Source organism: Claveliimonas monacensis, from assembly GCF_014982975.1.
Taxonomy (GTDB): domain Bacteria; phylum Bacillota; class Clostridia; order Lachnospirales; family Lachnospiraceae; genus Claveliimonas; species Claveliimonas monacensis.
This window is the reverse complement of the sequence record NZ_JADCKL010000013.1, coordinates 1-57,671: the sequence shown is the minus strand read 5'-3', so window position 1 is coordinate 57,671 and position 57,671 is coordinate 1. Positions and strand designations below refer to the sequence as shown.

Annotated in this window: 55 protein-coding genes, 1 pseudogene and 1 riboswitch (1 of these 57 running past the window's edge); of the genes and pseudogenes, 49 read left to right on the top strand and 7 right to left on the bottom strand. The window is 51.1% G+C overall.

Going from position 1 to position 57,671, the window contains the following annotated elements; translation table 11 throughout:
* On the bottom strand, window positions 1–1,006 hold the 5' portion of the coding sequence (locus INF30_RS12735) for an undecaprenyldiphospho-muramoylpentapeptide beta-N-acetylglucosaminyltransferase (protein WP_076780008.1). Its footprint begins 62 nt before the window's first position; the window shows 1,006 of its 1,068 coding nt (coding positions 1–1,006); it begins with the start codon at window positions 1,004–1,006; its stop codon lies beyond the left edge, outside the window.
* A gap of 112 nt (window positions 1,007–1,118) precedes the next feature.
* On the opposite strand from INF30_RS12735, the gene INF30_RS12730 reads away from it, so the two are divergent.
* Together INF30_RS12730 and INF30_RS12725 are read left to right on the top strand one after the other, a co-directional pair.
* Window positions 1,119–2,024 carry a DUF4367 domain-containing protein gene (locus INF30_RS12730; protein ID WP_226395487.1) on the top strand — a complete coding sequence of 302 codons (906 nt, stop codon included), beginning with the start codon at window positions 1,119–1,121 and terminating at the stop codon, window positions 2,022–2,024.
* Between the two features lie 74 nt (window positions 2,025–2,098).
* Window positions 2,099–2,581 (top strand): DUF6147 family protein, encoded by a 483-nt coding sequence (locus INF30_RS12725; RefSeq protein WP_226395486.1) that lies wholly within the window; start codon window positions 2,099–2,101, stop codon window positions 2,579–2,581.
* Window positions 2,582–2,940: 359 nt separating this feature from the next.
* Here the strand turns inward: INF30_RS12725 and INF30_RS12720 are convergent, their stop codons facing one another.
* Window positions 2,941–3,189, bottom strand: a complete 249-nt coding sequence (locus INF30_RS12720) for a TIGR03905 family TSCPD domain-containing protein (RefSeq protein ID WP_226395504.1) — start codon at window positions 3,187–3,189, stop codon at window positions 2,941–2,943.
* A 159-nt stretch (window positions 3,190–3,348) separates the two neighbouring features.
* Window positions 3,349–4,248: a hypothetical protein gene (locus INF30_RS12715; protein WP_226395485.1), complete on the bottom strand. Its 900-nt coding sequence runs from the start codon at window positions 4,246–4,248 to the stop codon at window positions 3,349–3,351.
* A 416-nt stretch (window positions 4,249–4,664) separates the two neighbouring features.
* Between INF30_RS12715 and INF30_RS12710 the strand changes: the two genes are divergently transcribed.
* The 27 genes from INF30_RS12710 to INF30_RS12580 all read left to right on the top strand — a co-directional run bounded on the left by INF30_RS12710 (window position 4,665) and on the right by INF30_RS12580 (window position 31,486).
* Window positions 4,665–5,372 (top strand): 5'-methylthioadenosine/adenosylhomocysteine nucleosidase, encoded by a 708-nt coding sequence (locus tag INF30_RS12710; RefSeq protein ID WP_226395484.1) that lies wholly within the window; start codon window positions 4,665–4,667, stop codon window positions 5,370–5,372.
* Between the two features lie 126 nt (window positions 5,373–5,498).
* A complete protein-coding gene (locus tag INF30_RS12705; RefSeq protein ID WP_226395483.1) occupies window positions 5,499–6,497 on the top strand; it encodes a hypothetical protein in 999 nt (332 codons plus the stop codon).
* A gap of 87 nt (window positions 6,498–6,584) precedes the next feature.
* Entirely contained in the window at window positions 6,585–7,934 is a 1,350-nt protein-coding gene (locus INF30_RS12700) for a glucose-6-phosphate isomerase (RefSeq protein ID WP_076780020.1), read from the top strand.
* An 18-nt stretch (window positions 7,935–7,952) separates the two neighbouring features.
* Window positions 7,953–9,365: an aminotransferase class I/II-fold pyridoxal phosphate-dependent enzyme gene (locus INF30_RS12695; protein WP_226395482.1), complete on the top strand. Its 1,413-nt coding sequence runs from the start codon at window positions 7,953–7,955 to the stop codon at window positions 9,363–9,365.
* A complete protein-coding gene (locus INF30_RS12690; protein ID WP_226395481.1) occupies window positions 9,358–9,945 on the top strand; it encodes a nucleoside/nucleotide kinase family protein in 588 nt (195 codons plus the stop codon). The genes INF30_RS12695 and INF30_RS12690 overlap by 8 nt, the downstream gene beginning before the upstream one ends.
* Window positions 9,932–10,921, top strand: coding sequence for a DNA polymerase III subunit delta' (holB, locus tag INF30_RS12685; RefSeq protein WP_226395480.1), 990 nt, complete (start codon window positions 9,932–9,934; stop codon window positions 10,919–10,921). Before INF30_RS12690 ends, holB begins: the two co-directional genes overlap by 14 nt.
* Before the next feature lie 5 nt (window positions 10,922–10,926).
* The gene (locus INF30_RS12680; RefSeq protein WP_226395479.1) at window positions 10,927–11,838 is read left to right on the top strand and encodes a PSP1 domain-containing protein; all 912 of its coding nucleotides are present in this window, start codon (window positions 10,927–10,929) and stop codon (window positions 11,836–11,838) included.
* Window positions 11,828–12,589, top strand: coding sequence for a tRNA1(Val) (adenine(37)-N6)-methyltransferase (locus INF30_RS12675; protein ID WP_076780030.1), 762 nt, complete (start codon window positions 11,828–11,830; stop codon window positions 12,587–12,589). Before INF30_RS12680 ends, INF30_RS12675 begins: the two co-directional genes overlap by 11 nt.
* 9 nt (window positions 12,590–12,598) lie before the next feature.
* Entirely contained in the window at window positions 12,599–13,450 is an 852-nt protein-coding gene (gene rsmI / locus INF30_RS12670; protein ID WP_226395478.1) for a 16S rRNA (cytidine(1402)-2'-O)-methyltransferase, read from the top strand.
* 172 nt (window positions 13,451–13,622) lie between these two features.
* Complete coding sequence (locus INF30_RS12665; RefSeq protein ID WP_087174673.1) at window positions 13,623–14,735, top strand: ABC transporter ATP-binding protein; 1,113 nt, start codon at window positions 13,623–13,625, stop codon at window positions 14,733–14,735.
* A gap of 172 nt (window positions 14,736–14,907) precedes the next feature.
* The gene (locus INF30_RS12660; RefSeq protein ID WP_226395477.1) at window positions 14,908–15,363 is read left to right on the top strand and encodes a helix-turn-helix transcriptional regulator; all 456 of its coding nucleotides are present in this window, start codon (window positions 14,908–14,910) and stop codon (window positions 15,361–15,363) included.
* Window positions 15,364–15,425: 62 nt separating this feature from the next.
* Window positions 15,426–15,578: a hypothetical protein gene (locus INF30_RS12655; RefSeq protein WP_226395476.1), complete on the top strand. Its 153-nt coding sequence runs from the start codon at window positions 15,426–15,428 to the stop codon at window positions 15,576–15,578.
* 4 nt (window positions 15,579–15,582) lie between these two features.
* Entirely contained in the window at window positions 15,583–16,677 is a 1,095-nt protein-coding gene (locus tag INF30_RS12650) for a PucR family transcriptional regulator (protein WP_226395475.1), read from the top strand.
* Between the two features lie 128 nt (window positions 16,678–16,805).
* The gene (locus tag INF30_RS12645; protein WP_226395474.1) at window positions 16,806–18,563 is read left to right on the top strand and encodes a B12-binding domain-containing radical SAM protein; all 1,758 of its coding nucleotides are present in this window, start codon (window positions 16,806–16,808) and stop codon (window positions 18,561–18,563) included.
* Window positions 18,564–18,753: 190 nt separating this feature from the next.
* Window positions 18,754–20,298: a VanW family protein gene (locus tag INF30_RS12640; RefSeq protein WP_226395473.1), complete on the top strand. Its 1,545-nt coding sequence runs from the start codon at window positions 18,754–18,756 to the stop codon at window positions 20,296–20,298.
* Window positions 20,299–20,311: 13 nt separating this feature from the next.
* Window positions 20,312–21,190, top strand: coding sequence for an AIR synthase-related protein (locus INF30_RS14755; protein ID WP_226395472.1), 879 nt, complete (start codon window positions 20,312–20,314; stop codon window positions 21,188–21,190).
* A 26-nt stretch (window positions 21,191–21,216) separates the two neighbouring features.
* The gene (locus INF30_RS12630) at window positions 21,217–21,711 is read left to right on the top strand and encodes a tRNA (cytidine(34)-2'-O)-methyltransferase (RefSeq protein WP_076780052.1); all 495 of its coding nucleotides are present in this window, start codon (window positions 21,217–21,219) and stop codon (window positions 21,709–21,711) included.
* Window positions 21,712–22,000: 289 nt separating this feature from the next.
* The gene (locus INF30_RS12625) at window positions 22,001–22,309 is read left to right on the top strand and encodes a glycosyltransferase family protein (RefSeq protein ID WP_226395471.1); all 309 of its coding nucleotides are present in this window, start codon (window positions 22,001–22,003) and stop codon (window positions 22,307–22,309) included.
* Window positions 22,310–22,349: 40 nt separating this feature from the next.
* A complete protein-coding gene (locus INF30_RS12620) occupies window positions 22,350–24,374 on the top strand; it encodes a V-type ATP synthase subunit I (protein WP_226395470.1) in 2,025 nt (674 codons plus the stop codon).
* Entirely contained in the window at window positions 24,371–24,856 is a 486-nt protein-coding gene (locus tag INF30_RS12615; protein WP_076780058.1) for a V-type ATP synthase subunit K, read from the top strand. The genes INF30_RS12620 and INF30_RS12615 overlap by 4 nt, the downstream gene beginning before the upstream one ends.
* A 50-nt stretch (window positions 24,857–24,906) precedes the next feature.
* Window positions 24,907–25,512, top strand: a complete 606-nt coding sequence (locus INF30_RS12610; protein WP_226395469.1) for a V-type ATP synthase subunit E — start codon at window positions 24,907–24,909, stop codon at window positions 25,510–25,512.
* A 12-nt stretch (window positions 25,513–25,524) separates the two neighbouring features.
* The gene (locus INF30_RS12605) at window positions 25,525–26,493 is read left to right on the top strand and encodes a V0D/AC39 family V-type ATPase subunit (protein ID WP_226395468.1); all 969 of its coding nucleotides are present in this window, start codon (window positions 25,525–25,527) and stop codon (window positions 26,491–26,493) included.
* Window positions 26,486–26,800: a V-type ATP synthase subunit F gene (locus tag INF30_RS12600; RefSeq protein ID WP_226395467.1), complete on the top strand. Its 315-nt coding sequence runs from the start codon at window positions 26,486–26,488 to the stop codon at window positions 26,798–26,800. The genes INF30_RS12605 and INF30_RS12600 overlap by 8 nt, the downstream gene beginning before the upstream one ends.
* Window positions 26,801–26,824: 24 nt before the next feature.
* Complete coding sequence (locus INF30_RS12595) at window positions 26,825–28,591, top strand: V-type ATP synthase subunit A (protein ID WP_076780066.1); 1,767 nt, start codon at window positions 26,825–26,827, stop codon at window positions 28,589–28,591.
* Window positions 28,592–28,593: 2 nt separating this feature from the next.
* Complete coding sequence (locus INF30_RS12590) at window positions 28,594–29,967, top strand: V-type ATP synthase subunit B (RefSeq protein ID WP_076780068.1); 1,374 nt, start codon at window positions 28,594–28,596, stop codon at window positions 29,965–29,967.
* A 209-nt stretch (window positions 29,968–30,176) separates the two neighbouring features.
* Entirely contained in the window at window positions 30,177–30,836 is a 660-nt protein-coding gene (locus tag INF30_RS12585) for a V-type ATP synthase subunit D (protein ID WP_076780070.1), read from the top strand.
* 293 nt (window positions 30,837–31,129) lie between these two features.
* Window positions 31,130–31,486 (top strand): hypothetical protein, encoded by a 357-nt coding sequence (locus tag INF30_RS12580; RefSeq protein WP_076780072.1) that lies wholly within the window; start codon window positions 31,130–31,132, stop codon window positions 31,484–31,486.
* A gap of 86 nt (window positions 31,487–31,572) precedes the next feature.
* Here INF30_RS12580 and INF30_RS12575 read toward each other — a convergent pair whose 3' ends face one another.
* The 4 genes from INF30_RS12575 to INF30_RS12560 all read right to left on the bottom strand — a co-directional run bounded on the left by INF30_RS12575 (window position 31,573) and on the right by INF30_RS12560 (window position 35,286).
* A complete protein-coding gene (locus INF30_RS12575; protein ID WP_226395466.1) occupies window positions 31,573–32,970 on the bottom strand; it encodes a CotH kinase family protein in 1,398 nt (465 codons plus the stop codon).
* Window positions 32,971–32,975: 5 nt separating this feature from the next.
* The gene (locus INF30_RS12570) at window positions 32,976–33,647 is read right to left on the bottom strand and encodes a DUF4956 domain-containing protein (protein WP_226395465.1); all 672 of its coding nucleotides are present in this window, start codon (window positions 33,645–33,647) and stop codon (window positions 32,976–32,978) included.
* A 63-nt stretch (window positions 33,648–33,710) separates the two neighbouring features.
* Window positions 33,711–34,469: a polyphosphate polymerase domain-containing protein gene (locus tag INF30_RS12565; RefSeq protein ID WP_226395464.1), complete on the bottom strand. Its 759-nt coding sequence runs from the start codon at window positions 34,467–34,469 to the stop codon at window positions 33,711–33,713.
* Complete coding sequence (locus tag INF30_RS12560) at window positions 34,396–35,286, bottom strand: anti-sigma-I factor RsgI family protein (protein WP_226395463.1); 891 nt, start codon at window positions 35,284–35,286, stop codon at window positions 34,396–34,398. Before INF30_RS12560 ends, INF30_RS12565 begins: the two co-directional genes overlap by 74 nt.
* 249 nt (window positions 35,287–35,535) lie before the next feature.
* Between INF30_RS12560 and INF30_RS12555 the strand changes: the two genes are divergently transcribed.
* From INF30_RS12555 to INF30_RS14750, 20 genes and pseudogenes are all read left to right on the top strand, one after another.
* The gene (locus INF30_RS12555; protein ID WP_226395462.1) at window positions 35,536–36,318 is read left to right on the top strand and encodes a sigma-70 family RNA polymerase sigma factor; all 783 of its coding nucleotides are present in this window, start codon (window positions 35,536–35,538) and stop codon (window positions 36,316–36,318) included.
* 1 nt (window position 36,319) lies between these two features.
* The gene (locus INF30_RS12550; protein ID WP_226395461.1) at window positions 36,320–37,144 is read left to right on the top strand and encodes an anti-sigma-I factor RsgI family protein; all 825 of its coding nucleotides are present in this window, start codon (window positions 36,320–36,322) and stop codon (window positions 37,142–37,144) included.
* 263 nt (window positions 37,145–37,407) lie between these two features.
* Complete coding sequence (locus tag INF30_RS12545; protein ID WP_226395460.1) at window positions 37,408–37,905, top strand: shikimate kinase; 498 nt, start codon at window positions 37,408–37,410, stop codon at window positions 37,903–37,905.
* Between the two features lie 262 nt (window positions 37,906–38,167).
* Window positions 38,168–39,460: a UDP-N-acetylglucosamine 1-carboxyvinyltransferase gene (locus tag INF30_RS12540; RefSeq protein ID WP_076780086.1), complete on the top strand. Its 1,293-nt coding sequence runs from the start codon at window positions 38,168–38,170 to the stop codon at window positions 39,458–39,460.
* A 120-nt stretch (window positions 39,461–39,580) separates the two neighbouring features.
* A riboswitch (SAM riboswitch) is annotated at window positions 39,581–39,678 on the top strand.
* Window positions 39,679–39,850: 172 nt separating this feature from the next.
* The gene (gene metK / locus INF30_RS12535) at window positions 39,851–41,038 is read left to right on the top strand and encodes a methionine adenosyltransferase (protein ID WP_226395459.1); all 1,188 of its coding nucleotides are present in this window, start codon (window positions 39,851–39,853) and stop codon (window positions 41,036–41,038) included.
* A 100-nt stretch (window positions 41,039–41,138) separates the two neighbouring features.
* Window positions 41,139–42,635 (top strand): sensor histidine kinase, encoded by a 1,497-nt coding sequence (locus INF30_RS12530; RefSeq protein WP_226395458.1) that lies wholly within the window; start codon window positions 41,139–41,141, stop codon window positions 42,633–42,635.
* A complete protein-coding gene (locus INF30_RS12525; RefSeq protein WP_033125950.1) occupies window positions 42,628–43,317 on the top strand; it encodes a response regulator transcription factor in 690 nt (229 codons plus the stop codon). Before INF30_RS12530 ends, INF30_RS12525 begins: the two co-directional genes overlap by 8 nt.
* A gap of 86 nt (window positions 43,318–43,403) precedes the next feature.
* A complete protein-coding gene (locus tag INF30_RS12520) occupies window positions 43,404–44,210 on the top strand; it encodes a TrmH family RNA methyltransferase (protein WP_226395457.1) in 807 nt (268 codons plus the stop codon).
* A gap of 38 nt (window positions 44,211–44,248) precedes the next feature.
* A complete protein-coding gene (locus INF30_RS12515; protein WP_076780092.1) occupies window positions 44,249–44,686 on the top strand; it encodes an NfeD family protein in 438 nt (145 codons plus the stop codon).
* A gap of 1 nt (window position 44,687) precedes the next feature.
* Window positions 44,688–45,626 (top strand): SPFH domain-containing protein, encoded by a 939-nt coding sequence (locus tag INF30_RS12510; RefSeq protein WP_076780094.1) that lies wholly within the window; start codon window positions 44,688–44,690, stop codon window positions 45,624–45,626.
* Between the two features lie 133 nt (window positions 45,627–45,759).
* A complete protein-coding gene (argF, locus tag INF30_RS12505) occupies window positions 45,760–46,695 on the top strand; it encodes an ornithine carbamoyltransferase (RefSeq protein WP_076780096.1) in 936 nt (311 codons plus the stop codon).
* Window positions 46,696–46,705: 10 nt separating this feature from the next.
* Window positions 46,706–47,686, top strand: a complete 981-nt coding sequence (locus INF30_RS12500; RefSeq protein ID WP_076781136.1) for a biotin--[acetyl-CoA-carboxylase] ligase — start codon at window positions 46,706–46,708, stop codon at window positions 47,684–47,686.
* A complete protein-coding gene (locus INF30_RS12495; RefSeq protein ID WP_076780098.1) occupies window positions 47,679–48,014 on the top strand; it encodes a DUF6145 family protein in 336 nt (111 codons plus the stop codon). The genes INF30_RS12500 and INF30_RS12495 overlap by 8 nt, the downstream gene beginning before the upstream one ends.
* A gap of 50 nt (window positions 48,015–48,064) precedes the next feature.
* Window positions 48,065–48,868: a type III pantothenate kinase gene (locus INF30_RS12490; protein ID WP_076780100.1), complete on the top strand. Its 804-nt coding sequence runs from the start codon at window positions 48,065–48,067 to the stop codon at window positions 48,866–48,868.
* 4 nt (window positions 48,869–48,872) lie between these two features.
* The gene (dusB, locus tag INF30_RS12485) at window positions 48,873–49,847 is read left to right on the top strand and encodes a tRNA dihydrouridine synthase DusB (RefSeq protein ID WP_226395456.1); all 975 of its coding nucleotides are present in this window, start codon (window positions 48,873–48,875) and stop codon (window positions 49,845–49,847) included.
* Window positions 49,848–50,076: 229 nt separating this feature from the next.
* On the top strand, window positions 50,077–50,559 hold the full coding sequence (gene greA, locus INF30_RS12480; protein WP_076780104.1) for a transcription elongation factor GreA: 483 nt from the start codon (window positions 50,077–50,079) through the stop codon (window positions 50,557–50,559).
* Window positions 50,560–50,647: 88 nt separating this feature from the next.
* Window positions 50,648–52,132 (top strand): annotated as a pseudogene (gene lysS / locus INF30_RS12475) (lysine--tRNA ligase); the annotation flags it as partial.
* A 145-nt stretch (window positions 52,133–52,277) separates the two neighbouring features.
* On the top strand, window positions 52,278–53,486 hold the full coding sequence (locus INF30_RS12470) for a tyrosine-type recombinase/integrase (protein ID WP_226395455.1): 1,209 nt from the start codon (window positions 52,278–52,280) through the stop codon (window positions 53,484–53,486).
* 597 nt (window positions 53,487–54,083) lie between these two features.
* The gene (locus tag INF30_RS12465) at window positions 54,084–55,445 is read left to right on the top strand and encodes a Rep family protein (protein WP_226395454.1); all 1,362 of its coding nucleotides are present in this window, start codon (window positions 54,084–54,086) and stop codon (window positions 55,443–55,445) included.
* 970 nt (window positions 55,446–56,415) lie between these two features.
* Complete coding sequence (locus INF30_RS14750; protein ID WP_311136022.1) at window positions 56,416–57,354, top strand: tyrosine-type recombinase/integrase; 939 nt, start codon at window positions 56,416–56,418, stop codon at window positions 57,352–57,354.
* The last annotated feature ends 317 nt before the right edge of the window (window positions 57,355–57,671 follow it).

Genomic DNA, 57,671 nt, shown 5'->3' with positions numbered 1-57,671 from the left:
AGCTGGACATTGCGTCTGCGTACTGCTTCCTGTTATCGTAGAGAGTGTGGACGCAGGAGAGGAATTTTTCACTTGTGATTTCCTCTTCCTCCAGAACCATACTGAATCCCTGACGCTCAAAGGAGCGGGCGTTCAGGATCTGATCGCCCCGGCTTGCATTTGCAGAGAGAGGGATCAGAAGATTTGGCTTGTGCAGTGCCAGCAGTTCACAGATGGCATTGGCCCCCGCCCGGGAGATGACAATGTCTGTCAGGGCGAACAGGTCTTTCAGCTCGTCTTTAATATATTCATACTGTACATAGCCGTTCAGATTATTTAAAGTGGGGTCAAGCTTGCCCCGGCCGCACAGGTGGATGACCTGAAAATCTTTCAGAAGTTCCGGAAGATTGCTGCGCACGGCATTGTTTACAGCAACAGCGCCGAGACTTCCGCCGATCACGAGGATCACGGGCTTTTCGGAAGTAAAACCAGTAAAGTTCCGCGCTTTTTCGGCATCCCCCTCAAGAAGTTCCTGACGGATAGGGGATCCTGTCAGAACTGCCTTGTCGGCGGGAAGAAGTTCCACTGTCTCCGGGAAATTGCAGCACACCTTCACTGCGGAAGGAATGGAAAGTTTGTTGGCAAGTCCGGGTGTCATATCAGACTCATGGATGATGACAGGCACTTTACACTTTTTTCCTGCCATAACCACTGGAACAGACACAAATCCTCCTTTGGAGAAGATCACATCCGGTTTGAGAAGCTTGATCAGCTTTTGCGCTTCGCCAAAGCCTTTCAGCACCCGGAAGGGATCTGTAAAGTTCTGGACACTGAAATAGCGGCGCAGTTTTCCGGAGGATATCCCGTGATAGGGGATCCCGAACTGCTCGATCAGCTCCTTCTCGATTCCGTTATAGGAGCCGATGTAGTGAATATCATATTGTAACTCCTTGAGCCGGGGAAGCAGTGCGATATTCGGGGTGACGTGGCCCGCGGTACCGCCGCCAGTTAAAATAATACGTTTCATGATATTTGTTTCCTCCGATTTTAGTTTCTATCATAATTGTAAACGTAAGTACGTCGGGGGTCAAGAAAAAGAATAGGTCACAGGTTGAAACAGACAGTCAGAGAGGTAATTGATGAGAGAACATTTTAATGATGAACAGTCCTGCCAGGAGAAAAGAGAGGAAGAGCAGTTTGCGGCTTTCATGAAAGAGCAGATGCAAAAAGAAGCAGAACAGATTGAAGAAGAACTGAAAAAGAATCCTGAGATTGCCAGATTGTCTCCTGGTGACGGCGCAAAGGAGAGACTGTACGAGAGGATAGAGGAGTACGAGCGGCAGCAGGCAGTGCGCAGACTGTCGCCGGAAGATCAGGAAGCCCTGCGCCTTGGACGGCAGATCCAGCAGGAGAAGGCCAGAGAGGAGGAGAACAAGGCTGCGTCCAGGCCCGGCTCCGGCAGTAAGCGCTTTTTCAAACGCCTGGCCGGTGTCGCGGCAGTGTTTGTCATTGTGGCAGCTGTAGGGATTACAGGCGTCGGTGGACCGGATAGGGTGAGAGAAGTTGTTCAGAGAATATTTGGGGGACGAGAGACTATAAGAGTAAATTCTGATGATAAAGAAGTTTTATACGATGGAGAAGATGAGGAAGAAGCTGCATATCAAGAAATAGAGGATAAATTGGGAATATATCCGGTAAAGCTTATAAAACGACTTCCCTATATGAATTTTACGGATATGCAGATAGATCCTGAGCTCAGAGTAGCTAATATGTTTTATAACAATAATGGAGAAATTATTTCATATATTATAAATTGTTCTCAGGAAGATGCGGCTTGGGGAGTAGACATCGAAGATATATTAATACAGGAATATAACTACTATCTAAATGGTGTGCCGGTTTTGATTCAAGAGTATGTTGTAGAGGAAACTGGTGATAAAAAGTACTCCGCTCAGTTTGAACACAAGGAAGTCCATTATCAGCTTACAGGGATTATGACAGGAGAACAGATGGAAGAAATTTTAAATAATTTACATTTTTTATAAAAAAAGCGTCAGTTTTTGGAAAGTTATGTGTCTTAATATATGGAAAGAAAAGCAGAATAAGGAAAAAAGGAGGGATGACCTTGAAGAAAAAAATAATATCTGTATGCTTCGCAGCTATGTTAGTAATGGGCCTTACAATAACGGCAGAATTCCCAACAAATGCAAATGAAAGCAGGCCTATGTTAGACGGCTCATATCTGACATGCGAAGATGAATCTACAGGTATTGCGGGCGCTTTGACACGAGGTGCAGACCTGCAGACAGGGTATTCTAAACTCAGAGAGCTGGGACCTGGAAAGATTTATGCCGGGGGAACGACCATTGCTCAGCATGATGTAGAGTCTGTTAAAGTGTCTGTCATTGTAGAACGGGCAAAAGATGCGGACGATTACTGGCACTATGTCGATTCCTGGCAGAAGGAGAACAAAAATACCTACACTGTCAGCACAAGCAAGATGCTGGAGGTGGAACCGGACTGGTACTACAGAGTTCGTTGTACCCACTCAGCTGGCAATGACATGAGTAGTTCTGCAACAGATGGCCTCTATATTGATTAGCCCGAAGAAGACTAAAAACAAAAAATAATTAAAAAACCAAACCAAGAGAACTTTTTAAACACGATTTTTTAATCGTAAACCCGAATGGGAACCAATCCATCCTGCCGAGCTGCTGTATCTGCTGCTTCGTGGTGCACCCGGAAACAATAAACAAACAAAATTTTTATTTTTTCCTTACATTGAGAAGCCGTCATACAGGCCCGAAAGGGCTAAAGTCGTCGTGAAGCAGCAGATACAGCAGCTTGGCGGGACATAAGAGAACGCACAAGAAAACCAAAAAACTAAACGAAAGAGAGGGCGCTGCCACAGATAAGAGTGCGGCGACCCTCTCTTTCCAATTTAGCTTTAAGCGTTTTGCATTAGTTATCCTGTGCTTTTGCCATGCGAAGCGCTTTTGCCAGCTGGTCGGGACAGGATGTGGGTTTGAAGCCGCACTGGATACCTTCGATGCGCGCGATGGCCTCATCTACGTTCATGCCCTCCACAAGACGGGCAACGCCCTGTGTGTTTCCGGAGCATCCGCCTACGAATTGTACGGATTTAATTGTATCGCCGTCCAGTTCCACGTTGATCATCTGTGAACAGACGCCCTGCGGTCTAAACTGTATCATATGAAAAACCTCCTTGTCTTTCGTTCTCCCTGCACAAGCTGCTGTGCAGAGAAGGTAATGTGTTCATGGAAGGAATTATATCAAAAAGACAGGCCTAAATCAATGTCCACATCAGCAGCCGTGTTATGAGCATCCGGCGGCGCCTGTCGGGCGATATCAGAGACCATATTTTTGATATAGCTGCTCGCGATAAGAGGGATCAGAAGCAGCCTTTATGATCTGATCTTCCTTTTTCTCGCTGCTTAGAAGAAGGATCAGACGGCTGTAGCGCTCGGATGCATGCTTCTCTCCGATGAGTTCACCCTGCTGCCGCCCGATGCGGGTCCACTCTTCGCGGCCCTTCTCCACTGCGTCATCCCATATCATCTGTCCAAGTTTTGTCATGGCAATCGCCTCCTTTATTGTTTCCAGGTCATCGTCTTTCAAAAATTTTACTGCGAAAGCGTAGAGTATTGCTTCCATTTTTTTGATCTCATCCAGGTCAAAAGCGCCCTCGGCTGATCGCAGGAACTGGATCCCATGTAAGATCCGGTCCTTCTGCTCAGTACTGCCTCCCATCAAGGGGGAGAGGAGCATAGGGATCACGTCTTCCCGCTTCACAGAAGAGCCGCTTCCTTTGGAAAGCCGGGAAAAGAGCGGGCCTGCATCGTGATCCTTCAGACGGATCAGGCGGACCTTGTATGTGTTGATCCCCTCGGTGATGCTGTCCCGGATCGACTTGGCTTTGGCCGAGCAGATGACGTAGGTGACTACCGGGCCATTGATCCGCCTGGAGGTGGAAGCCTCGTATTCGCGGAAGCGCCGCAGATCATGGACAGAGACAGAGTCGCTTTCAAATTCAAAGTGATACCAGAGACCATTTTCCATCTCATATAGGAAATCCTGGTACATGTGGCGCGTCTCCAGCTCTACCAGTTCTGTGGGAGCAGAGCGGACAGCCCTCTCCGGGATGCCCAGCCAGTGGATCAGCTCATCGCCGAAATAGTCGGCGGCGGACTTGAAAGCCAGATCCTCAAGATGAGAGAGATCTGTGTTCAATGTGTGTGTTTCCTGCAATATGTCCCTCCGTTTCCGGCGGCACAGGAACTGTTTTCGTATCTTTAGTATCTTTATTTTAACATAACAGATAGCAGATTGCCTTGATTTTATCATAAATTATGATTGTAACTTTATGTGGAAAAGTATTCGTTGGATATCTGTCCGATGTGGACAGTGATATGCAGATGAATATGGATAGAAAATATCTGCAACTGAAACCATACAGATAGATGATCGTAATGTGACAGGAAAACAGCACTGTGCGGCTGCTATCTGTATGATCCAGCATATCACGGGAGACGCGGAAAAGCAATGCCCTTCCATCCTCCTGATTGAAAACCTTCCCCTCCCACGCTATAATGAAAAGGCAGAAAAAGAAGACCATCAGAATTATAATATATCATTATAGGATATGGCAGAAAGGAAGAGCAGGTATGATAGGAATTATAGGAGCCATGGAAGAGGAAGTTGCAGCTTTAAAAGAGGAGATGCAGACAGAAGAGGTAAAAGAGATCGCGGGTATGACATTTGTAAAAGGCGTGCTGTGCGGCAGGGACGCTGTGGTAGTGCGAAGCGGCATCGGCAAGGTCAATGCCGCTCTATGTGCCCAGATACTGGCGTCAGAGTTCGGAGTGGGCGCGCTGATCAATACAGGGATCGCGGGATCTCTTGACGCCCGCATTGATATCGGAGATATCGTGATCTCCACGGATGCCCTGTACCATGACATGGACGCCTCCAAGTTCGGAGACCCGGTGGGACAGATCCCCAGGATGGACGTTTTTTCCTTTGAGGCAGATCCCCGCCTGGTGGAGCTGGCAAAAGAGGCCAACCAGGAGGCCAACCCGGACATCCACACATTTACGGGAAGAGTCGTGTCCGGAGACCAGTTTATCGCGGATGCGGAGGACAAGGAGAGGATCAAGAACAATTTTGATCCCCTCTGCACGGAGATGGAGGGGGCGGGCATTGCGCATGCAGCCTACCTGAATGGAATTTCGTATGTCATTATCCGAGCTATTTCTGACAAAGCCGACAACAGTGCTTCCATGGATTATCCTGCCTTTGAAAAGCAGGCGATCATCCACAGCGTAAGGCTTGTGAAGACGCTGCTTTCCAAAATGACGGAAAAAGGTATGTAAAGGCGCTGCCAGGACCTGCCAGAAAACGCCGGAAATCCCCTGTTTCCGGGCAAAATGTGTAGAACGGTTTTTCTGGTTTCCCTCCCGGATTTGAGTATAATCAAATCAAAGAAGGAGGGTTAGATCATGTTAGAAGTGGTATTGGACAGACAGATTATGGTTATCCTTATGGGGATAGCCGCAGCTGTGGGGGTGATCAGCAAGATAATTGCCGCTGTCTCCCTGAAAAGGCTGGTCCGGGCGTCCGGCAATATGAATAAGAGCAGCCACCCCCTGATCCGGCTTGTGAAGGCAAAATTTGAACATGCCTGTATGGTCAGTGACCGGGTCCAGAACGTGGAGGTGTTTGTGGAGAAATATCTGTATGAATACCGGGCCGGAGGGCTCCGGCTCCACACGTGGAGAAGGCTGGAGAAGGCGGGTGTATGGCTGTGCTTTCTTTTTGGACTGGCCGGCGCCGCAAGCTGGTATGCTGCCCGCGGCATGGGGGATCAGGTGCTTCAGTATGCCGCGGCGGGAGCGGGAGGCGGGATCCTCATCTTCCTCTTCCAGCTCACAAGTGATGAAAAGTACCAGCTTGGCGCCATCAGGAATTACATGGTGGATTATCTGGAAAATGTCTGTGCCCACCGGTATGAGAAGGCGCAGGCAGACAGGGTGAAAGACGAGTGGCGGGCAATGGCGCCGCCGGATACGAACGCGCAGTATGCCTCTGACCGGGAACAGCGCCCGGAGATCCGGCGCCCGGCAGAGCCGCAGCCCGAAGTGATCCAGCCTGCCCGGGAGATCCAGCCGGAGATCCTTGATCCGGCCGGCGGTCCGGAACTGGGGATACCGGAGAATCGGCCGGATCAGTCCCAGCCAGCTTCTCCCCAGTCAGCGCAGTCCCAGTCAAGTCTGCCCCGGCAGAGCGAAGAGGGACTGGAGAACGCGGAGGTGAGAGCTGTCCAGGCGGGTGTGGAAGAGATCGCCCAGGCGGAGGCTCTGGAGGCCAGAAAGCGCCAGAGCGGAAAGGACAGGCTTCAGAAAGAGGCGAAAGCGGCGCGGGCAAAGGCCGGGAAAGGCGAGGACGAGGTGTCAAAAGAGGTCCGCATCCGGGAGATACTGGAGGAGTTTTTAGCTTGATTATGAAGAGTAATACTGGTAAAATAAAATTGATATGAGTTTTTTTAACCACAGTATACAAAACGAAGAAAGAAAGAAGGGTTTACCATGAGCAGTAAAGTTACATTCGATTATTCAAAGGCAAAGTCATTTATCAAAGACCATGAAATAGAGTCTATGAAAGAGATCGCGGAAAATGCCAAGAATGTCCTGGTAAGCGGGACAGGAGCCGGCAATGACTATATTGGCTGGGTAAATCTCCCCGTAGATTACGATAAAGAAGAGTTTGCCCGCATCCAGAAAGCGGCTGAGAAGATCCAGAGCGACTCAGATGTGCTGATCGTCATCGGCATCGGCGGTTCCTACCTGGGAGCAAGAGCAGCGATCGAGTTCCTGCGCCACAGCTTTTACAACAATGTGTCCAAAGAGATCCGCAAGACGCCGGAGATCTACTATGCAGGAAACAGCATCAGCAGCACTTACCTGAAAGACCTGATCGATGTGGTGGGAGACAGAGATTTCTCTGTAAATATCATCTCAAAATCCGGCACTACCACAGAGCCGGCTATCGCGTTCCGCGTGTTTAAAGAAATGCTGGAGAAGAAGTACGGCAAAGCGGAAGCGGCAAAGAGGATTTATGCAACTACAGACAAGGCCAGAGGAGCTCTGAAGAACCTTGCCACAGAGGAGGGCTACGAGTCCTTTGTTGTGCCGGACGATGTGGGAGGCCGTTTCTCTGTGCTGACAGCTGTAGGACTTCTGCCCATCGCAGTCAGCGGCGCAGACATTGAAAAGCTGATGGAGGGCGCGGCATCCGGAAGAGAGCTGGCGCTGAACAAACCTTTTGAAGAAAATGATGCCATGCAGTATGCGGCTATCCGCAACATCCTTCACAGAAAAGGAAAATCCGTGGAAGTGCTGGCAAACTACGAGCCAAGCCTCCACTACGTATCTGAGTGGTGGAAACAGCTCTACGGCGAGAGCGAGGGAAAAGACCAGAAAGGTATCTTCCCGGCATCTGTAGATCTGACCACAGACCTCCACTCCATGGGCCAGTTCATCCAGGACGGCAGCCGTCTCATGTACGAGACCGTGCTGAATGTGGAGACATCCAGGGAAGAGATCCTGATCGGCGAGGAGCCGGTGGATCTGGACGGCCTGAACTATCTGGCAGGAAAGAACATGGACTTTGTAAACAAGAGCGCCATGAACGGAACAGTCCTGGCTCACACAGACGGAAATGTGCCGAACCTGATGATCAACATTCCGGAGCAGAACGAGTTTTACCTGGGACAGCTCTTCTACTTCTTTGAGTTCGCCTGCGGCGTCAGCGGCTATGTGTCCGGTGTGAATCCGTTCAACCAGCCGGGCGTTGAGAGCTACAAGAAAAACATGTTTGCTCTCCTCGGAAAACCGGGCTATGAGAAAGAGAGAGAAGAACTTCTCAAGAGATTATAGGATATACGAGGATACCAGATGACAGAACTTTACGACAGACTGCACCAATACAGCAATTCTGACTATTACGGGTTCCACATGCCGGGGCACAAGAGAAATGCGGAGCGTTTCGGCAGCGGCCTTCCCTACGGGATCGACATCACGGAGATCGAGGAATTTGACGATCTCCACCACCCGGACGGGATACTGAAGAAAGCCCAGGAGGAGGCCTCCCGGGTCTACGGGGCCGGCGAGACAAGATTTCTCGTGAATGGAAGTACGGCGGGGATCCTGAGTGCCATCCTGGGATGCACAAGGAAGGGCGACCAGGTGCTGGTGGGCCGGAACTGTCACAAATCCGTGTATCACGCTATATATATGAACGAGCTGGAGCCGGTGTACCTGTACCCCGGTTTCCGGCCTGATATTCAGTTAAATACGGAAATATCCGTAAGCGCAGTGAAAGCTGCGCTTAATGAACATTCCAGGGTAAAGGCGGTGATCCTTGTGTCCCCCACCTATGACGGCGTTGTCTCGGACATCCGGGGCATTGCTGGGGAGGTGCACAAACGGGGAATACCGCTGATCGTGGATGAAGCCCACGGAGCCCACTTTGGCTTCCATCCCTATTTCCCGGAGAGCGCCCTGAGACAGGGGGCGGACGTGGTGATCCACAGTCTTCACAAGACGCTGCCGGCCCTGACCCAGACAGCCCTTCTCCATGTGGAGGGAGACCTGGCGGACCGGGAGCGGATCTTCCGGTATCTGGACATGCTCCAGTCCAGCAGTCCCTCCTACGTGCTCATGGCCGGCATTGACCGGTGTATCCACCTGCTGGGAGAGAAGCGGGAGGAACTCTTTGCCCCCTACGTGGAAGGGCTGGAGAAGCTCCGGCAAAGGCTGGCACATCTGGAAAAGATTTCACTTGCGGAGACCGAACATTATGACCGGTCCAAGCTGGTCCTGTCTGTGGCCGGAGCGGATATGACAGGAAGAGAGCTCTATCTGCGGCTTCTGGAGACGTACCATCTGCAGCTGGAGATGGCTGCCGGTTCCTACGCTCTTGCCATGACAAGTGTGGGGGACACAGAGGAAGGCTTCCGAAGGCTGGGAGACGCGCTGGAAGAGATTGACAGATCCGCGGGGGAGAGACCTGCGGGAGCAGCTGGGTTCACCGGCGCCCTCCCGAAGAATGAGACTGTCCTGACAAGCGCCAGGATGGAAGAGTCGTCCGGGGAAAAAGAGAGTGTGAGGAAGCTGCCGCTGGAGGAGTGCGCAGGGCATGTGTCCACAGAGTACGCCTATCTCTATCCGCCGGGCATCCCGGTCATTGTCCCCGGGGAGCGCATCAGCCGGGAGAGCGTGGAGATGCTGCTCACAAGCAGGAGCCAGGGATTTTCACTGGAAGGCATGGAAGAAGAAGGAAGCATCAGGGTCTGGATCAATGGGTAAGATATACTATATAATAGGAAAAAGTTCATCAGGAAAAGACACCATTTTCAAGGAGCTTCTGGCCCGCATCCCCCAGCTTAAACGGGTGGTGCCCTACACCACAAGGCCGGTGCGGGAGGGAGAAGAGAACGGGGTGGAGTATTTCTTCACCGATGAGGAGCAGGTGCAAAAGCTGGAGCAGGCAGGCAGGATCATAGAGCTGCGGTCCTACGACACAGCCTGCGGCGTGTGGAAATATTTTACCGCGGACGACGGGCAGATCGATCTCGAGGCGGGAAATTATCTTATGATCGGGACTTTGGAAGCCTATGAAAAAATGATACAATACTATGGTGCGGAGAAGATTATCCCCCTCTATATAGAAGTGGAAGACGGGGAGCGGCTTTCCCGGGCTCTCGCAAGGGAGCGGCAGCAGGCGCAGCCAAAGTACAAAGAGTTGTGCCGCCGTTTTCTGGCGGACGAGGAAGACTTTTCGGAGGAAAAGCTTGGCAGGCTGGGGATAACCCGCCGGTTCTGCAATGAAGACATAGAACACTGTTTAGGAGAAATCACAGAGGTAATATACAATGGGAAGCTTTAAAGACGTAGTAGGACACAAGGACATAATCAATTATATACGAAACGCCGTGACAGAGAATAAAGTGTCACATGCCTATATCCTGAATGGGGAGAGAGGCTCCGGCAAGAAAATGCTGGCGAACCTGTTTGCCACTACGCTCTTGTGCGAGAAGCAGGGACCGGACCCCTGCAATGCGTGTCACTCCTGCCACCAGGCGGAGAGCGGGAACCATCCGGACATCATCCGGGTAACCCACGAGAAGCCGAACACCATCAGCGTGGACGACATCCGCAGGCAGGTCAACGAGGACATACAGATCAAGCCCTACCAGGGTCCCTATAAAATTTATATTATCGCGGAGGCGGACCTGATGACTGTACAGGCGCAGAACGCCCTCCTTAAGACTATTGAGGAGCCGCCGGCCTACGCGGTGATCTTCCTTCTCACGGAGAATGCGGAGGCGCTGCTCCCGACCATTACCTCCCGGTGTGTGATGCTGAAGCTGCGGAATATCAAGGACACCCTGATCCGCAAATACCTCATGGAGACCATGCACGTGCCGGACTACAAGGCGGACATGTGCACAGCCTTTGCACAGGGAAATATGGGGCGTGCCATCATGCTGGCCAGCTCGGACCATTTCAATGAGATCCGGGAGGAGGCCGTGCAGCTTCTGAAATATATCAATGAGATGGATATCAGTGAGGTCACGAAAGCCATCAAGAAGATAGGCACGTATAAACTGGAGATCAACGACTACCTGGACATCATTATGATATGGTACAGGGATGTGTTACTATATAAAGCGACAAAAGATATGGACAAAGTCGTGTTCAAAGACCAGATCAGTTACATCCAGGAGAGGGCAAAGAAGAGCTCCTACGAGGGCATTGAGCTGATCCTGGAGAGCCTGGAGAAGGCAAAGACACGGCTCAAGGCAAATGTAAACTTTGACCTTGTGATGGAGCTTTTGCTGCTGACGATAAAGGAGAACTGACAAATATGACTAAGGTGATTGGAGTAAGATTTCGCAGGGCAGGGAAGGTCTACTTCTTCTCTCCCGGAAAACTGGAGATCCACCACGGGGACAACGTGATCGTGGAGACTGCCAGAGGCGTGGAGTTCGGCAATGTGGTGACCGGGCCAAGAGAAGTGGAGGAGGAGAGGATCAGCCAGCCTCTCAAGTCCGTCATCCGCCTCGCAAATAAGGACGACTACCGCCGGGAGGAGAAAAACCGGGAGAAGGAAAAAGAAGCCTTCAGTATCTGCCAGGAGAAGATCCGCAAGCACGGGCTGGACATGAAGCTCATCGACGCGGAGTACACATTTGACAACAACAAGGTGCTGTTCTACTTTACGGCAGACGGAAGGATCGACTTCCGGGAGCTGGTAAAGGATCTGGCCAGCGTGTTCCGCACAAGGATCGAGCTGCGCCAGATCGGTGTCCGGGATGAGACGAAGATCCGGGGCGGCATCGGAATATGCGGCCGGGAGCTGTGCTGCCATACATACCTGACAGAGTTTGCCCCGGTGTCCATCAAGATGGCCAAGGAGCAGAACCTGTCCCTGAACCCAAGCAAGATCTCGGGCGTGTGCGGAAGGCTTATGTGCTGCCTCACCAATGAGGAGCAGAACTATGAGGAGCTGAACAGCCGCCTGCCTGCGGTGGGCGACACCGTCACCACACCGGAGAAGCTGAAGGGCGACGTGCAGTCTGTGAACGTGCTGCGCCAGCTTGTGAAAGTAGTAGTCACCCTGGACAACGACGAGAAAGAAGTCCGGGAGTACAAGGCATCCGAGCTGCGCTTTAAGCCACGACGCAAGAAGAAGGACATGAAACTCTCCAAGGAGGAGATGGCACAGCTGAAAGCCCTGGAAGAGAAGAACGGAGCGTCGAAATTAGATGACAATTAACCTGAAACAAGGCGAGCGGCTGGACGACCTGCAGATCAAAGGATACCGGATCATCCAGTCCCCCGGGCGGTTCTGCTTCGGCATGGATGCGGTGCTTTTGTCCTCCTTCGCGAAAGTGAAGACAGGAGAGCGGGCCCTGGACCTGGGAACAGGGACAGGCATCCTGCCCATTTTGCTGGAGGCAAAGAACAAGGGGGACTTCTACACGGGACTGGAGATCCAGGAGGAGAGCGCGGACATGGCCCGCCGCAGCGTTCAGTACAACCACCTGGAGGACAAGGTCCGCATCGTCACAGGAGATATCAGAGAGGCAGCCGCCCTTTTCGGCGCCGCCTCTTTTCACGTTATCACAGTCAATCCGCCCTACATGATCGGAGATCACGGGCTGAAGAATGAAAATGAGGCAAAGTACATTGCCCGCCACGAGGTGCTCTGCACCCTGGAGGATGTGCTCCGGGAGAGCGGAAAGCTCCTGGGGAACAAAGGCCGGTTTTACATGGTGCACCGCCCCTTCCGGCTGGCTGAGATCCTCTCCGGCATGAGCCGGCACCGGATCGAACCCAAGCGGATGCGGCTGGTCCATCCCTACATAGACAAGGAGCCCAACATGGTCCTCCTGGAGGGAGTGAAGGGAGCTCATCCCCGGATGACCGTGGAGCCGCCCCTGGTGGTGTACAACAAAGACGGAACCTACACAGAGGAGCTGCTGGAACTGTACGGCCTGGAGAGCCGGAAGGAGGCAGGCAGATAGGAGAAAGATATGGCAGGAACATTGTATCTGTGCGCCACCCCTATCGGGAACCTGGAGGACATGACCTTCCGGGCCGTGCGCACCCTGAAAGAGGCAGATCTCATAGCGGCGGAGGACACCCGCAACAGCATCAAACTTCTCAATCATTTTGAGATCAGGACGCCCATGACCAGCTATCACGAGTACAACAAGATCGAGAAGGGGAGAAAGCTGACAGACCTTCTCCTGGAGGGAAAAAATATCGCCCTGATCACGGACGCGGGCACACCGGGCATCTCAGATCCCGGAGAAGAGCTTGTAAAAATGTGCCATGAGGCGGGGGTCACGGTCACAGCCGTCCCCGGTGCTGCGGCCTGCGTGACAGCCCTCACTATCTCCGGGCTGCCCACAAGGCGTTTCGCCTTTGAGGCCTTCCTGCCCTCTGACAAAAAAGAGAGAAGAGACGTGCTGGAGGAACTGAAGGACGAGACAAGGACCATCGTGCTCTACGAGGCGCCCCACCGCCTGGTAAAGACTTTGGAGGAGCTCAGGGAGACGCTGGGAGACCGGCAGGTGTCGGTCTGCCGGGAGCTGACCAAAAAACATGAGACCGTCTACCAATCCACGCTGGGGGAGGCCTGCACCTACTACCAAAGCCATGAGCCCCGGGGCGAGTGCGTGCTGGTCATTCAGGCCAAGAGCCGGGAGGAGCTGCGCCGCCAGTCCCAGAGAAAGTGGGCGGAGATGTCACTGGAAGAGCATATGGCATACTACACGGATGAGGGCGCGGACCGAAAAGAGGCTATGAAAAAGGTGGCCAGGGACAGAGGCGTCAGCAAACGAGAGGTCTACCAGGCGCTTTTGCGGGAAGAAAGAGAATGATCTGAGCAGATTGACGAAAGACAAAGAAGGGACAGTTGGTCAAGTTGTATAGAAATCAAAAAAAAGATTGTTCAACTTGGGCATGGCGCACTCCCTTCTTTTTTTATATACTGGGTAGCAGAGAAAAGAACAGCGGACTTGTCCGCGCACCATTAACAGGAGGAATAAAACAATGGCAAGTTTATCATTAAAGCACATTAACAAAACATATCCTAACGGATTTGAGGCTGTTAAAGATTTCAACCTTGAGATTGAAGATAAAGAATTTATCATCTTCGTAGGACCATCCGGATGTGGAAAATCCACGACACTCCGTATGGTCGCAGGTCTTGAGGAGATCACATCCGGCGAGCTGAAGATCGGCGACAGAGTTGTAAACGACGTTGAGCCGAAGGACCGTGATATCGCAATGGTATTCCAGAACTACGCTCTGTATCCGCATATGACAGTATATGATAACATGGCATTTGGTCTGAAACTGAGAAAAGTTCCGAAGGACCAGATCGACAAGATGGTTCGCGAGGCTGCCAAGATCCTTGACCTGGAAGCTCTCCTGGATCGTAAACCGAAAGCTCTTTCCGGTGGACAGAGACAGCGTGTTGCCATGGGACGTGCGATCGTTCGTAACCCCAAGGTATTCCTTATGGACGAGCCTCTCTCCAACCTGGATGCAAAACTCCGTGGACAGATGCGTGTTGAGATCTCCAAGCTGCACCAGAGACTGGGCACAACGATCATCTACGTAACACATGACCAGACAGAGGCTATGACACTTGGTACAAGAATCGTAGTTATGAACGCTGGTGTTGTACAGCAGGTAGATACACCGCAGACACTGTATGATTATCCTTGTAATATGTTCGTTGCTGGATTCATCGGATCTCCGCAGATGAACTTTATCGATGCTACATGCAAAGTTGAGGGAGACAAAGTTTCTCTTGTAACAGGACCTCATACAATCGCTCTTCCGCCTGCAAAAGCAAAAGCGCTCAAAGAAGGCGGCTATGATGGAAAGACAGTTGTTCTCGGTATCCGTCCTGAGGACGTACATGATGAGCAGATGTTCATCGAGGCTTCTCCTGACACAGTGATCGAGGCTAAGATCCGTGTATACGAGATGCTCGGTGCTGAAGTTCTCCTGTACTTCGACTATGAGGGCTCAAGCATGACAGCAAGAGTTGATCCAAGAACAACAGCAAGATCCGGCGACACAGTTAAATTCGCTCTGGACGCTGAGAAGATCCACATTTTTGACAAAGAGACAGAGCTGACAATCACAAACTAGTCAGATACTTTGAGATGAATATGTGAAAAGCAAGGGAGGGACACCCGGAAGGGTGTTCCTCTTTTTGCGGTTATCCGGCAGAGCGCGCATCGGCACATCTGCTGGATCTGTTGCCAAAAGAACGTATATACAGACATAGAGATAAGACACATAAGGATAAAATACGCGAGAATTGGAATGGGAATACAATAAAGCCAGAGAGGAGCTGCTGTGGAAAAGTGAAAAGGAACAGGAGGAGAAGGTTCTGCGGCAGTCGGGAATGGAAGAGGAAGAAATACAGAACCTACGGGAATATGACTGGGATATCTTTAAGTCCGAGCGCAGATTTCTGGAGCACTGGGCGCCCTGGGAGGCCTATGAGGCAGAAGGGTGGCTCCGCGAATTCGGGAAGGCAGCAGCGAAGCACACACAGACAGAAAATGGCCGTCTGCTGTCGGAGAGCATGGAACAGCTTCTGCGGGAACTGGACGATGTGGGAAAAGAAATCCTATATTTAAAAATAATGGGTTATGAGACATGGGAAATTTCTGATATAATAGGTATTACAGATAAAGCGGTCTATCGGAGAATGGACCGGATCAAAGAAAAATTAAAAAAATTTCAGCGCCAGAGGGGAAAAACGACATAGTTCGACGGCTATATTATGTAGGACGGTATCCAAGGTATGGAAAACAGCAGGAGGAGAAATCTATGAAGAGAACCTTAGTCTATGTCGCTGCAGCCCTGTTGCCGGCAGCAGTCCTTTATCTGGCGGACAGATACCACACTGAGCTGGAGATCGAGATCTTCGACTATCAGATGCGGGATTGGAAAAAGCGGGAACAATACCCGGAAAGGAAGTGACATATTGCTGTCTAACCAGACGATACAAAAATTACTTCAGGAGATCAAAAGGATATCAGGCTATGACTGTTCTGTCTGGAACGAGAAAGCAGAGTGCATGGCGGCCACCAACATAAAGGCAAAGCCTCAGGCCCATGCAGTAACAGCGCTGATCGAAAACTATGAGAAGACAGGGAGCCAGGAAGAGACTGGGGACGAGAGCCTGTTCCTTGTGGAGAGCAATGAACATCTCTATATACTCGCAATGGCGGGGACAGACGACAAAGCAGTGATGGCCGGCCGCTTCGGCATCAGCCATCTGGAGAGCCTGGCCTCTGTGAACCGGAGCAAAATGGACAAAAACAGGTTCATCCAGAGCCTGATCCTGGACAATCTGCTCCTGGTGGATATATACAACCAGGCAAAAAGGCTGAAGATCCCTGTGGTGCAGAGAAGAGTGGTGTTCCTGGTGGAACCTCAGAACGCGGAAGACACCCTAGTGCTTGAGACGCTGAAAGGCATGTTTGCCATCGGTATCAAAGATTTCGCCACATCTATAGAAGAGAAGCACATCATCCTTGTGAAAGCGCTGGAGCCAACGGAGGGTTATGACCAGATCCAGCACATGGCAGATGTGATCGTGGATACACTGGGCATGGAGGCCATGGTGGGCGTTCGGATCTCCTACGGCACCATCGTGGAAGAGCTGAAAGATGTGTCCCGCTCTTATAAAGAAGCGGACATGGCTATGGAAGTGGGGCGCGTCTTCTACTCGCAGAGGCGGGTGCTGTCCTACAAAGTGCTGGGGATCGGCCGGCTTATACACCAGCTTCCGGCCTCCCTGTGCGAGATGTTCCTGGATGAAGTCTTTGAGGGAAATGCAATGGATAACTTTGAGGAGGAGGAACTGACAGCAGTCTACACCTTCTTTGAAAATAACCTGAATATCTCGGAGACTGCGAGAAAACTGTACGTGCACCGGAACACACTGGTGTACCGGCTGGAGAAGATACAGAAAAAGACAGGTCTGGATGTCCGCGTCTTTGAGGACGCCATGACATTTAAGATCGCTCTCATGGTAGAAAAACATATGAGAGCAATGAAAGAGAAGAACAGTTAGCCAGCAGGAGCAGCCGGCCCCGACAGAAACGGGGCCGGTTTTCTCTTGAAGGAAAAAATGAGGCCGGGCTGTGTGTCCGCACCCGGGATTTATTGTAAAACCCGGCGGAATATAGTACAATAACAGGCATGATGAAGAAGATATTATTAGCAGCTATCAATGCCAAATACATACACTCCAACCTGGCTGTGTACAGCCTGAAAGCCTATGCAGATGAGCGCCTTGCGGGCGACTGCGGGGGGAGCGCCTTTGCCGGCGTGGAGATCCAGATCGGCGAGTACACCATCAACCAGCAGCCGGAGGCTGTCATGGAGGACATTTACAGGAGAAAGCCGGATCTTCTCTGCTTTTCCTGCTATATCTGGAACATACAGATGATCCGCATGCTCCTGCCCGAGATCAGGAAAGTGCTGCCGGAGACAGAGATCTGGCTGGGAGGGCCGGAGGTCTCCTACGACTCTGTGCAGATGCTTGCGCAGTTCCCCCAGGTCAGAGGGATCATGAAGGGGGAGGGGGAGGAGACGTTCGCCGCCCTGGCGGCAAGAATCGCGGCCAGCGAAAGAGGCGAGGCGGCGGACCTGGAGGGGATCGAAGGGATCACTTGCCGGAACAGCCGGGGACAGGTGGAGGATCATCCCTGGAGAGAGCCCATGGACATGGATAAAATTCCCTTTGTCTACCAGGATATGACAGATTTCCGGCACAAGATCGTCTATTATGAGAGTAGCCGGGGCTGCCCGTTTTCCTGCAGCTACTGTCTGTCTTCCGTGGACAAGAGGCTGCGGCTGCGCAGCCTCGACCTGGTTAAAAAGGAGATCCGGTTTTTCCTGGATGCGGGGACGCAGCAGGTGAAATTCGTGGACCGCACATTTAACTGCCGCCACGATCATGCCCTGGAGATCTGGAAATACATCCATGAGCACGACAACGGCATCACCAACTTTCACTTTGAGGTCTCGGCGGACCTGCTGAATGAGGAGGAGCTGTCCCTGATCCGCTCCATGCGTCCCGGCCTGATCCAGCTGGAGATCGGCGTTCAGTCTGTCAATCCGGACACCATCCGGGAGATCCGCCGGACCATGGACCTGGAACGGCTGGAGCGGGCGGTGCAGAAGGTGCGGGAAGGGCGCAACGTACACCAGCACCTGGATCTGATCGCCGGTCTTCCCTGGGAGGACCTGGACAGCTTCGGGCGCTCTTTTGACAGGGTGTATGCCATGCGCCCGGATCAGCTGCAGCTGGGGTTCCTCAAAGTGCTGAAGGGCTCCCGCATGGAGGAGAGGAAGGAGGCGTACGGCCTTCTTTGCCGGGATACTCCGCCCTACGAGGTGCTCTCTACCAGGTGGCTGTCCTACGGCGATATCCTGACCCTGAAGGGAGTGGAGGATATGACGGAGACCTACTATAACAGCGGCCAGTTTAAGGCGGCGCTGGCCCTCCTGGAGAGGAGGGAGGACTCTGCGTTTGCCCTGTACAAGAAGCTGGCGGATTTCTACCGGGGACATGGCATGGGGCAAGTGCAGCACGCCCGGGCCGCCCGGTACCGGATCCTCCTTGACTTTGTCAGGGAGACGTACCCGCAGGACGAGGAGGAGATGCGGGAGCGGCTGATCTATGACTACTATCTCCGGGAAAATGCAAAGAACCGCCCGGATTTTGCCGGGGAATCCCTGGTGGATGGCCAGTGGGCCCGCAGCTTCTACGAGGAGGAGGCGCGGGAGCACAGATATCTGGAGGGGTACGAGGGGGCCGACAAAAATCAGCTCCGGCGGATGACCCACCTGGAATATTTTTCCCGGAAGGATGTGTATGTGCTGTTCGACTACAGGAACAGAGATCCGCTGACAAACGACGGAAAAGGAATACGTATTGCAAAAGGAAAATAAAAAGTTTACAATGTAGAAAGCGGCCATAAAAAGGAGAAAAGAACATGAATTTTAATAACAAGCGGACAAGGCGGATCATTGCGATCATCATTATGATCGTTATCGTAGCGATGGTGGCCACGTCCATCATACCAGCTGTCATGGTGTAGAGACAGGATGAGATGCAACCAGGAAGGATAGGCGGGAGCGTATGGCGACACGGAAAAGGAGCCTGAGGGAAACAAAGAGAATGACCAGGAGAAGACAGAAGCAGATGCGTCTTCTCATTATGGCAGCCGCGGGGCTGGTACTGATTGCCCTGCTGGGTGTTTATATGCATTTTAGAAATTATGTGAATAAAGTGGACCCGGATGTCATCTGCGACAATGTGTGGATCGGGGCCCAGGACGTGTCCGGCATGACAGCGAAGGAGGCCAGCGCCTCCCTGGAGGAGCACGCGGCGTCGGACGGCGCGGTGACAGTGACCCTGACAGCGGAAAACGGCTCCGCCCAGGCCACGTTAAGCGAGCTGGGATTGTCTGCCAGTGATGTGGAAAAACTGACAGAAGAGGCAGTGAACTACGGCAAGACGGGAAGCGTCTTTTTCCGTTACAGGCAGCAGAAGGGGCTGGAAAAAGAGAAGTATGTGATCCGGGAGAAATTCAGCCTGGACGCAGAGCAGACCGAGGCTGTCCTGAATGAGCGGGCAGCGTCCCTTGTGCAGGGGGCTGTAGATGCCTCCATCCAGAAGACGGCCACCTCCTTTGAGATCACGCCGGAGCAGGAGGGAAAGACGGTGGATGTGGAGGCCACTATGGACGCTGTCACAGACCATCTCAATGACCAGTGGGAGCATGAAGATTTCACGGTGGAGCTGCAGACCAAAAAGGAGAAGCCCCAGATCACGGAGGAGGATCTGTCCTCCATACAGGATGAGCTGGGCAGCTTCTGGACCAATGCGGGTGGCGGCGAGAGGTGGCAGAACCTGAAAAATGGCGTGGATAAGCTGAACGGAAAGATCCTGATGCCGGGAGAGACGCTGTCTGTGGGCCAGATCACCGGACCTTTTACGCCGGAGAACGGCTACGTGGAGGCGGGAGCCTACGAGAACGGGCAGGTTGTCTCAGACTACGGCGGCGGCATCTGCCAGGTGTCCACCACGCTCTACAATGCGGTGATCTACGCTGAGCTGGAAGTGGTGGAGCGGTCACCCCACTCCATGACAGTGGCTTACGTGAAGCCTTCCAGGGACGCGGCTATTGCCGGGGATTATCTGGACTTTAAGTTCAAGAACAGTTACGACACACCGATCTATATATACGGCGAGATCAATGACAGCAACCAGCTCCAGTTCATCATCTATGGCAAGGAGACAAGGCCCGAGGGACGGACTGTGGAGTACGAGAGCGAGACCATCAGCACGGAGCCCTATGGGACCGTCTATAAAGAGAACAGCGAGCTGGCGGCAGGCACGACCCAGGAAACAGGCAGTCCCCACGACGGCGTGGAGGCCCAGCTCTGGAAGATCGTGTACGAGAACGGAGAGGAAGTCAGCCGGGAAGTGTTCAACACAAGCCACTATGAGAAATCGGACCAGATTATCGAGGTGGGCACTGCCTCGGCCAGCGGGGATGTCCTGAAAGCCCTGCAGGATGCCATCGCCTCCCAGGATCAGGCGAAGATCAATGCGGCGGTGAGCCAGGCTGCCTCGGCGGGAGGCCAGAGCCAGCAGGAGCAGACCCAGACAGAAGGATAAAGGAGAGCAGATTGTGACAGAGACAGCGATCATATACGGGGAACAGGGAGATATCGGGCGGTATGCCCTGGCCCACTGTGTCAACGCCCTGGCGGCCCGGGGCATTGAGACATTTGCCGCCAGAGCGGCGTTCCAGATACCGGCAGACAGGGAGAATACCTGCCTGTATGATCTGAAGAAAAAGTGGAAGAAAATGGCAGGGGATCTGCCATTTTTTCTCGAAACAGAGGAGACGGAGGGAGGCAGATGCCCGGCGGTGTCCCTTCCCTGCGCCCTGGTGACGGCAGAGGGGCGGACAGCATCTAAGAGCCCGGAAGGGGCCGGAGGATCGGGCCCTGAATGTTCAGAAGATACAGGTGAGCTGGATCTTCTGGTGGCCGGCAGCGCCGGCCTGGAGGGGATGCTGCGGATCGGAGAGGAGAAAGGAGAGATCCTCTCCCGCAGGTTTGCCCCCTCTTTCCTGCGGCTGATCCGGGCCAGCCAGGAGCAGATCTTTGCCCTGGACACAGCTGCGGCAGCCAGGAGAGCGCAGATCCCTGTGATCCGCCATGTGGGCCAGGGAGGCGTCTTCAAGGCCCTGTGGGACTTGTCCGCCCGGACCGGGCGGGGGCTGGACGTGGATCTGAAGAAGATCCCGGTCCGGCAGGAGACCATCGAAGTGTGCGAGATTTTCCACATCAATCCCTATCAGCTCACCTCCGCGGGATGTTTCCTTCTTGCGGCAGCCGACGGTGAAGAAGCGGCCGAGCGGCTGGGCCGGCAGCAGATCAGGGCCCAGGTCATAGGCAGGATGAGAAATGACAGGGACAAGATCATACGAAACGGCGAAGAGGCCAGATTCCTGGACCGTCCTGGACCGGATGAGATCTGGAAGATCTGGCAGCAGGAATAACGACAGATAGAATCGGGAGGATACAGATGCTGAACATCGTGCTGCATGAGCCGGAGATACCGGCCAATACGGGAAATATAGGAAGGACCTGCGTGGCTGCAGGGGCGCGGCTTCACCTGATCGAGCCCCTGGGCTTCCGGCTGGATGAAAAGAGCCTGAAGCGGGCGGGTATGGATTATTGGAAGGACCTGGATGTGACGACGTACATCGACTATCAGGATTTCCTGAACAGAAATCCGGGAGCCAGGATCTACATGGCTACCACAAAAGCGTCTGCGGTCTACACCGATGTCCGGTATGAGCCGGACTGCTATATCATGTTCGGAAAGGAGAGCGCCGGCATACCGGAGGAAATTCTTGTGGAACACCAGGAGACCTGTGTGCGGATCCCCATGATGGGAGAGATCCGATCCCTCAACCTGGGCAATTCCGTCGCCATCGTCTTGTATGAAGCCCTGCGGCAGAACGGATTTGCAGGCATGAGCACGGAGGGACATCTGCACCGCCTGTCCTGGGACTAAAAACGGCAGAGAGCCACATGCATCCACTGCGGATGTGTGTGGTTTTTTTGTCCTTGAATTGCAGGATATGATCTGTATAAAATCAAAACGAGAGGGAGAAAGTATAGGAATAAAATGAAAAAAATGGCGTTCTGAGAAAAAAATAAAAATTGTAAGATTATAGCATGAATTGTGCAATCACAAAAGGATTGAAAACAAAAAATACAAAAAATAATAGACATACTAAATAAATCATATTATAATTTGAACTACAAGAAAGCAAAAAAAGGAAAAGTGAGGTGGTGAATTGATGGTAGAAGAGACCATTCAGACCATAAAACAGGCTGAGAAAGAGGCCGGAGAGATCGCGGCACAGGCGGATGCGCGCTGTGAGCAGATCCTCTCCCAGGCATCCGGTGAGGCGGAGAAAATGAAGGATAAGATCCTCCAGGATGCAAAAACCGAGGCTGCGGCTGTCATGGACTCTGCTGCTGAGGAAGGGAAAAAAGTGACAGAAAAGGCAGCCGGGGAGACGAAGGAAATGATCCGGACTCTGAGAGAAGAAGCGGGGAAAAAGAAGGCGGCTGCCGTGTCAGATGTCATTGCTCATCTGATATGAGACGCTTCTTAAAAAATAAGAGAAAAGGAGGGATGTGTCTATGGCAGTACTGCAGATGCAAAGAGTCAGTATCTGCGCGCTGAAGAAGGACCGAAAGGCCATCCTGGAAAGGCTCCAGTCTCTGGGGATCATGGAGGTGAGCCAGCTGGCGGAGGAAGAAGATGAGATCTTCCAGCGGATGGACACCACAGGGCCCAGGCTGAGCTTTGAGAAGAAAGCCCACACAGCTGACCAGGCCCTGGACGTGCTGGAACAGTACGTTCCCCAGAAAAAGTCCATGTTTGCCAGCCTGGAAGGGAAGAAACTGGTGGACAAAGACCAGCTGCAAAAGGCGGCGGAAAACAGGGAAGAGATCATGGAAATGGCGGCAGATATCCTTCTGCACAGCAGACAGATAGCGGAGAAGAAGGCTGCCATTCTCAAGGATGAAAACCAGATTGAGAGCCTGAGTCCCTGGCTGGGGCTGGGCGTTCCCATGAACTATGAAGGGACCAGACATACAGTCATGCTGCCGGGCGTCATGTCCGCCGGCACCACGCTGGAGGACGTGTACAGGATATTGGCAGAGCAGATCCCCGAGACCGAGGAGCTGCATGTGGAGATCGTTTCCTCCGGGACGGACGGAGTGTACCTGGCTGTGTTCTGTATGAAAGAGGATGCCGTTTCAGTGGAGGAAGCCCTGAGGCAGGGCGGATTTGCAAGGCCCTCCCAGATGGTGCCGGCAGATCCGGCAGTCCGGACCGAAGAGCTGAAGGCGGATATTGGAAAACTGAACAGGGAGATTGAAAGAAAGGAAGAGGAGATCCGGGACTGCGCCGGCAGGCGGGAGGAGCTGGAGTACATCTCAGACTACTACCGCATCCGGGCGGAGAAATACCAGGTGCTGGGCACACTGCCCCAGTCCGGACGGACGTTCCTCATCAGCGGGTATGTGCCGGCCAAGGCAGTGCCTGCCCTGGAGAAGGCTGTTGCCCAGAAGTATGACTGTGTCATGGATGTGGAGGATCCGAAAGAGGATGAGGAGCCGCCCACGATCCTGCACAACAATGCATTTTCCTCCAGCGTGGAGGGCGTGCTGGAGTCCTACGGTCTCCCCCACAAGGGAGAGTTCGACCCCACCACGATCATGTCATTTTTCTACGTGTTCTTCTTCGGAATGATGCTGTCTGATGCAGCCTACGGCGCCATTGTCGCCATTGTCTGCTTCATTGCACTGAAGAAATTCCCCAGGATGAGCGCAGGGATGCACAAATCATTGAAGCTGTTTATGTTCTGCGGCATCTCCACCATCGTGTGGGGCGTCCTGTTCGGCGGCTATTTTGGGGACGTGGTAGATGTGGTTTCCAGCGTGTTTTTCGGGAAAGAGGTCAGTGTGCCGCCGCTGTGGTTCGCACCTCTTAATGATCCGATGAAGCTGCTGGTCTTCTCCATGCTGTTTGGTGTGATCCACCTGTTTGTGGGACTTGGGATCAAAGGCTACATGGAACTCAAGGATGGAAAAATCCTGGATTTCTTCTGTGATGTTGTGCTGTGGTATGTATTTCTGATGGGACTGATCCTGATGCTGCTTCCGTCAGAGATCTTCCGCTCCATCTCCCAGATGGAGATCTCGTTCCCGCCCTTTATGAACACGCTGGCCAAGGCGCTGGCCATTGTGGGAGCGGTAGGGCTTCTGCTCATGTCCGGACGGGACAACAAAAATCCGGTGCTCAGGCTGGCCCTTGGCGCCTACGATATTTACAATATCACAGGATGGCTCAGCGACGTGCTGTCCTACTCCCGCCTCCTGGCGCTGGGACTTGCCACGGGCGTTATTGCTTCCGTGGTCAACCAGATGGGAAGCATGATGGGAAAGAGCGTATTCGGTGTGCTTTTGTTCATCGTGGTCTTTATCGTGGGCCACGCCATGAACCTGGCCATCAACCTGCTGGGCGCGTACGTACACACGAACCGTCTCCAGTTTGTGGAGTTTTTCGGTAAATTTTACGAAGGGGGAGGAAAACCCTTTGAACCCTTTGAGAGCGATACAAAATATGTAGATATTAAGGAGGAAACTTTATCATGAGTATATGGGAGAATTTAGGACTGGTATATGCACTTCTTGGAGCAGCAGTGGCAGTATTTCTCGCAGGCGCCGGGTCTGCTATCGGTGTCGGCATCGCAGGACAGGCTGCGGCCGGCGTTGTGACAGAGGATCCAAGTAAATTTGCCAAGGTTCTCGTTATCCAGCTTCTGCCTGGTACACAGGGAATCTACGGACTGCTGGTAGGCTTCCTGACACTTTCCAAGATCGGCCTTCTCGGAGGAGGAGCCGCAGATCTGACACCCCAGACAGGACTTCTGATCCTGGCAGCCTGCCTGCCGGTAGGTATCGTGGGACTGATCTCCGGAAAATCCCAGGGACAGGCGGCAGCGGCGTCCATCGGCATCGTTGCCAAGAAGCCGGAGCAGTTCGGTAAAGCCATGCTGTTCCCGGCCATGGTTGAGACTTACGCGATCCTGGCACTTCTTATCTCCATCCTGGCTGTAACAGCGATCCCGGTTTAGGCGGATGTTACGGTTAACACATTAAAAACAGGAAAAGGAGTGCGAAGGCTATGACTGGATTAGAAAAAATGAAAAGCCGGATCCTGGAAGAGGCCCGGTCCTCGGCTGAGGCTAAGATCCAGGATGCCGAAAGGCAGGCAGAAGAGCTCCTGGCCGCACAGAAGAGCCAGGCGGAGAAATCTGCCGCGGCTGTCCTGATAAAAGCGCGGGCAGAGGCGGAGAGCCTGAAAGAAAAGGCCGTGTCGGCAGCAGACCTGGAGAGGCGCACGAAGCTCCTTTCCGCCAGGCAGGAGATCATAGCAGAGGTACTGGAGGAGGCTTACCGGGAAATAAAAGAGATGGACCCGGCAGCGTATTTTGACCTGATCGAAAAGATGCTGGACCACTACGTGCTTCCCCAGGACGGAGAGATCCATTTCTCCCCTGCAGATGTACAGCGCATGCCGGCCGGATTTGAGGAGAAGATCCGCGAGGCGGCCCGGGCAAAGGGCGGCGCCCTCACCCTGGCCGGGGGAGACCCTCTCGTCCCGGACGGGTTTGTGCTGGTGTACGGCGGCATCGAGGAGAACTGCACATTTAAGGCGATCTTCGAGACCAGGCGTGACGAGATGAGTGACCGTGTCCAGAGAGGATTGTTTTCCGGGGACAGGGCGTGAGGAGGAACTTAAATGAGTGAAAAGTATACCTACGCGGTTGCCCGCATAAGGGCGCTTGAGGTCTCCCTCTTTTCCAACGCGGTCATCGACCAGCTGATCGCCTGCCAGAGCTATGAGCAGTGCCTGCAGTTCCTGGCGGAGCGCGGCTGGGGTGACACGGACACCTCTGCAGACGGAGAAAAGATGCTGAAGCGCGAGGAGGAAAAGATCTGGCAGACGGTGAGAGAGCTGTCTATCGACAAAAAGAAATTTGAAGTGCTCTCCTACCAGAAGCTGTTTCACAATCTGAAGGCGGCCGTCAAGGCAGCGTGCGTGAAGGAGGTGCCCAGGGATATCTTCTACGAGGATACGGAAGTTTCCGGCCAGGAGATGCTGGATATCATCCGGGAGAAAGACTTCGGGCGGCTTCCGGCAGGCATGAGCCAGGCGGCGCAGCAGGCATGCGACGCGCTTCTCCACGCGGGGGACGGACAGCTCTGCGACATCATCATAGACAGAGCGGCCCTGGATGCCATCTACAAAGCGGGCATGGAGTCGGAGGATGAGATCATCCGGGACTACGCCAGATCCGTGGTGGCAGTGGCGGACATCAAGATCGCCGTGCGGGCGCAGAAAACCGCAAAATCTATAGAATTTATGAAGCAGGCCATGGCGGAGTGCGGCAGCATCAGCGTGGATCAGCTTGCGAAGGCGGCCCTCTCGGGACCGGAGGCGATCCGGGACTACTTACTGGGCACAGAGTACGCAGGCGGAGCGGAGGCTCTCTCAGAGTCCATGTCCGCTTTTGAGCGCTGGTGTGACAACCGCATCATCCAGACCATCAGCCCGCAGAAATATAAGGCATTTACCATAGGCCCGGTTGTGGCGTATGTACTTGCCAGACAAAATGAGATCAAGACAGTGCGGATCGTTCTCTCCGGCAAGAGGAGCGAGCTTCCGGAAGGGGCGATCCGGGAAAGGGTAAGGGAAATGTATGTATAAGATAGCAGTAATGGGCGACTACGACAGCATTTACGGCTTCGCTGCTCTGGGGCTTGACACATTTCCCGTCACACCCGCAGAGGCAGGGGAGAGGCTCCACCAGCTCGTAGCGGACGGATATGGGATCATCTATATCACCGAGGCGCTGGCAGCCGACCTGAGACAGGAGACAGCCCGGTACGAGGGGCAGATCCTCCCGGCCATCATAGAGATCCCGGGCGTGTCCGGCAATACGGGCAGCGGCGTCAGGGGAGTGAAGAAATCGGTAGAACAGGCCGTTGGATCTGATATCCTGTTCAGCAACTAAGAAAGTAGAGGTGATACGTCCATTATGAGTACAGGTACGATCAAAAAAGTAGCAGGACCGCTGGTCATCGCGTCCGGAATGCGGGATGCCAACATGTCCGACGTGGTCCGCGTGAGCAGACAGCGCCTGATAGGCGAGATCATAGAGATGCACGGGGACGAGGCGTCCATCCAGGTGTACGAGGAGACATCCGGACTTGGACCGGGCGAGCCGGTGGAGTCCACAGGGGCTCCCATGTCGGTGGAGCTTGGACCGGGCCTTATCTCCAGCATTTACGACGGTATTCAGCGACCTCTTGACGAGATCATGAAGATCTCCGGAAACAACCTTCAAAGAGGTGTGGAGGTTGCCGCGCTGAGCCGGGAGAAAAAGTGGGAATTTGTCCCTGTGGCAAAGGCCGGTGACCAGGTGGAAGCCGGCGATGTTCTGGGCACCGTGCAGGAGACCCAGGTAGTGCAGCAGAAGATCATGGTTCCCTATGGAATTGAAGGAACCGTGAAAGAGATCTGCGCGGGAGAATTTACAGTGGATGAGACCGTGGCAGTCATTGCCACGGAAAGTGGGGACAAAGAGCTGACCATGGTACAGAAGTGGCCGGTAAGACGGGGACGCCCCTACGTGAAGAAGCTGCCCCTGGATGTGCCTCTTGTGACAGGCCAGAGGGTTATCGACACCTTCTTCCCCATTGCCAGAGGCGGTGTGGCGGCCGTGCCGGGACCTTTCGGAAGCGGCAAGACCGTGATCCAGCACCAGCTTGCAAAATGGGCTGAGGCGGACATCGTGGTCTACATCGGATGCGGCGAGCGTGGAAATGAGATGACGGACGTTCTGAATGAGTTCCCGGAGCTGAAAGACCCCAAGACAGGCCGCTCCCTGATGGAGAGGACCGTCCTCATCGCAAACACATCGGATATGCCTTTCGCAGCCCGTGAGGCATCCATTTATACAGGAATTACGATCGCGGAGTACTTCCGCGACATGGGATACTCGGTAGCTCTGATGGCAGACTCCACATCCCGGTGGGCGGAGGCTCTCCGTGAGATGTCGGGACGTCTGGAGGAGATGCCCGGCGAGGAGGGATACCCGGCGTACCTGGGATCCCGTCTGGCGGAATTCTACGAGAGGGCAGGTCATGTGATCTCTCTTGGAAAAGAAGGAAGAGAGGGTTCCCTGTCTGTAATCGGAGCCGTGTCTCCCCCGGGAGGCGACACTTCGGAGCCTGTATCCCAGGCAACCCTGCGTATCGTGAAGGTGTTCTGGGGACTGGATTCCAATCTGGCTTACAAGAGACATTTCCCGGCCATCAACTGGCTTACCAGCTACTCCCTGTATCTGGACAATGTGAGCGGCTGGTTCAATGAAAAGGTGGCTCCCGACTGGATGGAGGACCGTCAGAAGATGATGAGCCTTCTGCAGGATGAGGCGGAGCTGGAAGAGATCGTGCAGATGGTAGGTATGGATGCCCTGTCTCCGGCCGACCGGCTGAAGATGGAGGCTGCCAGATCCATCCGTGAGGACTTTCTGCACCAGAACTCTTTCCACGACGTGGATACTTACACGCCTCTGAGAAAGCAGTATCTGATGATGAAGCTGGTGCTGGCCTTCTATGAGAAGTCCATGGACGCGCTGAACAAGGGGGCTGCCATGAATGCCCTTCTTGCGATGGCAGTGCGCGAGAGGATCGGACGTTATAAATATACCGTGACAGACAAGATCGAGTCTGACTATGAAAGCATTATGAGCGAACTCGACGCAGAGATCGCAGACACATTCGGGAAGGAGGACTTCTAATCATGCCAAAAGAATATAGAACCATACAGGAAGTTGCCGGCCCGCTGATGATGGTGAAAGGCGTGGAGGGCGTCACCTACGACGAACTCGGCGAGATTGAACTGGCAAACGGCGAGAAACGCCGCTGCAAAGTGCTGGAGGTGGACGGCGATAAAGTTGTCGTACAGCTCTATGAAAATGCCGCAGGTATTAACCTGAGCAACAGCAAGGTGCGTTTCCTTGGACGGAGCCTGGAGCTGGGCGTGTCCGGGGACATGCTGGGCCGCGTATTTGACGGCCTGGGACGCCCCGCGGACGGAGGCCCGGAGATCCTTCCGGAAGAGAGAAGGGACATCAACGGTCTGCCTATGAATCCGGCGGCCAGGGTTTACCCTTCCGAGTTTATCCAGACAGGCATCTCCGCCATCGACGGACTGAACACTCTTGTCCGTGGCCAGAAGCTGCCTATCTTCTCCTGCTCCGGTCTGCCTCACTCCCAGCTGGCAGCCCAGATCGCAAGGCAGGCAAAAGTGCGTGGAACCGATGAGAAATTCGCCGTTGTATTCGCGGCCATGGGTATCACCTTTGAGGAGTCTAACTTCTTCGTGGAGTCCTTCAAGGAGACAGGCGCTATCGACAGAACGGTACTCTTTATCAACCTGGCCAATGACCCGGCGGTGGAGCGTATCTCCACACCCCGTATGGCCCTGACAGCAGCAGAGTACCTGGCCTTTGAGAAAGATATGCATGTTCTTGTCATCCTGACAGACATCACAAACTATGCGGACGCTCTCCGTGAGATCTCCGCAGCCAAGAAGGAAGTGCCGGGACGCCGCGGCTACCCCGGATATATGTACACAGACCTGGCACAGATGTACGAGCGCGCAGGTCGGCAGAGAGGCAAGAAGGGAAGTATCACCATGATTCCCATCCTGACCATGCCGGAGGACGACAAGACCCATCCCATTCCCGACCTTACGGGATACATCACAGAGGGGCAGGTTATCCTGAGCCGTGACCTGTACCGCAAGGGCGTGCAGCCGCCTATCGACGTGCTGCCTTCCCTGTCCCGTCTGAAAGACAAAGGTATCGGCGAGGGCAAGACAAGGGCGGATCATTCCAACACCATGAACCAGCTTTTCGCGGCCTACTCAAGAGGAAAGGACGCTAAGGAGCTGATGACTATTCTGGGCGAGGCGGCGCTGACGGAGATCGATCTGATCTACGCAAAATTTGCCGACGAGTTTGAGAAAGAGTATGTGTCCCAGGGTTACCACACAGACCGATCCATCGAGGAGACACTGGAGATCGGCTGGAAACTTCTGTCCATCCTGCCAAGGTCCGAGCTGAAACGTATCGACGACAAGTATCTGGATCTGTACTATGGGAAACAGTAAGCCGTGCGCAGATTTGTGGAAATAGCCGTGCAGGCTTGCCTGCAGACGGATATTTCCGCAAAGGTGCATAGGGCGTGCGCCCGGCAGCGAGATGAAGCGTCAGCTGAATCGAGCTGGGCACGGTGAAGGCCGAAAGGCACGGCCAAGGCCAAAGGCCAGCCGCGGCAAAAGATGCCGTGCGCACGTGGAAATAGAAGGAGGAATGCAATATGGCATCGACACAGATCACTCCTACCCGCATGGAGCTTACAAAAACGAAAAAGAAACTTGTCACAGCCCGGAGAGGCCACAAGCTCCTCAAAGATAAGCGCGATGAGCTGATGCGTCAGTTCCTGGATCTGGCAAGAGAGAATATGGCGCTCCGCCAGAAGGTGGAAGCGGGGATACTGGCCGCGAACAAGAACTTTGTCATCGCCAGAGCAGGCATGGATGAGGCCACGCTCCACACGGCACTGATGGCGCCGAAGCAGCAGGTGAGCCTGGAAGTAGGGAAGAAAAATGTTATGAGCGTCAACATCCCGGTGTTTGATACCAAGACCAGGACCGCGGACGCCAACGATATCTATTCCTACGGTTTTGCCTTTACCTCCAGCGATCTGGACGGAGCGGTGAAGTCTCTTGCGGATATCCTGCCGGATATGCTCAGACTTGCAGAGGTGGAGAAAGCCTGCCAGCTCATGGCTGCCGAGATCGAGAAGACAAGGCGCCGTGTAAATGCGCTGGAGCATGTGATCATTCCCCAGGCACAGGAGACCATCAAATATATCACCATGAAGCTGGATGAGAACGAGAGAAGCTCCCAGATCCGCCTTATGAAGGTGAAGGATATGATGCTGGAGGATGCACATCATTACAGCGAGCGGGCATAGGAATATAATGACATAAAGTGTTGACAGAGAAGCAGAAGAGAGATAATATAAGAATATAGCGAGAGCTATAAAGAATTAAGATATGATCCATAGGAAAGCTCCCCGGAACTAGCCCTTCCGGGGAGCTTTTTATGTATGGGCTAGTTGTCGGGTTTGTTTCGGTCTGACCACTTGCTGATGAGATGTACGATCAGATCAGCAAGTGGTTAGACCAAAAACAACAAATGTAACAAAATAAAAGAGGGCGCATATGCTGTACGTAGAAAGGACTTTTTGCTGGGAGTGTGTTGCGCATGGAACGGAAATTACCTTACTATATGGCGTATCCGACGCCGCTGTTATATGACGATGAAAGGATAGAGAGGCGGGACTTTGAGTACATGAAGAGCATGTACCCGGACACGGCAAAGCGGGCTCTGCCATTTGTGGAGGATGAGTGCGACCGGATGGAATATGAGGGGAGCATGCTCTACGACGAGTACCCGGATAAGCTGCAGCTCCATCTGATGTGCGGGCGGATCTATGACAGGATGGCGGAAGGGGAGGAAAATCCTGGCGACTGGCTCCGGGAACTGATCCAGGTCATGGTGTACCAGGAAGTCTGCAAAAGGCGCTGCGACCACAGAAAGTATAAAAGAAAGTTTTACTGATTATTGATTGCGGATAATCCAAAAGCAGAAAGAGCATCGCGGATGCGAGGGGAGAAATGTTCCCTGTGCATCCGTAATGCTCTTTTTCAGTCATCCAGATCTGCGAGTTCCCCCATATCCGGGAGCCAGGCATCCCCGGCATCTATATATTCCCCGGAAAAATCAAGCTGTTCCTGGATGGTGGAGGGGAGTGTTCCGTCAAGCTGTCCCCGGATACTTTCGGCGCGCAGTGCACAGAAGTCGTAGAAAGTGGAAGCTCCCTGCAGAAAATCCTCGTAGGAACAGAAGGCGGTGGGATCTTTCTTTACATAGGGCGAAATGAGTTCCAGTACCCGGGCAGTTTCTGTCTCGAAAAGACCGCTTTCAAAATAGCCGCTGATCAGTTCGTCAAAATAAGAGTGGTATTGTGCAAAATACGTATCGTTCTGCATCAGGTTGTGAAAGAGCGGGCGCTGGCTCATGATCTCACGGGAGGCCGGGGTGTCGATGGGGTAGTTGATATACACTCCGGCGTCATTGACCGGATCGGGCATTCCCAGAGAGTAGGTGGCAAAAGCCAGGTTGTAATCCCAGGGCAGGATTTGCAGTTGTCCGTTTTCCTCATAGAGGAAATAGTTGTGGCCGGTGCGCCCCAGGTAACTGTCCAGATTGACGACGAACACCTGCACGGTAAAGTAGCGGAGCACTTCATCCACGCAGACGGCGCTTTCCAGATCCCCGCCTGTGTTCAGAATTTCCAGAGCGCTGATGAGGCGGGCTTTGTCCGTATCATCCGGCTGAAACTTTGCGTTTCGGAAAATATTGTCATAGTCGGCAGGATCATCTGAAATATACTGGAGAGCCACATCCCTGTTCTCTGCGTTCAGAGATTTATAGTCGGGCTTGTAGAGCTGGCCGTAGTCCGCTCCGAAATTCCTTCTGGCAAATGCCTCTTCCGGTTCCTCCACAGCAAGGAAAAGGCCGTGGGGGTTCCCGTTTACCGTGACCCACACGTAACTGCAGAAAGGCGATGGAACACCCATGTATTCCATCATGTCATAGGCAATGTAGTTTTTCAGATAGCTGTTGTCCTGGAAGGAAGCATCCAGGGAAAACTTATCCAGACCATAGTAGGACTGGCCTTCACGGAAATGATCCAGTTCCAGCTTAAGGCTGTATCGTGTCAGACCGTATTCTTCTACCAGGCGTCTGGAGTTATTTCCCTTTGCCCGGAGCCCTGTGTCGGGAAAGAGTTCTCCATCTATGACGACATCGCACTGAAAGTAGGTTTCGGAGGGAGCGGCTGCAAGAAAGGTTTCCCAGTCTTCAAGCTGCAGGTCAATGGTGTGTACCCTGCTGTCATCGAAAAGGCGCGTCTCATAACCCGGCGAAGCACTCAGCGGTTTAATGCCCAGAGCTTCTCCCTGGATGAACAGAGTTGTGATAAGGAGGGCGGCCAGAGCTGCAAAAATACAGATTTTGTCTATATGTCTGTGTCTGATCATAAGAATTACCCCATATAATCTCCGTTGTAAGAGACAAGCACAGCGTGGCTCACACCTTCCAGCGCGGCCAGTTCATTGACAAAGGATGCGGCGCCTTCTTTAAGCCGGACTTCATAATTCAGTTCAATGGAACCGGCGGATACGCTTTTGCTCTTGAGAGCGGCGGCAGCGATGCGGCTTTTGATCAGACTGACTGCCTTTTCTTCCGTTGCATCACTGTCACAGTGCACGACAAGGATATAGGGAGTATCCGTGTCCCTGCGGCTGGAAAAAAGCAGAAGGACCAGTCCTATGAACATGCTGCCAAAGACGGCAAGTGGAATAAAACCTGCCGCCAGGACAATGCCTGCCGCGATACTCCAGAAAAGGAAGGCAATATCCATAGGTTCCTTGATGGCAGTGCGGAATCGTACAATGGACAGGGCACCCACCATACCAAGGGAGAGGACGATATTGCTGGTGACAGCCAGAATCAGAAGGGTGGTGATCAGTGTGAGAGCGATCAGCGTCACCCCGAATCCCGGCGAATACATAAGCCCGCAGTAGGTCTTTTTATAAATGTAAAAGATAAAAAGCCCCAGGGCAAAGGCAAGAAGTATGGAAAGCGCCATGTCCAGTACGGAGATAGCGCTTACATTTTCCAGAAAACTGGATCTGAATATATCCTGAAAAGTCATAAAGTTCTCCGTTCTGCCGCCATTCCGGCGGCAAGTATAAGATTTCCGTCTGCGTAAACGGTGTTAGTCAGAGCGGCGGCATGCCGCGTACTTCGAGTAGGCACATGTGGTGCGGCCAGGTGTCTGGACAGCCATCCGCACAATGTCAGGGAGGAAAGCGTCATATTTTACTTCCAATACAGTGCGCCCCGGATCCACGCTTCTTTCGAGGATTTCCGGAGAGAAAAAATTTCTCCAGGAAATTCCTGTGCAGATGTGGCGATCCAGGGTGATCCTCACATTCCCGGCGGGGTGGAGGAAAGCCTCCCTCTCATAGCAGACCACGGTGCGGGGGGAGAGAAGCTGGCCTTGCAGTTTGCTGTAGAATTCGATCAGCAGGGGATCCTGGCTCTGCAGAAGGAAATCTGTATTTCCTTCAAGGAGAAAGCGTCCCTGCTCCGGTGTAAGACGGGCCTGGCGCTTTGCGCACAGGCCGCCTTTTTTGATCTTTTTTTCCAGACGGAGAAAGGCAGGCGAATTTCCATAGTAGCGGAGCCGGAATTTTTCCCGGCTGTCTGTTCCGTCAAGCTTCTGGCGCAGGGCCCGGTCGTCCGGAGTGTCGAAATACAGGCTGTACACCCGGTATGTTCCCTCCGGCCCGGCATGGCTGTCCCGGGGGAACAGCCTGCCGAGACGGGCGGAGAGGATACGGTCTTCAGGTGAGGAGAGCAGATGTTTGTACTCGTGCCGGAATGTAAGAGGCGTACGATCAATCATCATAGCCGGAATCACCACCGTCATAACCGGAATCGCCGTCATCATAACCGGAATCGCCGTCATCATAGCCGGAGTCGCCGCCGGACGGAGCGGCAGGCGCGGGTGCTGGCGCAGGCGCCGGGGCGGGTGCCGGTGCAGAGTAGTCTGTGACGCCGTCATTGTTTGCGCCGTAATCTGTATCATTGTAGTCTGTGACGCCATCGTTGTTTGGGCCATAGTCTGTGTCGTTGTAGTCTGTGACACCATCGTTGTTCGGGCCGTAGTCTGTGTCATTGTAGTCTGTAACGCCATCGTTGTTCGGGCCGTAGTCCGTGTCGTTATAGTCTGTGACGCCGTCATTGTCCGGGCCGTAGTCTGTGTCACCGTAGTTGGTCCAGCCATAGTTGCTCTCCCCGTTTACGCTTACAGGGGATGCAAGGTTCTGGGAAGAAGTGTACGCTTCAATATCTGACACGATGTTTTTGAGGAAATTTTCTTCCGGCAGTACAGAGCCTGCTTCAATCTGGAGAGTGATCTCCCGGGGCGTTCCGTCGTCTTTTGCTGCAAAGTAGCCGGCGTCATTAATCTTTGCAACCAGGTCGCTGATTACTTCGCGGCAGTCCTTGCCGAAATAGTCGATGTAGTCGGTAACGATGGTTTCGCCGTCATCGTTTTTTCCTTCCACCTTTGTGACAGCCCCGTCATTGTTGTAGGAGACGGCAATTTCCGGGTTCACTTTCAAGGTAATGACACCGCCTTCAGAGGTTTTTGTGTCCTGTGTGTCTTCAGCGGCGGCGGTGTCGCTGCCGGAGGATGTCTGAGAACTGCATCCGGCAAGAATGCCTCCGATCAGACTGATGGATAACAATGCTGCAAGGATAAGAGTTACATGTTTCTTTTTCATAATCATTCGCTCCTTTTCTTGGATTTTTGATGTGTTTATGCTGAAGAATACGGATGAAGGAGTAAATAAACGGGGTCGGGATCAGAAAAAAATGTATTTTTTTGGAAAAGAAAGATGTTTTACTTTGGTTTTACATGGATATAACACAGATTTAAAAAATGATAAGTATATTTAGTAATAATTGCGTTTTCAGACCCCGAAAACCAGAACATGTTCTTCGTATTCTATAATTATGAGGAGGGCGCAGGAATGAAGGAAGGGCACGAGATCATAGAGAAGGTGTACGCTGCAAAGGAAGATCCGGACGCGGCGGACGGGCTGATCCGGCAGTATATGGGATTTATACGGGCCGAGACGGCAAAGTTTCTGAACCGTCCCCCGGCGGAAGGAAGAGACGAAGAGTTCAGCGTTGCCATGCTTGCGTTTTATGAGTCGATCCTCGGCTATGAAAAAGGAAAAGGTGCTTTTCTCTCCTACTCGGCAAGGGGGATCAGAAATCGTCTGATCGACCATTACAGGCGGGAAAAAAGACATGCCCATCTCTCTTCGCTTCATGAACCGGTGGAAAATGATGCGGAGACACTGAAAATAGACCTGCTGGAAGACACCAGAAATGAAATCCAGACACTGCATGACAGGAGCGCAGTCAGGGAAGAAATCGATGAATTTGAGAAGAAGCTTCTGGAATTTGGCATTTCCTTCTCAGATGTGGCGGACAACTGTCCCAGGCAGGACCGGACGCTGGCGGCCTGCCAGAGAGTGCTGGCGGCTGCCAGAAAGGAGCCGGCGCTTCTGGAGGAACTGCTGGAGACAGGCAAGCTTCCTCTGGCAGAACTGGCCCGGATTTCCGGTGTGGAGAGAAAGACAATGGAACGGCACAGAAAGTATCTGGTTGCCGTGCTGCTGGCGTTCACCAACGGCTATGAGATTATCAGGGGACATCTGTATCACCTGGCGTCCCCGGACAGGCCGGAAGGAGAAAGAGACAGCCGCCGGGCGGAACCGGAATACGGTGGAAAGAATGGAGCGTAGTATGGAAGAGAGGACAACGTATCTGGTCATGGAGGCACATGCTGCTTATGTGATTCTTATGGATAATGAGGGCCGTTTTCTGAAAGCTGCCAACTGTGGATATGAGAGAGGTGACCGCATTGATGATGCCATTCTGCTTCGCTATCCTTCAGATATGAGAGGCAGACGTAGGCGGATCCTGCGGATAGCGGCAGGCATGGCTGCCTGTATTGCTCTTATGGTGCTGGGGGCATGGCAGTACAGATATATATTTGTACCATACGGAACTATCCGGATGGAGATCAATCCGGGAGTTGAGATGGAGATCAGCCGGTCGGGACGGGTTGTGGACCTGTCCGGAACAAACACTGACGGTGAGAAGCTTGTGGAAGGATACAACTACAGCGGAAAAGACAGATATGAGGTGGCAGACGACCTGGCTGACCTGGCTGTAGAAAGAGAGTTCCTGAAAGAGGGAGGTCAGATCACCCTGACAGCCGGAAACGGAAGTGCACAGTGGATGGAAGACACAGAGCAGGGAATGAGAAATGAGTTGGAGGAACATCTGAAGGATTACGATATCCATATTGTGATCTCCACGGATCCGGAGGAGGAAATGATACAGGAGGAGACGGAGAGTGTGACTATCCCGGTACCACAGCAGGAGCAGCCTGTGCAGGAGGATGCGGGAAATGTACAGGATGCGCAGACGACACCTGCGGCTCCCGCGGCGGAAACGCCGCAGACCGTGCAGCCTCAGATGTCGGATGATGACGGCGACAGCGAGTACGGAGATGACGATGACGGAGACGACGGGGACGACGGGGACGATGGCGAAGACGACTGACAAGTGGAAATGAAAGACGCAGGGAGGCTTTCCGGTGACGGGAGGCCTCCCCTCTGCATATAATGATGACAGATACCATACCGTACCATGCAGACACACCGTGCAGGACCTGGGAAAGATGATGCCGCGCAGGGCCTGCGGAAGATGAACCGTGGACAAAAGCGCCGGAACCATGCTATAATGTGCGAAAGACTATGCGAAACCGCAGTGCGGGGGAGACGCGCTGCATAAGGGGAGACGTACAAGGAGAGAAGGAGAGGAGTATGGATAATATTATTTTTATCGGAATGCCGGCAGCCGGAAAGAGCACGATAGGAGTTGTGGCGGCCAAAAGGCTGGGCTACCGGTTTCTGGATGTAGACCTTCTTATCCAGGAGAAGGAGAAGAAGCTCCTGCACGAGATCATAAAGGAGCGCGGGACGGAAGGGTTCCTGGAGGTGGAAGACCGGATCAATGCCCAGGTGGAGGCGGAGCACAGTATCATCTCGCCCGGAGGGAGCGTGGTCTACTGCAAGAACGCCATGGAACACTATAAAAAGATCGGAAAGATCGTGTATCTCCAGGTGTCCTATGACACGATAAAAGAGAGGATCGGAGACCCCCATGAGAGAGGGGTTGCCCTGCGGGATGGACAGACGCTCCGGGAATTGTATGAGGAGCGCAGGGCTCTTTTTGAAAAATATGCAGATATTACAATTTGCGAAGATGGGTTGACATTGGAAGAAACAATTGGTAAAGTTTTAAAAGTTTTAGAAAAATAATACGTGCCAGACGCATTATATGGTAAAATGTTACAGAAATTTTACGTACTTGTAAAAAATGTTTTACATGTGCGACATATGTGATATAATGATGAAGGCAGATTTTGCGTTGGTGGAAGAAGAATGTCCCGAATAAGGATAAGTCTCCCATGAATTTTGACGCGGGATCAAGAGATAATAAAGAGTATAATCAAATTGAAAATATATAAGAAAGTCGGGCTTCGCCGGTGAGGGCGGAGAATGAGAGTGATCGAGGTGCAGTATGGAACAATATATTATTAAAGGCGGCAATCCGCTTGTCGGTGAAGTGGAGATAGGCGGAGCAAAGAATGCGGCCCTTGCTATTCTTGCGGCGGCAATTATGAGCGATGAAACTGTAATGATCGATAATCTTCCGGATGTAAATGACATCAATGTACTTCTGGACGCCATCGCGGGGATCGGCGCGATGGTGCACAGAGTGGACCGGCATACAGTGAAGATCAACGGAAAAGGCGTGACAAGCGTTGATATCGAGTATGACTATATCAAGAAGATCAGGGCATCCTACTATCTTCTGGGAGCTCTTCTTGGAAAATATAAGCGCGCGGAAGTGGCGCTTCCCGGAGGCTGCAATATCGGCAGCCGTCCCATCGACCAGCATCTCAAAGGGTTCCGTGCCCTGGGAGCGGACGTGGAGATCGAACACGGAAAGATCATTGCCGAGGCTGCAAAGCTGGTAGGAAAGCATATTTATTTTGATGTGGTCAGCGTGGGAGCCACCATCAATGTGATGATGGCAGCTGCTATGGCAGAAGGCCTGACCATCCTGGAAAACGTGGCAAAAGAGCCTCACGTTGTAGACGTTGCCAACTTCCTTAACAGCATGGGAGCCAACATCAGAGGAGCCGGAACGGACGTGATCCGTATCAGAGGCGTACAGAAGCTCCACAGGACAGAGTACTCTGTCATCCCGGATCAGATCGAGGCGGGCACATTTATGTTTGCCGCAGCGGCCACACAGGGGGATGTGACAGTGATGAACGTGATCCCCAAGCATCTGGAAGCCACCACAGCCAAACTGCTGGAGATCGGATGCGAGGTGGAGGAGTTCGATGACGCGGTGAGAGTAGTCTCCAAGGGCGGACTGAAATGTACGCATGTAAAGACGCTTCCCTACCCGGGATTCCCGACAGATATGCAGCCCCAGATCGGTGTGACCCTGGCTCTGTGTGAGGGGACAAGTATCATCACAGAGAGCATTTTCGAGAACAGGTTCAAATATCTGGACGAACTGGCTCGCATGGGAGCCAACGTGAAGATAGAAGGCAATTCCGCCACCATTGAAGGCGTGGAGAAATTCTCCGGCGCAAGGGTGAGCGCACCGGACCTGAGAGCAGGCGCAGCCCTGTGTATCGCAGGACTGGCGGCAGAGGGGATCACCATCGTGGATGACATTGTCTACATCCAGAGAGGTTACGAGCGCTTTGAGGAGAAGCTGAGAAGCCTGGGCGCTGTCATCGAGAAGGTATCCACAGAGAAAGAGATCCGCAAGTTCATGCTGAAAGTGAGCTAGAGGACCTGCTGGAAAGAGAACGGGCCGGCAGAGAAAATAGTGCTTGACTTCCGGCAGAAAAGAGTGTAAAGTAGCTACAGTATCTTACGGGATACAGAAATAAAAGAATAAAGAAAATTTCTCTTATTCAGAGCAGTGGAGATACAAAGGATCTGTGAAGCTGCGGCAACCCCGGCAACGGAAGGTGCCAACCTGAGCGAGCGATCGAACAATAAGAGGATTTGTTGCGTGTATAACAGTCCGCTTATTCCTGATAAGCGGACTTCTTTTTTGTCCTGTGGGGAGAGAAAGAGACCGGACAGAGAACTTAGAAAATGGATACCGGCAGGATATAAGATCACGTTCCAACATGCGCAGGAGATGAACAGGAGAAAAGAAAAGGAGAGGACTATGGAAAAAAGATTATTTACATCTGAGTCAGTAACAGAAGGCCATCCGGACAAAATGTGCGATCAGATCTCAGACGCCATCCTGGATGCCCTCATTGAGCAGGATCCCATGAGCCGTGTGGCATGCGAGACATGTACCACCACAGGACTTGTACTTGTTATGGGTGAGATCACCACAAACGCCTATGTGGATATCCAGAAGATCGTCCGTGATACAGTGAGAGAGATCGGATACACAAGAGGAAAATACGGATTTGACGCAGACACATGCGGCGTCATCACTGCTATTGACGAGCAGTCATCCGACATTGCCATGGGCGTTGACAAGGCTCTGGAGGCAAAAGAGCACAAGATGTCCGAGGAAGAGCTGGATGCCATCGGCGCCGGAGACCAGGGCATGATGTTCGGATATGCCACAGACGAGACGCCGGAGATGATGCCCTACTCAGCTGCGCTGGCCCACAAGCTGGCCAGAAAGCTGGCAGAGGTGAGAAAGGATGGAACCCTTCCCTACCTTCGTCCCGACGGAAAGACCCAGGTGACAGTGGAGTATGATGAGAACGGAGTTCCCGCAAGACTGGAGGCAGTGGTTCTTTCTACCCAGCACGATCCGGAAGTGACCCAGGAGCAGATCCACGAGGATATTAAAAAGTATGTGTTTGATGCCGTGATCCCGGAGGGTATGACAGACGGGGAGACCAAATTCTTCATCAACCCCACAGGCCGCTTTGTGATCGGAGGTCCTCATGGGGACAGCGGACTGACAGGCCGCAAGATCATCGTGGACTCCTACGGTGGAATGGCCCGCCACGGCGGCGGCGCTTTCTCCGGAAAGGACTGCACCAAGGTGGACCGCTCAGCTGCCTATGCTGCCCGGTATGTGGCTAAGAATATCGTGGCTGCCGGCATTGCGAAGAAGTGTGAGATCCAGCTTTCCTATGCAATCGGCGTGGCTCACCCCACTTCCATTATGGTGGACACATTCGGGACAGGAAAGATGGAGGATGAGAAGATCGTGGAGATGATCCGCGAGAACTTTGACCTTCGACCGGCCGGCATCATCAAGATGCTGGATCTGAGAAGGCCCATCTACAAACAGACAGCTGCCTACGGACATTTCGGCCGCACAGATGTGGAGCTTCCCTGGGAGAAGACCGACAAGGCGGAGGAGTTGAAAAAATATCTGTAAGGCTTTTCGGAATATATTTATAAAAAGTTTATAAAATTTTATGAGCGCTTTTTTGGGAAAGCGCTCTTTTTATGTTAAAATGACATCGGAGGTTTATGCTATGAAGTTTAAAACCCGACTGATCATTGCATTTTTTACAGTTATCATGGTGCCTGTGGTGCTGACGTCCCTGTTCATCCTTTTGCTGGGACGATACCAGATCAGCTCCATTGAAAAGACATACGGCCTCACGGGAACCACCGTGGAAGTGCTGACCAACCCGGTACAGGTGCTGGGACAGCTCACCGTGGAGCCCTGCCACGAACTGCGGGCGGAGGCTGTGGCGAATCCGGATAAGCTGGAGGACGCCACCTATCTGAATGAATTTAATGAGATGCTGGCAGACAAGAAGTCCTGCCTTATTGTGCGCAAAGATGACACCATTACCTACATGGGCGGAAAAGTAAATCGAATGGAAAAGGTACTGGAAAAGCTGCCTTCCTACGGCAATACAGAGACCACCTCTGAAGCGGGCCTGTATTTTGGGGGGAATGTGCAGATCCTGGTAAAGCAGATTGATTTCCAGTACAGTGACGGGGCCGACGGCAGCGCCTTTATTGTGACAGATGTGGGGGATATGATCCCTGAAATTCGGGAATTTGCTGTGGATGTGCTGATCGTCATCGGCTTGGTGCTGATCTTTACGGCGGCAGTGTTGGTGCTCTGGATCTACCGTGCAGTCATGCAGCCTCTCGGGAGGATGCAGCAGGCCGCCCAGTATATCAAGGAGGGCAATCTGGACTTCGAGATGAAGTGGGAGACAGACGATGAGCTGGGACAGCTGTGCCGTGACTTTGAGGAGATGCGCAGGAGGCTGAAGACCAACACAGAGGAGAAGCTGGCTTTTGACAAGGAGAACAAGGAGCTCATCAGCAATATCTCCCATGACCTGAAAACGCCGGTGACTACCATCAAGGGCTATGCAGAGGGCATTATGGACGGCGTGGCGGACACGCCGGAGAAGCTGGAGAAATACATCCGCACGATCTACAATAAGGCGGGAGAGATGGACACCCTCATCAATGAGCTGACCTTCTACTCCAAGATCGACACGAATCGCATACCCTACAATTTTGACACCCTCTCGGTGAACAACTATTTTAATGACTGCGCCGAGGATCTGGCTCTGGAGCTGGAGCAGAGGGGCGTGGAGTTTGGCTACTTCAACTATGTGGAGGAGGACGTGCGGGTCATCGCGGACGCGGAGCAGATCAAGAGAGTCATCCATAATATCATCAACAACTCTCTGAAATATATAGATAAGCCAAAGGGAAAGATCAACCTGCGGGTCAAGGACGTGGGCGACTTTGTCCAGGTGGAGCTGGAGGACAACGGCTGCGGCATTGCGGCCAAGGATCTGACCAATATATTCGAGAGATTTTACAGGACGGACGCATCCCGGAACTCTTCAAAAGGGGGAAGCGGGATCGGGCTTTCCGTTGTGAAAAAGATCATAGAAGACCACGGGGGGAAAATATGGGCCACCAGCCGGGAAGGCACGGGAACGACCATGTATTTTGTCCTCAGGAAATATCAGGAGGTGCCGGTAAATGAATAAGATACTGATCGTAGAAGACGAAGAAGCTATCGCGGATCTGGAAAAAGACTATCTGGAACTGAGCGGATTTGAGGTGGAAGTGGCCAATGACGGCGAGACGGGGCTTGAGAAGGCCCTGAATGAAGACTTCAACCTTCTCATCCTGGATCTGATGCTGCCCGGGGTGGATGGCTTTGAGATCTGCCGCCAGGTGCGGGACAAGAAAAATACGCCCATTATCATGGTGTCAGCCAAGAAGGACGACATTGACAAGATCCGCGGGCTGGGCCTGGGAGCGGACGACTATATGACAAAGCCCTTCAGCCCCAGCGAGCTTGTGGCCCGCGTGAAGGCGCACCTGGCCCGCTATGAGCGGCTTGTGGGAAGCGCGGCGGAGGCCAACAAGATCATTGAGATCCGCGGGCTTAAGATCGACACCACAGCCCGCCGGGTGTGGGTCAACGGGGAGGAAAAGAATTTTACGACAAAGGAGTTCGATTTGCTGACTTTTCTTGCAAGTCACCCCAATCATGTGTATACTAAAGATGAACTGTTCAGCGAGATCTGGGACATGGAGTCTATCGGAGATATCGCCACTGTCACGGTGCATATCAAGAAGATCCGTGAGAAGATAGAAATGGATACAGCTAATCCACAGTATATTGAGACCATCTGGGGAGTGGGCTACCGGTTCAAGATGTAGGGGATTCATTTGATCTATCAGGCTGTCTGCGCAGCGATACAGTTGTGCGGACAGCCGTTTTATTTTTACAGGAGAGAGAAGGCGGCATGATCACAAGCACGGCAAACCAAAAAGTCAAGAGACTGGTCACTCTGAAAAAGAAGAGAAAGGCCAGAGACGAGGAGCAGATCTTCCTTGCGGAGGGACTGCGCATGTTCCGGGAGGTTCCCGGAGACATGCTGCGGGAGCTCTATGTGTCGGAGGCATTTTACGAAAAAGAGCGGGAGCTGGTGGACAGAAAGGCCGGCGAGGCCGGCGTTTTCCCGGAGGTGTTCTCAGAGCAGGTCTTCTCCCATGTGTCTGACACCCGGACGCCCCAGGGGGTGCTCTGCGTAGTGCGAAGGAGAGAAGAGATGTCCTGTGAGGAGCTGCTGCGGCCGGATCAGGAGGGCCGGAAACCGCTCCTCATGGTCCTGGACAATCTGCAGGACCCGGGCAATCTTGGTACCATCGTCCGCACCGGAGAGGGAGCGGGCGTCACGGGGATCTTCCTGAGCCGGGACTGTGTGGATCTGTACAATCCGAAGACGATCCGCTCCACCATGGGCTCTATCTACAGGATGCCATGCCTGTATGTGGATGACCTCCCGGAACTGCTGAGGGAGATGAAGAAAAAGAAGATACAGACCTACGCCGCTCACCTGGAGGGAAGGACGGACTATGACAGGGAAGACTATACCGGAGGGTGCGCCTTTCTGATCGGAAACGAGGGAAACGGCCTGCGCCGGGAGGTGGCAGAGCTGGCGGATACCTACATCCGCATTCCCATGGAAGGAGAAGTGGAATCTCTGAACGCCGCCATAGCCGCCACAGTGCTCATGTTCGAGGCGGGCAGGCAGAGGAGAAGAAAATAAAAGCAGTATAGCAGAATAGAAGAGAAGGAGGGAGAAGCATGTCACCGATTTACTGGATCATCATCTTTATTGTGCTTCTGATCATTGAGATCGCCACGCTGGGTCTGACCACGGTCTGGTTCGCGGCAGGTGCGCTGGCCGCTTTTCTGGCCGGCATCCTGGGAGCCGGGCTGGCTGTCCAGATCGTGCTGTTCCTGGTGGTGTCCATTGTGCTTCTTGTGCTGACGCGCCCTGTAGCGCTGAAGTATTTCAACAACAAGAGGCAGAGCACCAATGTAGAGAGCATGATCGGCCGCCAGGGCGTGGTCCTGGAGACCATCGACACAATAAAGAGCCAGGGACTGGTGGAGGTGGACGGGGAGACCTGGTCCGCCAGGACAGATGAGCCTGAAGGAGTGATCCCCAAGGACACGGTAGTCTCTGTGGAAGGTGTGCAGGGAGTGAAACTGATCGTAAAGAAAAAGGAGGAACTTTAATATGCTGGGGGCAATTGTTGGAATCATACTTTTAATTTTTGTTGTGTTGATCCTTATTTCCTGTGTGAAGGTGGTGCCGCAGTCAAAGGCGCTGGTAGTCGAGAGACTTGGCGCGTACCAGGCCACATGGGGCGTGGGACTCCACTTTAAGATCCCGTTCATCGAGCGGGTGGCAAGACGTGTGGACTTAAAGGAGCAGGTGGTGGACTTTGCGCCCCAGCCTGTGATCACCAAGGATAACGTCACCATGCGGATCGACACAGTTGTGTTCTACCAGATCACGGACCCGAAGTTGTTCTGTTACGGCGTGGCAAACCCGATCATGGCCATTGAGAATCTGACGGCCACCACGCTGCGAAATATCATCGGCGATCTGGAGCTGGATCAGACGCTGACATCAAGGGAGACCATCAACACAAAGATGCGGGCTACACTGGATGTGGCCACAGATCCCTGGGGCATCAAGGTAAAGCGGGTGGAGCTGAAGAACATCATTCCGCCGGCAGCCATCCAGGATGCCATGGAGAAACAGATGAAGGCAGAGCGTGAGCGCCGTGAGGCCATCCTGAGGGCGGAAGGAGAGAAGAAATCCTCCATCCTTGTGGCAGAAGGTAAGAAAGAGTCTGTCATTCTGGATGCTGAGGCTGCGAAGCAGGCAGCTATCCTCCGTGCTGAGGCTGAGAAGGAGGCCACGATCAGGGAGGCAGAAGGACAGGCGGAGGCCATCCTCAAAGTCCAGCAGGCCAATGCAGACGGTATCCGTTTCCTGAAAGAGGCGGGGGCAGACCAGTCTGTTCTCACCATCAAGAGCCTGGAGGCCTTTGAGAAGGCGGCTGACGGAAAAGCCACCAAGATCATCATTCCTTCCGAGATCCAGGGCATTGCCGGTCTGGTGAAATCCCTGACCGAGGTGGCCGCTGCGGACGAGGAACAGAAATAAAGGCATAAATATACAAAAAACTTGAATAAAGTATACAAAAGTGCTATCATAAAAGCGGTACAACTTATTTTTATGCATCTATATGCATTTATATAAGATGTATACATTGATTTCAAGGAAGGATGTATATAAAATGAATTTAAAAGGACGCAGCTTTTTAAAATTACTTGACTTTACACCGGAGGAGATCCTGTATCTTGTGGATCTGGCAGAGGAACTGAAAGCAAAGAGGAAACAGGGGATCAAGGGCGACAGCCTGAAGGGGAAAAATATTGCCCTGATCTTTGAGAAACCCTCCACCAGGACCCGGTGTGCCTTCACCATCGGCGCTCAGGATGAGGGAGCTACAGCCACTTACCTGGCAGGAAGTGAGCTCCAGCTGGGCGAGAAGGAGAGCATCGAGGACACGGCCCGGGTGCTGGGACGCATGTTCGACGGCATCGAGTACCGCGGGTTTGAGCAGTCATTTGTGGAGGCCCTGGCCCAGTACAGCGGCGTCCCGGTCTGGAACGGCCTGACAGACCAGTGGCATCCCACCCAGTGCCTGGCTACCTTGCTGACACTGAAAGAAAAGTTTGGCTATGTGAAAGGGCTGAAGGTGGTCTATCTGGGAGATGGGCGCAACAACGTGGCAAACAGCCTTCTGGTAGGATGCAGCAAAGTGGGCGTCAATGTGGCTGTGGCCGCGCCTAAGAGTCTCTGGCCGGATGAGAAGCTGATCGAGACATGCAAAGCCTTTGCTGAGGCGGCCGGCTCCACAGTGGAAGTCTCCGATAAGCTGGATGTTGTAGAGGGTGCAGATATGCTCTACACAGACGTATGGTTCTCCATGGGAGAGGAGAAGAAGGAGCAGGAGCGCACCAGGCTGGCGCTGCCCTATCAGGTCAATGCGGAGCTGATGAAGAAGACAGGCAAGTCCACGACACTGTTCTCCCACTGCCTGCCGGCAAATAAAGGGAAAGAGGTAACCGAGGACGTATTTGAAAGTGAGGCCTCCGTTGTGTTTGACGAGGCGGAGAACCGTCTCCACACCATCAAGGCCATCATGGTGGCAACCCTCGGTGAATAACTGAGATATGATGAAGACTGAGATTTTATCCATGCTCCGGGAGAGTGACGGATATGTGTCCGGACAGCAGATCTGTGAGAAATTCCATGTTTCCAGAACTGCTGTCTGGAAAGTAATAGAACAGCTGAAGGAAGAAGGCTATCAGATAGAGGCAGTCCGCAACAGGGGTTATCGGTTGAGCGAGAGCCCGGATATACTGTCACAGGCGGAGATCGCAAGCAGGATCTCCACAGAGTGGGCAGGGCGGAATGTCTCTTATTTTCACGAGACGGACTCCACCAACACCCAGGCCAAGAAGCTGGGGGAGGAGGGTGCCCCCGCCGGGACCCTGGCAGTGGCGGACAGGCAGAACGCCGGGAAAGGGCGCCGGGGACGAAGCTGGGAGTCGCCCCCGGGGAGGGACATATACATGTCCCTTCTGCTGCGGCCGGATATCCGGCCCTCCGACGCGCCCATGCTGACGCTGGTCATGGCCCAGAGCGTGGCGGAGGCACTGCGGGAGCAGACAGGTATCGACGCCCGCATCAAGTGGCCCAACGATATTGTGGCCGGAGGGAAAAAGCTCTGCGGCATCCTGACGGAGATGAGCGCGGAGATAGACTACATCAACTACGTGGTCATCGGCGTTGGGATCAATGTGAACCAGCCCTCCTTCCCGGAGGAGATCGCAGACCGGGCCACCTCCCTTATGCTGGAGGCGGGCCGAACCTTTCTGCGGGCGCCTCTCATAGCCGCGGTGATGGAGCGGTTTGAGGAGAACTGCAGCCTCTTCCTGGGAACGCGGGATCTGTCCGGGATCCAGGCTGCCTACAATGATCTGCTGGTGAATGTGGGGGAGAAGGTGCGGGTCCTGGAGCCGGGACATGAGTACAGCGCCCTCTCTTCGGGCATCAATAAAAAAGGAGAGCTTCTCGTACAGAAGGAGGACGGCACCACGGAGGCTGTCTTTGCCGGGGAAGTCTCTGTGAGAGGAATTTATGGATATGTATAATGGAAAGGTCGTGCTCTGCGGAGCCAATTCATATGAAGAAAAATATTATCTGAACCCTGACTTTGAGCAGCTGCCGGATCACGTGAAGGACGAGCTGAAGATCATGTGCGTCCTCTACGTGCATGACGTGGGAGGCATTCTGACTCTCGTGTACGAGGAGGATGGGGAACTGTGCTTTGAGGTGACCTCCGCCGAGGGAGATGCCATGTTCGACGAGATCGGCAGCAGGCTGAAGATCAAACAGATCCAGCAGGAGAAGGAGGAACTGCTCCGGTCCCTGCAGCTGTATTACCGGGTGTTCTTTATGGGAGAGGACCTGGACCTGTAAGCAGGCAATAAGAGCAGCCCCATCAGGGGCGTAAGGAGGAGATAAGACAGATGCTTCTTGCAATCGATGTGGGAAATACAAACTTTACAATGGGACTTTTCCGGGAGGAGGAGCTGCTGGCAAAATTCCGCATGACGACAAAACTGCCTCGCACATCTGACGAGTACGGGATCGCCATCCGGGAACTGATCCGCAACCAGGGGGAAGATCCGGCTGAGGTGGACGATATTATCATCGCGTCTGTTGTGCCGGACATCATGCACTCCCTGACGAGCTGCATCATCAAATATTTTGACCGGAAACCCATCATTGTGTCGGCGGGGATCAAGACCGGCATCCGGGTGGCCACAGAAAATCCCAGGCAGACCGGAGCGGACCGTATCGTGGACGCGGTGGCTGCCTACTATCTCTACGGCGGACCGGTGATCGTGGTGGATTTCGGGACAGCCACCACCTACGATCTGGTGGAGCCCGACGGGACTTTTGCCGTGGGCGTCACAGCGCCCGGTATCCGCACATCCGCCAGGGCCCTCTGGGGAGATGCCGCCATGCTGCCGGAGATCGAGATCCGCAAGCCGGAGACCATCCTGGCCAGGGAGACTGTGTCCAGCATGCAGGCCGGCCTTGTCTACGGTTACATCGGCCAGACAGAGTATATCATCAGCCAGATGAAAAAGGAGTCCGGCTACACGGATGCGAAGGTGGTAGCCACAGGCGGACTGGGCAATATCCTTGCCGCCGCCACGGAGAGCATCGATATCTACGATCCCATCCTGACGCTGGAGGGACTGCGGCTCATCTACGAGAGAAACCGTTTCCGGAGCAGAAGGCCGGATGGGAGAAAGGACGCATAGGAGAATGGGAGACAGAAGAGAACTGAAGATAGGAGATCTGACGATCCGGCACCCCTATGTGCTGGCACCGATGGCAGGCGTGACCGACCTGCCATTTCGTCTGTTGTGCAAAGAGCAGGGGGCGGGTCTTCTGTGCATGGAGATGGTCAGCGCCAAAGCCCTGCAGTACAAGAATAAAAATACGAAAGCCCTGCTCTCCATCCACCCGGAGGAGTATCCGGTGTCCCTGCAGCTTTTCGGTTCAGAACCGGATGTGATCAGCGAGCAGGCCAAAGCCTTAGAGGAGCTGCCCTTCCAGATCCTGGACATCAACATGGGCTGCCCGGTGCCCAAGGTGGTGAAGAACGGGGAGGGCTCCGCCCTGATGAAGCAGCCCCGGCTTGTCCACGAGATCGTGTCCCGGACAGTGAAAGCGACCCGGAAACCGGTGACCGTCAAGATCCGGAAGGGATTTGACGACACCTGCGTCAACGCGGTGGAGATTGCCAGGATCATCGAGGACGCGGGGGCCGCTGCAGTGGCAGTCCACGGGCGGACAAGAGAGCAGTACTATTCCGGAAAAGCGGACTGGGACATCATCCGGCAGGTGAAAGAGGCGGTGCGCATCCCGGTCATCGGAAACGGGGACGTCACCTGCGTGCAGGACGCCCTGCACATGATGGAGCAGACCGGCTGCGACGGCGTTATGATCGGCCGGGGAGCCCGAGGCAATCCGTGGATCTTCCGGGAGCTGAAATGCTACGACGAGACAGGACGGATCCCGCCCCGCCCTGAGATCGGGGAGATCCGGGAGATGATGCTGCGCCATGCCCGTCTCCAGGTAAAGTACAAGGGCGAATATTCCGGTATCCGGGAGATGCGGGGGCATGTGTCCTGGTATACAAGAGGGCTGAGAGGATCGGCCCGGCTGCGGGAGGAGATCAACAAGGTGGAGACATACCAGGAGCTTGAGGAGCTGCTGCAGGAAAAACTGATGTAGGAACAAAATTCCAGGCATAAAAGGGGAAAGAACAGGAAATCACAATCAGGTGATGATCCTGTTCTTTTTTTCGTTTCTTATGTATATATTAAGTATACGGTTAAGGGGAAAAATGTATTGACATTGAAAAAGACGTTATGTATAATATTGAAATTGTGAAAGTGGACTTAAACAGGAGGAAACTTCTGTAAAATAGACAGAATGCAAGCAGTAAGAGGAGAGGATTGAAATGGAAGAAAAGAAGACAATTCTGACTTATGAAGGCCTGAAAAAGCTGGAGGAAGAGCTCGAGAATCTGAAAGTGGTGAAGAGAAAAGAAGTAGCCGGAAAGATCAAAGAGGCGAGAGAGCAGGGAGACCTGTCTGAGAACGCAGAGTACGACGCAGCCAAAGATGAGCAGCGCGACATTGAGGCCCGGATCGAGGAACTGGAGAAGATCCTCAAGAATGCGGAAGTCGTTGTGGAGGACGAGGTGAACCTTGACAAGATCAGCATCGGCTGTACCGTGACTGTCTATGACGAAGAATTTGAGGAGGAGATGGAGTTCCGGATCGTAGGATCCACAGAGGCAAACAGCCTCCAGGGCAAGATCTCCAACGAGTCCCCGGTGGGACAGGCGCTGCTGGGCCACGAGGTGGGCGACAGCGTGACTGTGGAGACACAGGCAGGAGAACTGGTATACAAGGTTCTCAAGATAGAGAGATCCGTCTAAATCCATTTATAAGATCCATCCAGATCTGATTTAGACAGGAGAACAGTATAAGATACGAAAAACAAGAAAAGAAGAAGGAGTGAATAAAGTGACCAGGCAGCAGAACAATGTACAGGAACAGGATGTGAACCAGCTCAGAAAGGTGCGCCGCGAAAAACTGGCGGAGCTCCAGACAAACGGGAAAGACCCGTTTAAGATTACAAAATACGATGTGACATGCCATGCGGCTGACATCAAAGATCATTATGAGGAGATGGAAGGGAAACACGTGTCCGTGGCCGGCCGTGTCATGCAGAAGCGCGTGATGGGCAAGGCTTCTTTCTGTAATGTTCTGGATCAGAGCGGCAATATTCAGTCCTATGTGGCCAGAGACGGGATCGGCGAGGAAGCCTACAAAGAGTTCAAGAAACTGGACATCGGTGACATCGTGGGCATTGAAGGCGAAGTCTTCAAGACAAAGACAGGAGAGATCTCCATCCACGCTTCCGCAGTGAAGCTCCTCTCCAAGAGCCTGCAGATCCTGCCGGAGAAATTCCACGGCCTGACAAATACAGACACCCGCTACCGCCAGAGGTATGTGGACCTTATTATGAACCCGGAAGTGCGGGATACTTTTATCAAGAGATCCCACATTATCAGCGCCATCCGCAGATACCTGGACAGCCAGGGATTCCTTGAGGTGGAGACTCCCATGCTGGTGAGCAACGCAGGCGGCGCGGCAGCAAGACCCTTTGAGACCCACTTCAATGCGCTTGGAGAGGACTTCAAGCTCCGCATTTCTCTGGAGCTTTACCTGAAGAGACTGATCGTGGGCGGACTGGAGAAAGTCTACGAGATCGGCCGCGTGTTCAGAAACGAGGGACTGGACACAAGACACAATCCGGAGTTCACTCTGATGGAGCTGTACCAGGCTTACACAGACTACAACGGCATGATGGACCTCACGGAGAACCTGTACCGCCATGTGGCGCAGGAAGTGCTGGGAACCACCACCATCACCTACAACGGGGTGGAGATGGATCTCGGAAAGCCATTTGAGAGAATTACCATGGTAGACGCCGTGAAGAAATACGCAGGCGTTGACTGGAACGAAGTAAAGACGACAGAGGACGCCAAAAAGCTGGCGGACGAGCATCACGTTGAATACGAGGAGCGCCACAAGAAGGGCGATATCCTGAGCCTCTTCTTCGAGGAGTTCGCGGAGAAGCATCTGATCCAGCCGACCTTTGTCACAGACCACCCCATCGAGATTTCACCTCTCACAAAGAAAAAGCCGGATGATCCGGAGTATGTGGAGCGTTTTGAGTTCTTTATGAACGGCTGGGAGATGGCGAACGCCTACTCTGAGCTGAACGATCCCATTGACCAGAGAGAGCGTTTCAAAGACCAGGAAGAGCAGCTGGCACAGGGCAACGACGAGGCAAACACCACAGACGAGGATTTCCTGAACGCCCTGGAGATCGGTATGCCGCCTACAGGCGGAATCGGCTTCGGTATCGACAGAATGTGCATGCTCCTGACAGATTCCGCAGCCATCAGGGACGTGCTCCTGTTCCCCACAATGAAATCTAAAGAGTAAAAAAGCCCGTAAAATCAAGGGTTTTGAGACACAGAAAGCCCCCATATTCGTATAAATCAAAGAAAATTCGTATAGAATTCGTAGCATATATGTGCTATAATTCGTATATGAAAAGATTTATACGAAGGGGGCTTTTTCTATGGCTGGACAAAAAAGGACAAAGACAAAGTACACTGGCGTTTATTTCAATGAGACAACGAAAAAATATGATGTAAAGTATAATTACAAGGTTTATAACCCTACAACTCAAAAAAACGATTATAAAGCAAAATGGTCTTATAATTTAGCAACAATAACAGAGGCTAGGGCTGAGTTAGCAAGACTGCAGACGGAAGGTGTCAAAGCAGAGGATAAAGACATTACCTTATCGGGGGCTTTTGATTTATGGAAGATTAAAGCAAAAGGTCAAAACTACAGTCAAGTCACGCTCAACAATACAGAACAACATATGAGTATGATTTATCAATTCCTACCCGCTGAAACAAAAATTAAAGACATTACGGAAGAAGTATATTATAAATTTTGTTCTGATGTGCGCTCACACAATTATGCAGACGAGACAATAAGAAGCATAAACGCTACTTTTCGTAAATTGATAAATTTATGCTACAAGAAAAAACTTGTCAAAGAAAATATACTTGATTATGCGGATAACATCAAAACAAGGTCAAAAGAAGATTATAGAGTTATAAGCAAAGAAGAATTTGACGAAATAGACAACTACTTAAAAAACAATAGTTTTTATCGGCTGGGGGTAAATTGTTATCCTAAATATCGCTTGCTGGTTAATATCTTGTATTATACGGGTGTGCGTATCGGTGAATGTTTAGCCCTCACATATAACGATTTAGAAGAATTTGATTATTATAAAAAGACTGATGAAAAAAGTGTTGTTATTGCCCCGTCCTCTCAACTATCAGAGGAAAAACATTTAAGGGGCTGGCGTCTTATAGTCAATAAAGCGTATGTATCAGACATTAAGATTACAAAAGATCCAAAAAACTTTAAGCACAGAAAGATCCCCCTTTCGCCTGCTCCAACACGCTTATTTATGAGAATAAAGCAAGAACATATTATGAATGGCGGAAATCTTGATGAGCGTATTTTTTCACAGACACACGGGGCGGTTAATATGATGATCGGTAATGTTTGTAAAAAATTAAAATTACCAGAATATAATTGCCACGAGTTCAGACACACATTTATTAGTAATTTAATTTCAAAGGGTGTTCCCCTGCCAGTCATTGAAAAAGCAAGCGGAGACACACAAGAAACCATTCTAAAACGATATTCGCATATGTTTGAAAGTGATGAAGTAATGATCCTCTCTGCTATGCAAGATTTATAAAAAAGAAAGGTAGCATTGATTTGCTACCTTTTTTTAATGCTCAAAAAGTGTAATTTTACACTTGATCTTTTAAAAAATTTTTTGGTTTAAAAGTGTAAAACCTGATATAACTATTTTTTTTATTATTTTTTTTAACAGATAATTAATTGCTAAAACGCACGCGCGCGCCTCTTGGGCTTGTCTTAAGAGGCGCGTTTTCGTGTAAAAACCCCTCAAAAACCCCCTAATTTTTACACTTTTTACACTTTTTCAAAAAGTGTAAAAGTGTAATTTTGGGCTTCAAAAAGTGTAAAAAAGTGTAAAAAGTGTAATTTGAAGAAAATTAGCACATATTGATTTTGAAAAAATGTATGTGATAAAATCTAATCATAAAGCAAAAAATGCAAAAAAAATAACCGCTTACTTGCAATAAGCGGTCAATAATAATGTGTAGCAAAACCAACACAAATCACTTTAATATAATTATATATTTTAAAAAATACAAAGTCAACACTTCGTGCCTTTTTATATTTTTGTGTGATTTGTTTAGTGGTTTTGCCTGATAAATAAATCACTTTTTGTTTGTAAAAAAATATAAAAAGAAAGGAAGGAATAAAAATGACTGAAAGAATAAAAAATGTTGAAATTGTATGTAATTTAAAATATATGGACAAAAACACAGAAAAAGAAAAGACTTTTGATATAAAAGAAGCTGAAGCTATATTATTAAAAAAATTAACGGCTGGTTCAATAATACAATATGTGTATTGCGTCCATAACAAAGACACATACACAAAAGAGGAAGAAGAGAAAAACCCTGATCATAAAGAAGGAACGAAAAAAGCCGATCATATACATATTTTTATAAAATTAAAAGAAGGAAGAAGTTTTAAAGATATAGGTCAATGGTTTGGTCTGGAAAGTAATTTTGTGAATAAATGCAAATCACAATTTGACAATGCGTGTTTATATGCTATACACGCTAATGCGCCTGATAAATACCAATACTCAATAGAAGAAGCGGTTGCCTCTCCTGGTTTTGACTATGCCTCTCTTGTTCAAGAAAAGAAAGCAAAATATAAGAGAGAGAAAAACAAAGACAAAGCATATCAAAGAAAAATGGAAATTGTAAACCTTATAGAACAAGGTATAATAAATCAAATCAATTTAAGCCAATATATAAGTGCTGAAGAAGAAGTAAATTTTAATAACGCTATTAAAATAGCTTTTGAAAGAAAGCAAAGAGAACAAGCCCTAATTACTGAGCGTACAATGGAAGGTATCTATATTTGCGGTGCTTCTGGAACTGCAAAAACCACATTGGCAAAAATGATCGCTTACTCGCAAGGTTTTACTTTTGGTATTTCTGGATCTAATAGAGATCCCGCTCAAGAATACAAAAACCAAGAGTGCTATATTCTGGACGATGTTTCCCCTTTAAGTTTTAGCTGGAAAGAGTTTTTAAAACTTGCTGATAATAATACTGTAAGTGCTGTATCATCACGAAATAAAGATAAACTCTTTACAAATTGTAAGTTATTGATTTTAACAAATACAAAAGAACCTAGAAAATTTGTTGATGAGGTTGAAGGCTCAAGTGCTGAAGAGAAAAAACAATTTTACAGAAGATTTCAAACAATGTATAAATTAAAAAATGATGATATTGATATTTATAAATACAACGGCGAAAATGATAAATATGAGTATGTAGAAACTATAAGAAATAAAGCCCTTGATTATATCAACTATTTAAAAATAAAGAACCCTGTTCAACAAGATTATACAAACTTGAATAATATATTTTCTTCATTTTTTGAAAGAAAAAATATAATCATTTTGGATATTGATAAACATAGTAAAGACAAAACAAAAGAGAAAAAAGAATGTCAAGAAATGTATAGTAATTTCGGTGATGATCCTTTCGGTTTAGGTGAACCACACAAAGGCGCTGACCTTCTAAAAATTGCTGGAATAAATTAAACATTGAAAAGCCCTTAATCGTATGATTAGGGGCTTTTCTGATCTGTTGCTTTTCTAAAAATTGATGTAGTAAAATTAGTATGTAAGTTATAGATTTGTATTTTTCATACAATCAAAAAGTAAAGAGTTATAAAAGTGATCGCCCTTAATAGCTTTGGGTAATAATTAGCTAGTGTATGTCTCTGAATTTCTTAACACTTAAAATATAAGATGAAGTTTAGGCAATTCCATATTCACATGGATTAAAAGTATAAAGAGTTTCAAAAAACAATAGGCGAACATAATAACACATCTGTGCTATTATGATCCATTAATTAAGTGGTAATTAACAAGTTTAATTACAATTCAATATTTCGTTTATTGTGTTTAGGGGATACTTGTAAAAGGGTATAAATTTATTGTTTCTAGCGTATTCAATAAGCCCCCTACACAATTTAGAAAATATATTTTTAATTATTTTAAGACTTTTATTTTTTAGCGTATTTGTGATTTTGTATCTCCTAAAAATACGCTTGAGAAGGTATGACACCTTAATAGCAAGGGTTCTCACTTCTCGTAATTTAGCCGTAAGGCTGGACTAATGAATATATTGCTATGAATATAAAATACATTTTAATAATCTTTTTGGCTCACTATTATATTATAATAAATCATTTTTCACGCATATTTGCGCTTTTTTTAGACTTAAAGCCGTCTTTTGTCCGTATTGAGGGACAAAACCTCGTTTTGTCCCGCTCAAAACGGACAAAAATAAATAGAAAAGAGAAAAAGAAAAGAAAAATGATTTATTATGACATAATACGCATTAAATACCTAATACGTATTAAATAAAATAATACGTATAAAAAATATGGAAAATAAAAAATAATACGCATTAAATAAAATAATACGTATTAAAAAAATAATACGCATTATGTTATACGCCCCTTTTATGGGCTGGAAAAAATAAAAAACGAAAGGAGACTTATTAATCAGAAGCATAAAACAACAATTCAATTATTGTATAAACAAATCTTCAAAAATAGGACAAAGTAAACATAGCGCAAAGAGAAGCGGAACATATAAGAACGGCGATCTTTATAGTTATAAGACAATAGACGCATACAAAGGAACGGCGCAAAATCTCTCTAATTGGTTAAAAGAAAATCATCCTGAAATAAAGGAAGTAAGAGAGATTACCGCCGATCATATTCAAGAATGGGTTAATGATCGTTCTGAAAACTGGACGCAAAAAACACTTGAAAATCATTTAGTGCATATTAAATATTTAGAAGAACAAGCACAAAGAGCATATAGAAAAGATAACATTAATTTTTATAAAGCTGATTTTGAAAGACCTACAACAAAAGAGAGCTTGAGAGACAAAGCGATGTCTGACAAAGATTTTTTAAGGCTGAGAGAAAGTTTTGAAGGTAGTAGATCTTTTGCTAAAGACGCAATAGAAATTACATATAGATCTGGGCTGAGAGTAAATGAAGTTGCACATTTAAAAAGAGAAGATATTGACCTTCAAAAAAAGACAATTTATGTAAGCCGTGAAGGCGCAAAGAACGGAAGAGCAAGAGTTGTTCCTATCCAAGATAAAGATTTAAAGTATTATAAGGAATTACTTGATAGAAGCCCTCAAAACGGCTATTTAACCAATATTACGGGTGATAGCATTAATAAGGCTATACGCCGTGCTATGAACGCTACAAGGGACGATAGAGGCGTTTCTCTGGGCGATAAATATAAACAAACAGAACACGCTATAAGGAAGTTATACGCTACAAATAGAATGAGAGAAGAAAGAGGCATTGAACCTTTAAAAGACAGAAAAGAGGAAATGAAGTGCTGGGATAAAGTATCAAAGGAATTAGGACACGGAGAAGGAAGAATAAATTTATATAGAGTTTATTGTAAAGGCTAAATAGTTATGATTTCATAACTGTTGACTTTTAATAATGGGCTGATATATAATTTATATATAAAATATATTAAATCTACCAAGAGTAGATCAAGTTTAGAGGAAAAAAGCATTGTGCTTTTATCTTTTATTTTCTTGATCTGCTCTTTTTCTTTTTGAAAAGAAAATGAAGATAATACACAAAAAAATATAAGAAAGACTAACTATTAAAAGTCAAGTCTGAAATGAAGATTTTATGAATGAATTGCGGGAACGCATTTCAGATATCGTTGTACCTTGAAAATCGCATGACAAACAGAGCATCGTATACCGGTGCTCAA

Bases quoted from the DNA above. Each gene is read 5' to 3' on its own strand.
- INF30_RS12730 (WP_226395487.1), top strand. From the start codon at position 1,119: ATGAGAGAACATTTTAATGATGAACAGTCCTGCCAGGAGAAAAGAGAG.
- INF30_RS12725 (WP_226395486.1), top strand. From the start codon at position 2,099: ATGACCTTGAAGAAAAAAATAATATCTGTATGCTTCGCAGCTATGTTA.
- INF30_RS12710 (WP_226395484.1), top strand. From the start codon at position 4,665: ATGATAGGAATTATAGGAGCCATGGAAGAGGAAGTTGCAGCTTTAAAA.
- INF30_RS12705 (WP_226395483.1), top strand. From the start codon at position 5,499: ATGTTAGAAGTGGTATTGGACAGACAGATTATGGTTATCCTTATGGGG.
- INF30_RS12700 (WP_076780020.1), top strand. From the start codon at position 6,585: ATGAGCAGTAAAGTTACATTCGATTATTCAAAGGCAAAGTCATTTATC.
- INF30_RS12695 (WP_226395482.1), top strand. From the start codon at position 7,953: ATGACAGAACTTTACGACAGACTGCACCAATACAGCAATTCTGACTAT.
- INF30_RS12690 (WP_226395481.1), top strand. From the start codon at position 9,358: ATGGGTAAGATATACTATATAATAGGAAAAAGTTCATCAGGAAAAGAC.
- holB (WP_226395480.1), top strand. From the start codon at position 9,932: ATGGGAAGCTTTAAAGACGTAGTAGGACACAAGGACATAATCAATTAT.
- INF30_RS12680 (WP_226395479.1), top strand. From the start codon at position 10,927: ATGACTAAGGTGATTGGAGTAAGATTTCGCAGGGCAGGGAAGGTCTAC.
- INF30_RS12675 (WP_076780030.1), top strand. From the start codon at position 11,828: ATGACAATTAACCTGAAACAAGGCGAGCGGCTGGACGACCTGCAGATC.
- rsmI (WP_226395478.1), top strand. From the start codon at position 12,599: ATGGCAGGAACATTGTATCTGTGCGCCACCCCTATCGGGAACCTGGAG.
- INF30_RS12665 (WP_087174673.1), top strand. From the start codon at position 13,623: ATGGCAAGTTTATCATTAAAGCACATTAACAAAACATATCCTAACGGA.
- INF30_RS12655 (WP_226395476.1), top strand. From the start codon at position 15,426: ATGAAGAGAACCTTAGTCTATGTCGCTGCAGCCCTGTTGCCGGCAGCA.
- INF30_RS12645 (WP_226395474.1), top strand. From the start codon at position 16,806: ATGATGAAGAAGATATTATTAGCAGCTATCAATGCCAAATACATACAC.
- INF30_RS12640 (WP_226395473.1), top strand. From the start codon at position 18,754: ATGGCGACACGGAAAAGGAGCCTGAGGGAAACAAAGAGAATGACCAGG.
- INF30_RS12630 (WP_076780052.1), top strand. From the start codon at position 21,217: ATGCTGAACATCGTGCTGCATGAGCCGGAGATACCGGCCAATACGGGA.
- INF30_RS12625 (WP_226395471.1), top strand. From the start codon at position 22,001: ATGGTAGAAGAGACCATTCAGACCATAAAACAGGCTGAGAAAGAGGCC.
- INF30_RS12620 (WP_226395470.1), top strand. From the start codon at position 22,350: ATGGCAGTACTGCAGATGCAAAGAGTCAGTATCTGCGCGCTGAAGAAG.
- INF30_RS12615 (WP_076780058.1), top strand. From the start codon at position 24,371: ATGAGTATATGGGAGAATTTAGGACTGGTATATGCACTTCTTGGAGCA.
- INF30_RS12610 (WP_226395469.1), top strand. From the start codon at position 24,907: ATGACTGGATTAGAAAAAATGAAAAGCCGGATCCTGGAAGAGGCCCGG.
- INF30_RS12605 (WP_226395468.1), top strand. From the start codon at position 25,525: ATGAGTGAAAAGTATACCTACGCGGTTGCCCGCATAAGGGCGCTTGAG.
- INF30_RS12600 (WP_226395467.1), top strand. From the start codon at position 26,486: ATGTATAAGATAGCAGTAATGGGCGACTACGACAGCATTTACGGCTTC.
- INF30_RS12595 (WP_076780066.1), top strand. From the start codon at position 26,825: ATGAGTACAGGTACGATCAAAAAAGTAGCAGGACCGCTGGTCATCGCG.
- INF30_RS12590 (WP_076780068.1), top strand. From the start codon at position 28,594: ATGCCAAAAGAATATAGAACCATACAGGAAGTTGCCGGCCCGCTGATG.
- INF30_RS12585 (WP_076780070.1), top strand. From the start codon at position 30,177: ATGGCATCGACACAGATCACTCCTACCCGCATGGAGCTTACAAAAACG.
- INF30_RS12580 (WP_076780072.1), top strand. From the start codon at position 31,130: ATGGAACGGAAATTACCTTACTATATGGCGTATCCGACGCCGCTGTTA.
- INF30_RS12575 (WP_226395466.1), bottom strand. From the start codon at position 32,970: ATGATCAGACACAGACATATAGACAAAATCTGTATTTTTGCAGCTCTG.
- INF30_RS12570 (WP_226395465.1), bottom strand. From the start codon at position 33,647: ATGACTTTTCAGGATATATTCAGATCCAGTTTTCTGGAAAATGTAAGC.
- INF30_RS12565 (WP_226395464.1), bottom strand. From the start codon at position 34,469: ATGATGACGGCGATTCCGGTTATGATGACGGCGATTCCGGTTATGACG.
- INF30_RS12560 (WP_226395463.1), bottom strand. From the start codon at position 35,286: ATGAAAAAGAAACATGTAACTCTTATCCTTGCAGCATTGTTATCCATC.
- INF30_RS12555 (WP_226395462.1), top strand. From the start codon at position 35,536: ATGAAGGAAGGGCACGAGATCATAGAGAAGGTGTACGCTGCAAAGGAA.
- INF30_RS12550 (WP_226395461.1), top strand. From the start codon at position 36,320: ATGGAAGAGAGGACAACGTATCTGGTCATGGAGGCACATGCTGCTTAT.
- INF30_RS12545 (WP_226395460.1), top strand. From the start codon at position 37,408: ATGGATAATATTATTTTTATCGGAATGCCGGCAGCCGGAAAGAGCACG.
- INF30_RS12540 (WP_076780086.1), top strand. From the start codon at position 38,168: ATGGAACAATATATTATTAAAGGCGGCAATCCGCTTGTCGGTGAAGTG.
- metK (WP_226395459.1), top strand. From the start codon at position 39,851: ATGGAAAAAAGATTATTTACATCTGAGTCAGTAACAGAAGGCCATCCG.
- INF30_RS12530 (WP_226395458.1), top strand. From the start codon at position 41,139: ATGAAGTTTAAAACCCGACTGATCATTGCATTTTTTACAGTTATCATG.
- INF30_RS12525 (WP_033125950.1), top strand. From the start codon at position 42,628: ATGAATAAGATACTGATCGTAGAAGACGAAGAAGCTATCGCGGATCTG.
- INF30_RS12520 (WP_226395457.1), top strand. From the start codon at position 43,404: ATGATCACAAGCACGGCAAACCAAAAAGTCAAGAGACTGGTCACTCTG.
- INF30_RS12515 (WP_076780092.1), top strand. From the start codon at position 44,249: ATGTCACCGATTTACTGGATCATCATCTTTATTGTGCTTCTGATCATT.
- INF30_RS12510 (WP_076780094.1), top strand. From the start codon at position 44,688: ATGCTGGGGGCAATTGTTGGAATCATACTTTTAATTTTTGTTGTGTTG.
- argF (WP_076780096.1), top strand. From the start codon at position 45,760: ATGAATTTAAAAGGACGCAGCTTTTTAAAATTACTTGACTTTACACCG.
- INF30_RS12500 (WP_076781136.1), top strand. From the start codon at position 46,706: ATGAAGACTGAGATTTTATCCATGCTCCGGGAGAGTGACGGATATGTG.
- INF30_RS12495 (WP_076780098.1), top strand. From the start codon at position 47,679: ATGTATAATGGAAAGGTCGTGCTCTGCGGAGCCAATTCATATGAAGAA.
- INF30_RS12490 (WP_076780100.1), top strand. From the start codon at position 48,065: ATGCTTCTTGCAATCGATGTGGGAAATACAAACTTTACAATGGGACTT.
- dusB (WP_226395456.1), top strand. From the start codon at position 48,873: ATGGGAGACAGAAGAGAACTGAAGATAGGAGATCTGACGATCCGGCAC.
- greA (WP_076780104.1), top strand. From the start codon at position 50,077: ATGGAAGAAAAGAAGACAATTCTGACTTATGAAGGCCTGAAAAAGCTG.
- INF30_RS12470 (WP_226395455.1), top strand. From the start codon at position 52,278: ATGGCTGGACAAAAAAGGACAAAGACAAAGTACACTGGCGTTTATTTC.
- INF30_RS12465 (WP_226395454.1), top strand. From the start codon at position 54,084: ATGACTGAAAGAATAAAAAATGTTGAAATTGTATGTAATTTAAAATAT.